We start from the raw sequence: 56622 nt of genomic DNA on the forward strand, positions 1-56622 counted from the left end.
TCGCCACCGAGGATGGAGACGAGCTCCTCGTTGACGATCTTCAGGACCTGCTGGGCCGGGTTGAGCGCCTTGGAGACCTCGGCACCGCGGGCGCGCTCCTTGACGTTCGCGATGAAGGAGCGGACGACCGGGAGCGCCACGTCCGCCTCAAGGAGGGCGATACGGATTTCCCGCGCCGCGGCGTCGATGTCCTGCTCGGAGAGGCGGCCCTTGCCCCTGAGGGACTTGAAGGTCGCGCTGAGGCGGTCGGAAAGCGTATCGAACACGGTGGTCGCGATTCCTCGGGTCGGGGGCGTGTGGTCGCCCTCCAGGGTATCCGGCTCCGCCGCCTGCCCGGCCCTGCGGGTTTTTCCGGATTCCCCCGGGCCGGGACTCCGCGCCCGCGAGGGCCGCGCAATGGCTCCGGCGGGGCCGGTACGTGCTCCGCGCTGCGGGCAGGGCCGGGGCGCGGGGTCCGCTGCGCGCGGCCTTCCCCACCCCGCCCCTTCCCGAAACCGGGGGCTCCGCCCCCACCCCCCGCGGCGTTTGAGCGCGGTCCGCGCCGGAGGCTTCGGGCACGCAGCGCCCAGCGGGTGTGGGGCGCAGCCCCACAAGCGGGCGCTGGGGCCGCAGGTCCCGGTTTCGGGAAGGGGCGGGGTGGGGGAAAATCCCCCACCCGGTGGACCCGGGATCAGGACAGGGCGGACTGGAGGATGGCCGCCAGGGTCACGGCCGCGGCCGGATCCAACGGCTTGCCTTCGGCCGTGGTCACGTACAGCGCGTCCACGGCGTTGGCGCCCAGGGTGGAGACGTGCGCGCTGCGGACGCGGACGCCGGAGTCCTCCAGGGCCCGGCCGATACGGTGCAGCAGACCCACCGCGTCGGGGGCGCGGACCTCCAGGACCGTTGCCGCCGAGGAGACGTCCGGGACGACCGTGACCCGCGGCGGGGGCGGGACCACGCCGCGCCGGCGCGGGTACGCAGCCTCACGGTCGGCGAGCTTCGACGGGACGTCCAGCGAGCCGTCCAGCGCCCGGACCAGGTCGGCCCTCAGTCGTGCCGCCTCCGGCAGTGAGCCGTACTCCGCGGCCACCCGCCAGCGCAGCACCAGCGCCTCCCCCAGCCTCCCCGGCAGCTCCAGCAGCCGCAGGTCGGCCGTGCGGACGGTCAGCCGGTGCAGGGCCAGCACCCCGGCCACGGCGGGCAGGATGCCGTCCTGGTCGGGGACCGCGACCACCAGTTCCACTCCGACGGCCGCGTCCGCCTCCTCCCGGGCCAGCAGGGTCAGCACCGGCTCCCCGGTGCGCAGCGCCTCCACGGCGAGCCGTTCCTGTTCGGTGCCGGGTTCGGCCGCCAGGCCCGCGGGCGCGGGCCGGGCGGCGGGCTCGCCGTCGAGCACCGCAGCCACCCGCCGGACCAGGTCCGTGACCAGCGTGGCCCGCCAGGCCGACCAGGCCGCAGGCCCGGTGGCCAGCGCGTCGGCCTCGGTCAGGGCGTGCAGCAGCTCCAGCGTCCCGGGCGTGCCCACGGCCTCGGCGACCGCCCGGACCGTCGCCGGATCGTCCAGGTCGCGCCGGGTCGCGGTGTCGACCAGCAGCAGGTGGTGGCGGACCAGGGTGGCCAGGACCTCCGCGTCGGCCGGGCCGAAGCCGATCCGTACGGCCATGTCCCGGGCGATGGTCTCGCCCACCTCCGAGTGGTCCCCCGGCCAGCCCTTGCCGATGTCGTGCAGCAGGGCGGCCGTCAGCAGGAGGTCGGGCCGGCCGACCCGGCGGGTCATGGCCGAGGCGCGGACGGCCGTCTCGACCAGGTGCCGGTCCACCGTCCAGGTGTGCACGGGGTTGCGCTGCGGCCGGCAGCGGACCCGTTCCCAGTCCGGCAGGAGGCGGCTGATCAGCCCCTCCGCCTCCAGCGCCTCCCACACGGCAACGGTCGGCTCCCCCGCGCCCAGCAGGGTCACCAGCTGTTCCCGGGCCTCGGCCGGCCAGGGCACGGGCAGCGGCCGCGCCTGCCCGGCGAGCCGCCGTACGGCGTGCGGGGAGACCGGCAGGCCGGCCTGTGCGGCTGCCGCGCCCAGCCGGAGCGGCAGCACCGGGTCCCGGTCGGGCCGGGCGGCCAGGGCGAGCACCGCCTCGCCGTCCTGCTCGACCACGCCCTCGGCGAGCGGTGCGCGCTCCGCGGGGCCGCCCTTCCTGGAGCCGAGCAGTCCGCGGAGCCGGGGGCGGGCGGCCCGGGCCCGCAGCACCCGGCCGACCTCGCGCCAGGTGATGTCCCCGGCGTACGAGACCACCCGCGCGGCCTCGTACACCTCGCGGAGCAGCGCGTCGGCGCCCGGCAGGCCCAGCCGGGCCGCGACCTGGTCCTGCTCCTGGAGGCTGAGCCGGTCCGAGGCCCGGCCGGTGACCAGGTGCAGGGCGTCCCGGGTGTCGAGGAGCCGCCGCCGGGCTTCGGCGAGGCCCTCCCGCGGGGCGTCCGCCAGCCAGGACGCGGCGACGGCACGGAGCGCGGTGATGTCCCGCAGCCCGCCCCTGGCCTCCTTGAGGTCGGGTTCCAGCAGGAAGCGGAGCTCCCCGGAGTGCTCGGCCCGGTCCCGGCACAGCGCGTGCAGCTCGGGCAGCCGCCGGACGGCGTGGTTGCGCCAGTCCGCCAGGACGGTGGTGCGGGTGCCGGCCACCAGCCCGAGGTCGCCCGCGACCGGTCGGGCGTCCAGCAGGCCGAGCTGCACCTTGAGGTCCTCCGCGGCGGCCTTGCGGGCTTCGGCGGGGGTCCGTACGGAGTGGTCCAGGGCCAGCCCGAGGTCCCAGACGGGGTACCAGAGCCGGTCGGCGAGCCGGGCCAGGGCGGCCGGATCGGCCTTGCCGTCGTGGAGCAGCAGCAGGTCGAGATCGCTGCGGGGGGAGAGTTCGGCGCGTCCGTAGCCGCCGACGGCGACCAGGGCCGCGCCCGGTACGCCGCTCTCCCGGGCCGCCCCGGCGAACAGCCCGGCCAGCCAGTCGTCGGTCAGGGCCGCCAGCCCGGAACGCCGGGAAGGCCCGGGCCGCGACTCCCCGTCGAGGAGTCGCAGCCGGGCCTCGGCGTAGCCGCCGGTGCCGTGGCCGCCCTGGCCGGGCGGGTCCGCCGGGTCGGGTGGACCCGGCTGCCGGCCCGGTCGGCGGGACGGGTGGGACGGGTCCTTCGTGGTGTCCTCGGCGCTCGTCACCCCACAGCTCCCGGTGTCTAGAGGGCGTCCGCGCCGCGTTCGCCGGTGCGGACCCGTACGACGCTGTCCACGGGCACGCTCCAGACCTTGCCGTCACCGATCTTGCCGGTGCGGGCGGCCGTGATCACGACGTCCATCACGTCCTGGGCGGCGTCGTCGTCGACCAGGACCTCGATGCGGACCTTGGGGACCAGGTCGATCCGGTACTCGGCACCGCGGTAGACCTCGGTGTGGCCGCGCTGCCGGCCGTAGCCGCTGGCCTCGGAGACCGTGAGGCCCTCGACGCCGAACCGCTGCAGGGCGTCCTTGATCTCGTCGAGCTTGTGGGGCTTGACGATCGCGGTGATGAGCTTCATGCGTCGACCTTCTTCGAGTCCGTGACGGCGGTGGCGGCGGTGGCGGTGGCCCGTGCGGGGGTGCCGCCGCCGGCGCCGCTGAAGTCGTAGGCGGTCTCGGCGTGTTCGACCTGGTCGATGCCGGAGACCTCGTCGTCCTCGCTGACCCGCATGCCGATCGTCTTGTGCAGGACGAAGGCGAGCAGCGCGGATGCGACGAGAGAGTACGCGAGGACGGAGAAGACCCCGACGGCCTGCTTGCCGAGCTGTTCGAGGCCGCCGCCGTAGAAGAGGCCGGCCGCGTCGGACTGCACCCCGCCGGTGGCGAAGAAGCCGACGAGGAGGGAGCCGACGATGCCGCCGACGAGGTGGACTCCGACCACGTCGAGGGAGTCGTCGTAGTTGAACCGGTACTTGAGGCCGACGGCCATGGCACACAGGAGGCCGGCGATGGCGCCGATGGCGATCGCGCCGAGCGGGGAGCAGGAGCCGCCGGAGGGGGTGATGGCGACCAGGCCGGCGACGGCGCCGGAGGCCGCGCCCAGGGTGGTGCAGGCGCCGTGCCGGATCTTCTCGTAGACCAGCCAGGACAGCATGGCGGCGGCGGTGGCGACCTGCGTGTTGAGGAACATCACGGCGCCGATGCCGTCGTCGTTGCCGAGCCAGGATCCGGCGTTGAATCCGAACCAGCCGAACCAGAGCAGGCCGGCGCCGAGCATGACCAGCGGGAGGCTGTGCGGGCGCATCGGGTCCTTCTTGAAGCCGACGCGCTTGCCGATGACCAGGATCACGCCGAGGGCGGCGGCGCCGGCGTTGATGTGGACGGCGGTGCCGCCCGCGAAGTCGATGACGCCCATCTCGAACAGCCAGCCGCCGGAGCCCCATACCCAGTGGGCGACGGGGAAGTAGACGGCGGTGACCCAGAGCGCGATGAACAGGGCCCAGGCGGAGAACTTCACGCGGTCCGCGAGGGCGCCGCTGATCAGGGCCGGGGTGATGATCGCGAACATCAGCTGGAAGACGGCGAAGACGTAGACCGGGATGGTGTAGCCGTCCCAGAGCTGGGTGAGGCCGAGGCCGCTGAGGCCGACGTAGTCGGCGGACCAGCCGACGATCGACCCCTTGTCGGTGCCGAAGGCGAGGCTGAAGCCGTACAGCACCCACAGGATCGTGACGATCCCGAGGCTGATGAAGCTCATCATCAGCATGTTGAGGCTGCTCTTGACGCGGACCATGCCTCCGTAGAAGAAGGCGAGACCCGGGGTCATCAGCATGACCAGGGCGGAGCAGATGAGCATGAACCCGGTGTTGGCGGCAGACAGCGTCGGGGCGTCTGCGGCAAGGGTCGTGACGGCTGGGGCCATCGGCGTCTCCTCGTCGTCGGTACGTTCGCGTGCGGGCGATCGTGTGGAAACCTGAGCGGCGGCGTGCTCCCGGCGGGGATGGCCGGTTATGGGCCATGAGATTCGCGCAGGCCGGTTTCCGGCGGCGCCGCTTCCGTGTTTCGCGACGGTGACGAAGAGGTCGGGGCTGTTACGTCGGGGTGAACACACAGCCGGCCGCGGCGGGTACCCGATGGTGATCCGGCAATGGGGGGAGCCCGATCAGGTGTACGGGGTACCGGCCGCGGCCGGGGTCTTTACACGGCCTCCGCGGATTCGGGGAGGCGGGCGGCCAGGTGGTCGGTAAGCCGGACCACCTCGGCGATGTCGCCGTACTCGCGGGCGGCGGTGTCCACAGTCTTCCGGAGTCGGGTGTTCACCCGTTCGGACCGCACCTTTTTGGCCACGTCGAGGGCCTGGTCGACGAGGACGGTGGCCTGTTCCGGCTCGCGCTGCAGCAGGTGGACGGTGGCCATGCCGATGAGGTTGAGGGCGTAGGAGCGCTGGTGCTCCTCGTCCTTGGCGAAGAGCTCCACGGCGCGTTCCATGACGGGTTCGGCCAGCGAGGCGTAGGTGGGGCTGCGGCCGGCCACATAGGCCAGGTCGCGGTACGAGTGGGCGTTCTCCCCGTTGAGCTCGGCCTCGGAGAAGAAGCGGATCCAGTCGGGCTCGGTCTCGCCGCCGAAGCCGACGTCGCCGAAGGTGTCCTCGGCCATCCGGACGGCCCGCTTGCAGCGGCTGGGCTGGCCCATGTTGGCGTAGGCCCGGGCCTCCATCGCATACAGCATGGCCGTGGTGCGCGGGCCGGCGCAGTCGCGGCTTCCGTACTGGGCGAGGTGGATGAGCTCCAGGGCGTCCTCGGGGCGGCCGAGGTGGATCATCTGTCGGCTCATGCCGGAAAGGATGTACGAGCCGAGCGGCTTGTCGCCGGCTTCCTTCGCGGCGTGCAGGGCGAGGACGAAGTACTTCTGCGCGGTGGGGTGGAGGCCGATGTCGTAGCTCATCCAGCCGGCCAGTTCGGCGAGTTCCGCGGCGACCTTGAAGAGTCTCTTCATGACCGGCCCGGGGTGGTTCTCCTGGAGCAGGTCGGTGACCTCGTGGAGCTGGCCGACGACCGCTTTGCGGCGCAGTCCGCCGCCGCACTGGGCGTCCCACTGGCGGAACATCACGGTGGTGGCTTCGAGGAGGTCGAGTTCCGGTTCGGAGAGCCGGGGGGCGCGCGGGCCGTGCAGGGCCGCCTCGCGCGGTCCGGGGTCGGCGGCCGGGACCGGGACGAGCCAGCGCTGCATGGGCTCGATGAGGGCGGGGCCGGCGGAGAGCGCGAGCGAGGTCCCGAGGAAGCCGCGGCGGGCGAGCATCAGGTCGCTGCGGGAGAACTCGCCGAGCAGTTCGACGGTCTGCGGGCCGGCCCAGGGCAGGTCGACACCGGAGACGGACGGGGTCTGATGGGCGGTGCGCAGGCCGAGCTGCTCGATGGCGACCACGGTGCCGAAGCGTTCGGAGAACAGCTCGGAGAGGATGCGCGGGACGGGCTCGCGGGGCTGTTCCCCGTCGAGCCAGCGGCGGACCCGGGAGGTGTCCGTGCTGATGTGGTGGGCGCCCATCTGCCGGGCGCGGCGGTTGACCTGGCGCGCGAGCTCGCCCTTGGACCAGCCGCTGCGGACGAACCACGAGGTCAGTTGTTCGTTCCGGCCGGCAGACTCCGCGTTCGTTCCGCTTGCGCCGTTGCCGCCCACTGGAACGCCCCCATCCGCTCTGCCTTTCCCTACGAAACCCTGGCCCTGCGCGACAGGCCCTCCACGGGCCTTCACGATTCCTTCACGGTTTGCCTGCGGCATAACCACGCTTGAGGCCGCCGTCGGGGTTCGTGCACCGAAAGTAATCCTACGATCACCCCTTCGGCGAGGCTGTTTGCGGAATCGCCACCATTCGCCACCCCTTCGAATGAACTCGCCACCCGCCGGGCGCGATTCACTGGACACAGAGCGGACCCGGTGGCAAGGAGTAGCCGACCGGGGCAGGCGGCGAAGCGCGTAACCACCGGCAGGCCGGACCCGTTGGAGGGGGCATGGGCATGGGCTTCACGATCGGCGGCAGCCGGGGTACCAAGGAGTTCCGGACCGGCGCCCGGCGCCGTGGCCGGATCCCGGAGTGCACGGTGGTGGCGGAGTACACGGGACTGTGGGGCTGGGACGCGGTTCCCGGCGCCCGCGCCGCCGGACCCGCCCGGGACTGTTCGTGCGGCGACCCGGGGTGCCGGGCGCCGGGGGCGCATCCGCTGCCGTGCGCGCCGCTGGTTCCCGCGGGTGCGACCCTCGACGAGGCCACCGAGGCCTGGGCGGACTACCCCGGTGCGGCCGTGCTGTTGCCCGTCGGCCGCACCTTCGACCTGATCGACGTCGCCGAGGAGGCCGGCCGGCGGGCGCTGGTCCGGCTGGAGCGGATGGGCCTTCCGCTGGGCCCGGTGACCGTCACTCCGGACGGCCGGGCCCAGTTCTTCGTGGCCCCGGGCGCGGCGGCGGAGCTTCCGCAGCTGCTGTACCGGATGGGCTGGGACGACGCCGGGCTCGACCTGCGCGCCCTGGGCGCCGGCAGCCACCTGACGGCGCCGCCCTCGGACCACGCCGGCCTCGGCCCGGTCGGCTGGCTCCGCCCGCCCACCTTCGACACGGCCGGCCGGCCGCCCCAGGCGAGGCTCCTGCTGGGCACGCTGGCGTACATCTGCCACCGCTTCCAGCGATAGCCTGCGGCGCGAGCGGGACCCGACCGCAGCCCGTCGTACGCTGCCGCGCCCGGACCCCGCCCCGCCGCCGTACGCTGCCGCGCCCGGACCCCGCCCCGCCGCCGTACGGGCAGGCCGGCCGGACTCGGCCCGCCGTGTGGGCAGTCGTGCCGCTGGGGCGATGGGGGTCCCCCCTGCTCGAGCGAAGTCGAGAGCTTGGGGGAGGGTGGGCACACGGCACCCCGGTCCCGCGAGGGCTCGCGCAGCCACCCCGCACCCCGGTCCGGCTGCGGTCCGGACCCGGTCCGGGCGGAGCTCCGCTCCCGGCGTGCCGGGCCCGGCGAAGCCACCGCCCTGGCCGGGCGCGGCTGCGGCGGAGCCGAGCCATGGCTTCGGTGGGGCCGGAGCGAGCCCGCTGGGCGGCGTTCCGGTGTGCCCACCCGTTCCGCCCTGCGGAACGCCTGCCCACACCTCCGGCGGAGGCCCGCCCACACCTTGGCGGAGGCCCGCCCACACCTCCGGCGGAGGCCCGCCCACACCTCCGGCGGAGGCCGCCGACGCCTCGGCGGAGTCGCCCCATCGGGGCGGGGGCGGGTACGGGCGTGCCCCCGTACTCCTGGCGGAGTGCGGGGGCACGGACGGCGTGGGGGTCCGGCCGCGAGGTCAGTCGCCGATGAGCGCGTCCACGAACGCACCCGGCTCGAACGGCGCCAGATCGTCCGGCCCCTCGCCCAGCCCGACCAGCTTCACCGGCACGCCCAGCTCCCGCTGGACCGCGACCACGATGCCGCCCTTGGCGGTGCCGTCCAGCTTGGTCAGCACGATGCCGGTGATGTCCACGACCTCCGCGAAGACCCGGGCCTGCATCAGCCCGTTCTGACCGGTCGTGGCGTCCAGCACGAGCAGCACCTCGTCCAGCGGCCCGTGCTTCTCCACCACCCGCTTGACCTTGCCGAGCTCGTCCATCAGGCCCGTCTTGGTGTGCAGCCGGCCGGCGGTGTCGATCAGCACGACGTCCGCGCCCTCGGCGATGCCCTCCTTGACCGCGTCGAAGGCGATCGACGCCGGGTCGCCGCCCTCGGGGCCGCGCACCGTGCGCGCGCCGACCCGCTCGCCCCAGGTCTGCAGCTGGTCGGCGGCAGCGGCACGGAAGGTGTCCGCGGCGCCCAGCACCACGCTGCGGCCGTCGGCGACCAGCACCCGGGCCAGCTTGCCGGTGGTGGTGGTCTTGCCGGTGCCGTTGACCCCGACGACCATGACCACGCCCGGCGTGTCGACGCCGCTCTCGGTCTTCACCACGCGGTCCATGTCCGGACCGATCAGCGTGATGAGCTCCTCGCGCAGCAGCCCGCGCAGCTCGTCCGGGGTGCGGGTGCCGAGCACCTTGACCCGCTCGCGGAGCCGGTCCACGAGCTCCTGCGTGGGCTTCACACCGACGTCGGCGACGAGCAGGGTCTCCTCGATCTCCTCCCAGGTGTCCTCGTCCAGGTGTTCCCGGGAGAGCAGGGTGAGCAGCCCCTTGCCGAGGGAGTTCTGGGACCGGGCGAGCCGGGCGCGCAGCCGGACCAGCCGGCCGGCGGTGGGCTCGGGCACCTCGATCTCGGGAGCGGCGGGCGCCTCGGGCTCCGCGACCTCCGCCGGAGCGGGAGCCGCCTCCGCCTCCGGGAGCCCGACCTCCTCGATCGTGCGACGGGGTTCCTCCGCCGTTTCGACGGAGTCTTCCCCGACCTGCGGTTCGGCGGGCGGGGCAGTGATGGTCGGCGTGGTCGGCGGGGCCGTGGGCGGCAGCTGCTTCTTCCTGCGGCTGCTGACCACGAGCCCGCTGACGACAGCACCGACCGCGACCAGGGCGATGACTACAGCAAGGATGAGGATGTCCATAACGGCTTCAGTATGCGCGACCTGGCCGCTCACCCCTCGTTTCTGCCGGCGAGGCTCGCTGGCCTCTCCGGCCGGGCCGGTCCGCCGTCCGACCGCGCGTCGGCGAGAAGCCCACGCGGTGCGGCCCCGTGACTGCCACGGGGCCGCGAACACCCCTGTGCAACTGACGCCCTGTCAGCTAACGTCCCTCCTCGCCACCCACACCCTGCGGAGGGGGACCCCATGCCCATCACCGTGGCCCGCTTCAACCTGATCGACCCCGACGGCACCCCCGAGACCCTGGCCGCCCGCTACCAGGCGGCGGTGGAGATGGCCCGGTACGCCGACGAGCACGGGATCGACACGATCCAGACCGAGGAGCACCACGGCACCGACAACAACTGGCTGCCCTCCCCCTTCACCTTCGCGGGCGCGGTCCTCGGCGCCACCCGCCGGATCGCCGTGACCGTGTCGGCGATCATCGGCCCGCTGCACGACCCGCTGAAGGTGGCCGAGGACATCGCCGTACTGGACCTGATCGGCGGCGGGCGCCTGGTGACCGTGGCGGGCATCGGCTACCGGCCGGAGGAGTACGAGCAGCACGGCGTCGAGTGGGGGCGGCGCGGCCGGCTCCAGGACGAACTGCTGGAGACCCTGCTGAAGGCGTGGACCGGCGAGCCGTTCACCTTCCGCGGCCGGACCGTGAAGGTCACCCCGCGGCCGTTCACCCGGCCGCACCCGCTGCTGCTGGTCGGCGGCAGCTCCCGGGCGGCCGCCCGGCGGGCGGCCCGGCTGGGGCTGCCGTTCTTCCCCAGCGCGCACCTGCCGGAGCTGGAGGCGTACTACCGGGAACAGCTGACCGAGCACGGGACGGAGGGCTTCTGCATGATGCCGGCCGCCGAGACCCCGCTGCTGCACATCGCGGAGGACCCGGACCGGGCGTGGGCGGAGTACGGCCGGCACTTCCTGCACGAGGCGGGGATGTACGCGTCCTGGCAGTCCAAGGACATCCGCTCGGCGGTGCGGTCCGGCGCGACCACGGTGGAGGAGCTGCGGACCGAGGGGGTCTACCGGATCCTCACGCCGGACGAGGCGGTGGCGTACGCGCGGAGCGCGGGCGAGGCGGGGAACCTGGTGCTGCACCCGCTGTGCGGGGGCATGCCGCTGGACGAGGGCCGGCGCAGCCTGCAGTTGCTGTGCGAAAAGGTGCTGCCCCGGCTCTGAACCGAGGGGTCCGGGCCGGGGCAGCGGGAGGAGCGGGGTGGTGGCGGGGAGTTGGTTACCCCATCTCCTCCAACGCCTTGCCCTTGGTCTCCGGCACCCATTTGATGACGAAGGGGATCGAGAGCGCGGCGAAGAACGTGTAGATCACGTACGCACCGGACAGGTTCCAGTCGGACAGCGTCGGGAACGTGACGGTGATCAGCCAGTTGGCGACCCACTGGGCCGCGGCGGCCACACCGAGGGCCGCGGCCCGGATGCGGTTGGGGAACATCTCCCCGAGCAGCACCCAGACGACCACGCCCCAGGAGAGGGCGAAGAAGAGCACGAAGCTGTGGGCGGCGATCAGGGCGACCGTGCCCTGGAGCTCGGGCATGGTGATCTCGCCGCCGACCTCCTCCTTGTACGAGAAGGCCCACGCGCAGAAGCCGAGGGAGACGGCCATGCCCGCCGAGCCGATGAGGGCGAGCGGCTTCCGGCCGAGCCGGTCCACGAAGATCATGGCGATCACCGTGCCGATGATGTTGATGATCGACGTGGTGAAGGAGTAGAGGAACGAGCTGGTCGGGTCGATGCCGACGGACTGCCACAGCGAGGAGCTGTAGTAGAAGATCACGTTGATGCCGACGAGCTGCTGGAAGACCGAGAGGCCGATGCCGACCCAGACGATGGGCAGCAGGCCGAAGCGGTTGCCGCGCAGGTCCTTGAAGGTGGACTTGTGCTCGGAGCGCATGGCGAGGTCGATCTCGTGGGCGCGGGCGTCCACGTCGATGCCGGAGCCCTCGACGTCCTTGAGGACGCGCTTGGCCTCGTCGGTACGGCCGACCGAGATCAGGTAGCGGGGGGACTCGGGGATGGCGAAGGAGAGCAGGCCGTAGAGGACGGCCGGGATCACCATGACGCCCAGCATCCACTGCCAGGCCTCCAGGCCGCCGATCTCGCCGCGCTGTTCGCCGCCGGCGAGGTTGAGGATGCCCCAGTTGACCAGCTGGGAGACGGCGATGCCGGTGACGATGGCCGCCTGCTGGAAGGAGGCGAGCCGGCCGCGGTAGGCGGGCGGGGAGACCTCGGCGATGTAGGCGGGGCCGATGACGGAGGCCATGCCGATGGCGAATCCGCCGATGACCCGCCACATGGCCAGGTCCCAGAGGGCGAAGGGGAGCGCGGATCCGATCGCGCTGGCGGTGAACAGCACCGAGGCGATCTGCATGCAGCGGATGCGGCCGATCCGGTCGGCGATGCGGCCGGCGGTGGCGGCGCCGATGGCGCAGCCGATCAGGGCGGCGGCGATGACCTGGGCGAGCGCCTCGGAGCCGATGTCGAAGCGGTCCCGGATCGCCTCGACCGCGCCGTTGATCACTGAGCTGTCGTAGCCGAAGAGAAAACCGCCCATGGCGGCGGCCGCGGTGATGAAGATGACGTGCCCGAGGTGGTCGGGGTGCGGTGCGCGTCCGCCGGGGGTCGCCGGCATCTCTGTGCTGGTCAAGGTGTGCTCCGTGGGGGTTTTGTCCGTTCTCCTAGTGGCGCACAGTTCAAGATCCGGCACCACCTGAAGGCGGGAGACAGCGGAGCGAGCCTATGTGTTCATTTTCTGAAGTCAACCCCTGAAAGAAAGCCGAAGAGAAGCAGCCGGCGGGCGCACAGGATCGACCGCCCCCGGGCCGGAAGTTCATTTCTTGAACAAATGGCGGTTCAGCGGAGGCGCTGGCTGATCACCTTGGAGACGCCGTCGCCCTGCATGGAGACGCCGTAGAGCGCGTCGGCGACCTCCATGGTCCGCTTCTGGTGGGTGATCACGATCAGCTGGGAGCTCTCCTGGAGCTCCTGCATGATGCGGATCAGCCGCTGCAGATTGGTGTCGTCCAGCGCGGCCTCGACCTCGTCCATCACGTAGAACGGGCTGGGCCGGGCCTTGAAGATCGAGACGAGCAGGGCCACGGCGGTCAGCGAGCGCTCGCCGCCGGAGAGCAGCGACAGCCGCTTGACCTTCTTGCCGGGCGGGCGGGCCTCGACGTCCACGCCGGTGGTGAGCATGTTCTCGGGATCGGTCAGGACGAGCCGGCCCTCGCCGCCGGGGAAGAGCCGCGAGAACACCCCTTCGAACTCGCGGGCGGTGTCCCGGTACGCCTCGGTGAAGACCTGCTCGACGCGCTGGTCGACTTCCTTCACGACTTGGAGGAGGTCGGCACGGGTCTTCCGGAGGTCGTCCAGCTGCTCGCCGAGGAAGGTGTGCCGCTCCTCCAGCGCGGCGAACTCCTCCAGGGCGAGCGGGTTCACCTTGCCGAGCTGCGCGTAGGCCCGTTCGGCCGCCTTCAGCCGCTTCTCCTGCTGGGCGCGGACGAAGGGGCCGGGGCGGTTGCGCGGATGGTCCGGGTCCTCCGGCAGGTCCTCGCCCTCCGCCGGGAGGGCCGGCGGTACCGGCTGGTCGGGGCCGTACTCGGCGACCAGCGCGGCGGGCTCCACACCCAGCTCCTCCAGGGAACGGGCCTCCAGGGCCTCGATCCGCAGCCGCTTCTCGGCGCCGAGGACCTCGCCCCGGTGGACGGAGTCGGTCAGCTTGTCGAGCTCGCCCTTGAGGTCGCGGCCTCGGTCGCGGGCGGCGGAAAGCTCCTGCTCGCGCAGGCCCTTGGCGTACTCGGCGTCGGTCTTCTCGGTGTCGGCGCGGCGGAGCGAGACCTCGATGTGCGCGAGGAGCTGCCGGGCGCCGTCGGCGACGGCGGCGGCGACCTCGGCCTCGTGCCGGCGGCGGGCCCGGCGGCGCTCGGCCCGGGCGCGGGCCTCGCGCTCGGACCGGGCGGCCCGGTCGAGACCGTCCGCCCGGCCGGCGAGGCCCTTCACCCGTTCCTCGTGGGTACGCAGCTGGAGCCGTGCCTCCATCTCGGTCTGCCGGGCGTTGGCGCCGTCGGCGGCGAGCCGGTCCCGGACCGCGGTGTCCGGCTCCTCCTCGGCTCCCTCCCCGAAGGGGCGACTCTCCTCGGCCACCGCGAGCCGCTCGGCGCACTCCTCGACCTCGGCGAGGGCCTGCTCCAGGGCCTCCTCCGCCCTGGCCGCGGCGGCGGCACTGCGCTCGGCCTCGCCCGCGGCCCCCTTGGCCTGACCGGCGAGCCGGCCGAGCTGCTGGGCGACGCCGGCCCGGGCGCGCTCCTCCTCCCGCCGGCGCTCGCCGAGCTCGTCGACGCGTACGGCCGCCTGCTCGCGGCGCTGCTCGGCGGCGGCCCGTACGTCGGCCAGCTCGGCGCAGCGCAGGTCGAGCCCGGCGAGCTCGGCGGCCGCCTCGTCGACGGCCATCTGCACCTCGATGAGACTGGGCACCCCGGCCGACCCGCCGTGCGCGAGGTGCGCACCGAGCACGTCGCCGTCCTGCGTCACGGCCACCAGATCGGGCCGCACCCGCACCACGGCCTCGGCCTCGTCCAGCCCGCGCACGACGACGAAGTCCCGCAGCGCCCACGCCACGGCCCGGCACAGCGCGGCATCGCCCTGGACGAGCGAAGCGGCGACCGTCCAGGCCACGTCCCCTGCGAGGGCGGGGTCCGGCTCCGCGCCTTGGGCGGCTGCGCCGGCGGAAGCCGGGGCGGAGCCGCGCGCATCGGCGGCGGAGCCCCCCACGGGGGCCGCTGCGGAACCCGGCCCTTCGGCGGCCGGGCCGCCCGCCGGAACCGGGGCGAAGCCGCGGTCGTCAGCCCCGGTGACAGGGGCCGGGGCAGAGCCCCGGTTTCGGGAAGCGGCGGGGTGGGGGACGTCTCGCCTGGCCGCGGCCGGGCCGGCCGTCGTGGACGGCTCCGCCGGGCCCGGCTGCGGGCCGATGCCCGGGGCGGCGGGCACGGCCGAAGGGGCGCCCGCCGGCTGGAGCGGCACCCCCGCCGGGGCGATCAGCAGGGTGGCCCGCCCGGCATCCGCCGCCCGCAGGTGCCGCAAGGCCGCCGCGGCGGCCGCGGCCGAGCCCACCGCCACCGCGTCCGCCGCCGCCCCCAGCGCCGCCGCGACCGGCACTTCGTAGCCGGCCGTCACCGTCAGCCGCTCCGCAGCCGGCCCGAGCAGCCCGGCCAGCTGCTCCCGTGCCGCCAGCAGAGCTCCGGTGCCGTCCTTCCGCCGCAGCCCCAGCGCCAGCGCCTCGTGCCGCGCCGAGACCGCCGCACGGGAACGTTCCGCCGCCGCCAGCGCGTCCCGCGCCTCGCCGAGCGCGGACTCCGCCGCCGCCAGTTCCGCGCGCGCCGCCTCGTGCCCGGCGGCCGCCGTGCCCGTGTCGGGGTCGTCGGCCGCCACCTCCGCGGCCAGCGCCTCGTACTCCTCGCGCGCCGCCACCGCCCGGGACTCCGCCTCCTCGCGCGCGGCCACCAGCCGGTCGATCCCGTCCTGCGCGGCGCTCGCCCGGGAACGGGCCGCGCCCAGCCGCCCGGTGAGCCGGGCCAGGCCCTCCCGCCGGTCGGCGATCGCCCGGGCCGCGTCCCGGAGCCGGCGCTCCTCCTGCGCCAGGGAGCGTTCCAGCTCGGCGCGGTGCGCGACCGTGTCCTCCAGGGCACGGCTCGCCGCCTCCAGGGCCGCCGTCAGTTCCGCTTCCTGCTCGCGGATCCGGGCGGCCTCCCGCTCCAGCTCCTCCGGGTCCCGTCCGGTGCGTTCCTCCTCCACCGGCGCCGTCGCGCTCTTGACCCGGGCGTCGGCCAGCGACACCGTGCCGCGTACCCGTTCGGCCAGCTGCGACAGCTCGTACCAGGTCTGCCGGGCCAGGGTCAGCCGCGGCGCCAGCGACCGTACGGCCGCCTCCAGTTCCGCCTCCCTGCGCAGGGCGAGTCCGAGCTCGGCCTCGGCCGTCTCCTTGCGTTCCTTCAGCGCCGCCTCGTCCGCGATCTCCGCGGCCAGCGCGGTCCGCAGGGTGACCAGGTCGTCGGCGAGCAGCCGCAGCCGCGCGTCCCGCAGGTCGGCCTGGATCACGGCGGCCCGCCGGGCCACCGCCGCCTGCCGGCCGAGCGGTTTCAGCTGCCGTCGCAGTTCCTCCGTCAGGTCCTGCACCCGGGCGAGGTTGGCCTGCATCGCGTCCAGCTTCCGCAGCGCCTTCTCCTTGCGCTTGCGGTGCTTGAGGACGCCCGCGGCCTCCTCGATGAAGGCCCGGCGGCCCATCGGGTCCGCGTGCAGGACGGAGTCCAGCTGACCCTGGCCGACGATCACGTGCATCTCGCGGCCGATGCCGGAGTCGGAGAGCAGTTCCTGGATGTCCAGCAGCCGGCAGGTGTCGCCGTTGATCTGGTACTCGCTGCCGCCGTTGCGGAACATGATCCGCGTGATGGTGACCTCGGCGTACTCGATCGGCAGCGCGCCGTCGGAGTTGTCGATGGTCAGCGACACCTCGGCGCGGCCGAGCGGCGGCCGCCCGGTGGTGCCGGCGAAGATGACGTCCTCCATCTTCCCGCCGCGCAGCGACTTGGCGCCCTGTTCGCCCATGACCCAGGACAGCGCGTCCACCACATTGGACTTCCCGGACCCGTTGGGGCCCACGACACAGGTGATCCCGGGCTCGAAGCGCAGGGTGGTGGCGGAGGCGAAGGATTTGAATCCGCGCAGGGTCAGGGCCTTGAGGTGCACGCCGCCGGACTCTACCTTTCACGTGCGGTTTCACCCAGGAAGGTGCAGGGCACACCACTTGTCAAAAAGAAAGTCGGCCCCCGCAGCACCCCGAACACCATGAAGCACCCACAGAACGCGCAGGAAAGAAAGAAGGGACGCCGGAGCGTCCCTTGCAGATCATGCCGGGCTGGAAAGCTGAATGACGAGAGCGCGGATCAGGTGAGCGCAGGCTCCGCCTTGGGTACGTCGATGTCGATGCTCTCCAGCAGCGAGTCTCCGTGCTGCGCGGCGGCGGTCAGCGCGTCGTTCTCGGACTGAATCCGTACGAGCTCGGACTCGAGGTCCTGGACGCGCTGCTGAAGCCGTCGCATCTCGGCGAGGAGTCGCGGGTCGGATCCGCCGACGTAACCGAGAAGCGCCTTTGCCATGATGGATGGTCCTCCACACTGAGTGACCGACCGAAGCGGTGTGGGTCGTGAGGGAATCGCACCCGCGGTGTCCGGCAGTGCCTGTCAGTCACTGCGCTACTACTGCCAACACTGCCAAACAGCTCAGGTGCGCGGGGCTTCCAGCGTCTCACCAAAAAGTTTGACGGTCAACACGATCACGCCCCGTATCGGCGGGCATCCCGGCGCTCCCGCGGCCCGCGGCCCGGACTCGGAGATCGTCCTCGTCTCCGAGCCTTCCACGGATCGCCGCCCGGGGCAACGTCTGCGCAGATCAGCCCGTGATCTCAGTCCATGATCAGCGAATCGCGAAACCCTCGTAGGCGCCGCGCGGCACTCCCCATATCTCCGTCACCCCGTCGACCCTCCCCGGCGTGTCGGAAGATCCCAGCCAGTGGAGCAGCCGGTGGCAATTCTCACGTTGACCTTCGGCCACCACCTGCACCCGCCCGTCGTCGAGATTGAGCGCGAAACCGGTCAGCCCGCCGATCTCCATTGCGTTGGCCCTGGTGAACCAGCGAAAGCCCACTCCCTGTACACGGCCGCGTACCCAGGCGGTGAGCCGGACGTCTTCATTCATGCACGAACGCTAACCGGGCATTCACAGATCGTCCGCATCGGCCATCCGGCTCATGGCGTACAGTCGCCGACCAATAGCCTCACCCATTTGGGTGAGTTAGGGACGATCTTGGAAGGCACCGTCGATGGGACGTCACCGACTGCCCGCGCCGCCCCGCAGCAAGCGCGGCACCGCCGTACGCACGGGTCTCCTCGGCGTCTCCGTGGCCGTGGCCCTGGGGACGGCGGCCGTGACCGCCGGCCTGGTGCCGGTCGGCAGCGCCTTCCCGTACGTCGGCCAGGAGAGCGGGACCGGCCCGAAGACGGAGGCGAAGTCGGAGCGGAGCCGCTCTCAGGACGGCGACCTCCAGCAGCAGGGCGGCCTGGCCGACCTGCCGGGCCGCGCCCCGGCCCGCACCACCTCGGCCCCCGCCCACGCATCGGCTTCGGCATCGGCCTCCGCTTCGGCCTCCCCGTCGGCTCCGGCCTCGGCCTCCCCGTCGACTTCGGTCTCCCCCTCCCCCTCCTCCTCCCCCTCCCCCTCGGCCAGCCGGACCCCTTCGGCGACCCCCTCCAGCAAGGCCCCCGCCCCGGACCCGGTGAAGAGCCTGCTGAAGAAGCCGGTCCCGCGACCGGCCGTAACCCCCTCGAAGGCGGCGCCGCGGCCGGTGGCACCCGTCCCGGCCACCGGCCACTCCGCCGAGGAGACGGCCGTGCTGAACCTGGTGAACCAGGAGCGCGCGACGGTCGGCTGCCCCGCGGTCCGGGCGAACCCGCCGCTGGCCTCGCTCGCCGGCGCGTACAGCAAGGACATGGCGGTCCGCGGCTTCTTCGACCACACCGACCCCGACGGCCGCACCCCGTGGGACCGCGCCACCCGGGCCGGCCTCTCCGGCCTCGCCGCCGAGAACATAGCCCGCGGCCAGGGCGACGCCACGGCCGTGATGAAGGCCTGGATGAACAGCCCCGGCCACCGCGCGAACATCCTCAACTGCGAGTACCGCACCCTGGGCGTCGGCATGTACGACGCCGCCGGCGGCCCCTGGTGGACCCAGGACTTCGGCTTCTGAATCCCGGTTCCGGGCGGCGCGCCGGCACGGCCGCGCCGGGCCTGCCCGGACCCGCACAGCGCCGACGCCCCGCGACATCGTGTCGCGGGGCGTCGGCGCTGTGTGCGTCCGGGCGCGGGACGGGGTCCGGCCGGCGGCGTGGTGCAGGGGGTCAGGAGGCGACGGCGGCCCGGCCGGCGGTGAAGACCCGGGCGGTCTCGACCACGCGGCGGCCCAGGTGGGAGGCGGTCTCCAGGTCGGCCTTGTGGACGCCCTCGGTGCCCTGGTCGGAGTTGCTCTGGGCGGCGGCGCCGGAGAAGAAGCCGAGGCGGTTGATGTCGTTCTCGGAGGCGGTGGAGGCGTTCCAGCCCGGCTTCAGGCCCAGGTTGACCCAGTGCATGCCGTGCTGCGCGGCGAGGATCTGGAAGAACTGCAGGGTGTGCAGCTTGTCGCCGCTCTTGGAGGCGGAGTTGGTGAAGCCGGCCGCCAGCTTGTCCTGCCAGGCGTCGCCGAACCAGCGCTTCGAGGTGGCCTCGGCGAAGACGTGGAAGGCGCCGGAGGCAGTGCCCATGTAGGTCGGGGAACCGAAGATGATCGCGTCGGACGCGTCCAGCAGCTCCCACTGCGCGTCGTCGATCTCGTCCACCTTGATCAGGTGAACCGTGGCACCGGCCTCGATCGCTCCGTCGCGCACGGCCTCGGCGACGACCGCCGTGTGGCCGTAGCCCGAGTGGTAGGCGATGGAGACGACGGGGGTGTTCGCGGACATGACGGTTCTCCCTCAAGAGTGGTTCGGGCCGCGGGGCGGCACCGGTCGGTGCGATGAGAAAAGGTAAGCACTAACTTTTCGGAAGCGCAAGCTCCCAGTTAGCGCTACCCAGGAGTACGCTTGGATGCATGGAGACGACCGCCCGCACCGAGAACGTCTGCGCCGGAGACCTCGCCTACGACGTGTTCGCGCGCGCCTGCCCCTCCCGCGAGACCCTCGAACACGTCACCGGGCGCTGGGGCAGCCTCACCCTGACCGCCCTTCACGACGGGGCGTGCCGGTTCAACGAGCTGCGCCGCCGCGTGGACGGCGTGAGCGAGAAGATGCTGTCGCAGACCCTCCACGCCCTGGAACGGGACGGCCTGGTGCACCGGGAGGCGCAGGCGACCAACCCGCCGCGGGTGGACTACGAGCTCACGGAGCTCGGCCGGGGCGCGGCGGAACGGCTGATGGGGCTGATCCGGTTCCTGGAGGGCAATACCCCGCAGGTGCTGGAGGCGCGGGTCCGCTACGACGAGGCGCGCGGCGGCCGCTGACAGCGCGGGCAGAAGTAGCTCGACCGGTTCATCCACGGGCGGCGGCGTATCGGGGTGCCGCAGCGGCGGCAGGGCTCGTCCTCGCGCCCGTAGGCATCGAGCGCACGGTCGAAGTAGCCGGATTCGCCGTTGACGTTGACGTAGAGGCTGTCGAAGCTGGTTCCGCCGACGGCGAGGGCGGCGTCCATCACGTCCCGGACGTGGCCGAGGAGCTCGGTGCTGCGCGGGCGGGTGAGGGTGGCGGTGGGACGCTCGTAGTGCAGCTTCGCCCGCCAGAGCGCCTCGTCCGCGTAGATGTTGCCGACCCCGCTGATCAGTGACTGGTCGAGCAGGGCGCGCTTGATCGTGGTCCGCTTGGCGCGCAGGGCGCGGTGGTAGGCGGCCTCGTCGAAGAGCGGGTCGAGGGGGTCCCGGGCGATGTGCGCGATGACGTCCGGCAGGCCGTCGGGGGTGGTGTCGTGGAGGGAAAGGCCGCCGAAGGTGCGCTGGTCGACGAAACGGAGCTCGGTGCCGGCGGAGTCCTCGAAGCGGACGCGGATGCGGAGGTGCTTCTCGTCGGGGGCGTCGGCGGGCTGGACGAGGAGCTGGCCGCTCATGCCGAGGTGGCCCAGGAGGGCTTGGGCGGCGGCCCGGTCGTGCCCCGCCGCGCCGGGCTCCCCCGCCCCGGTGTGCGCTCGGCCGCGCACGGCCGGCTCGCCGGTTTCCGGGCTGTCGCTTTCCGGGCCGTCGCTTTCCGGGCCGTCCAGGGGCAGCCACAGGTACTTGCCGCGGCGCTGCGGCACGCCGATGGTGCGGCCGGTGAGGCGGGCCGCGAAGTCGGCGCCGCCGGCCGGGTGGCGGCGTACCGCGCGCGGGTGCAGGACCTCTACGTCGGCGATCGTCCGGCGGGCGATCCAGCGCTCCAGGCCGCGGCGTACGACTTCGACCTCGGGCAGCTCGGGCACGGCGTTTCTCCTCCGGAGGGGGTCCTGCGATCGAGCGTACTCGTGCCCGGCGGGCGGCCTTTCCGCCACCCCGCCCTCCCCACACTCCGTGCGGGGGAACCCGTCCCGAAAACGGGGCTCCGCCCCGCCCCCGGCGGGTCCATACCCCGCTCGGCCCAGCGGCCCGCAGTCCAAGGCATCGTGCCCGCCGGAGGCGGACATGGCTCCGCCCGCCTCGGGAAGTCCCGGGGCGGGCGGAGGAAAAACCGAAGGATGGGCGGGTGGGTCAGCCGTTGGCCGCCGGGTCGGTGGACGTCGGCGCCCCACCGGCCTTGCCGGAGGCCGAAGCCTCGGCGGCGGCCTTGGCCGCCGCCGCGCGCTCGTCCGCGGCCGCGCGGATCGCGCGCCACGCGGACTCCGCCGCCTGCTGTTCCGCTTCCTTCTTGCTGCGGCCGGTGCCGGTGCCGTACGAGACACCACCGACGCGGGCGGCAGCAGTGAAGACCTTCTCGTGGTCCGGACCGGTCTCGGAGACCAGGTATTCCGGCACGCCAAGGCCCTCGGCCGCGGTGAGTTCCTGGAGGCTGGTCTTCCAGTCCAGGCCGGCACCGAGGTTGGAGGACTTCTCGATCAGCGGGTCGAAGAGCCGGTGCACCAGCTCCGAGGCCGCGTCGAGGCCCTGGTCGAGATACACCGCACCGATCACCGCTTCGAGGGTGTCGGCGAGGATGGACGCCTTGTCCCGGCCGCCCGTGCCCTCTTCACCCCGGCCGAGCCGGATGAAGGAGCCGAGCTCGAGGCCGCGGCCGACCTCCGCCAGCGCACGCGAATTGACCACCGCGGCCCGCAGCTTGGCCAGTTGGCCTTCCGGCAGGTCGGGGTGGGTCCGATACAGCGTGTCCGTGACCACCAGGCCGAGCACCGAGTCCCCGAGGAACTCCAGCCGCTCGTTGGTGGGCAGACCGCCGTTCTCGTACGCGTACGAACGGTGGGTCAGCGCACGCACCAGAAGGGCGGACTCGAGCTGGTAGCCGAGCCGCCCTTCCAGAAGCGTGTGGGACGAGGCCGCATTGCTGCTGTCCGCCTGCTTTTTGTCGCCGGCAAGCTCAGACATTGCGCCTCTCACCAGCCGCTCAGACCTCGAGGACCTGGCGCTTGTTGTAGGTGCCGCAGCTCGGGCACGCGATGTGCTGCTGCTTCGGCTCCTGGCAACGCTCGCACGAAACCAGGGGGGTGACCGCAGCCTTCCACTGCGACCGGCGGTGGCGCGTGTTGCTGCGCGACATCTTCCGCTTCGGAACAGCCACGGCTACTTCTCCTGCTTCTCGGCGGCGCCCCGGACGTCTGCGTCAGAAGCCGCGCCGCTCATGTTGTCCTTCTCGTCGTCCTGATCGGTCACGACGAGTCCCTGCAATGCCGCCCAACGGATGTCGACGGCGTCGTGGTGGTGGTCCGGGTCGTCATTCAGGCTGACCCCGCAATCGGGGCACAGACCGAGACAGTCCTCCCGGCACACCGGCTGCAGCGGCAGTGCGAGCACCACCGCGTCCCGCAGCACGGGCTCGAGGTCGAACATGCCGTCCTCGAGGAAAAGCATGCCCTCGTCGTCCTCGGCGTCGTCGCCCGGTTCCGCCTTGGAGCGGCCCCGGTCGTCGGCGTCAGGGTACGAGAACATCTCCTGGAAGTCCGTGTCGAGCTCGCGCTCCACGGCCTCCAGACACCTTACGCACTCCCCCAGGGCGGTTGCACGGGCGGTGCCTGTGACAAGCACCCCTTCCATGACCGACTCCAGACGGAGGTCGAGTTCCAGCGAAGCGCCTTCCGGCACTCCGATGACCCCTTCCAGACCGAGGTCGGCCGGAGCGGGGATCTCGCGGGACAGCCGCTGCATGGCACCAGGACGCCGACCCAGCTCGTGCGTGTCGAACACGAGGGGGTTGCGGTGGTCGAGGCGGGTGTTCAGGGCCGTTCCTGCTTTCGAAAGATCGTGTCCGCGCGCTTTTGGGCGCGCGAGAGGGCGGCGCATACGCGCGACCGAACAGTCAGGATACCCGGCGCTCCGCCGATAGCCCAATCCGGTGCGGGACCGCTGCTAGCGGCCCTGCTCGTACTGGCGCAGCTGGTCCAGGTTGATCATGCTCGTGTCGAAGAAGCTGGTTTCGTCCAGGGCCGGTTGCTGCACCTGGTGCGGCAGGTGTGACTGATGCGTCTCCTGCTGCTGGTGCTGCTGGTGCTGCTGCTGATAGGCGGCGTACGGGTCCGCTTGGGCGTGCTGCCCGTACGAGGCGTAGGGGTCCGCCTGGGCCTGCTGGTAGCCCCCGTACGGGTCCTGGTACCCGTACGCGTCCGGATGCTGCTGGGCCGGCTGCTGCGGCTGCCCGGAATAGTGCGCGGCGTAGGCCGCTCCCGCGGAGCCGGTGCCCACACCGGAGTACGAGTCGTAGACCGGCTCCGGCTGCGCCGGTACGGCGGCCTGCGGGACCGGGTCGGGGTCCGGCTCCGCGAGGGCGGCCAGGAAGTCCGCGTCGGCGGCCGTCCGGGCCTGCGGCACGCCCGCCGCGTCCCGGGCCGCCATGTGTGCGCCCAGGTCGTCCACGGCCACCCGCCCCTGGAGCTTCTGCCGGCCGCGGCCGACCGCCTCCAGGGTCCCCGCCAGCACCGTCTCGAAGGCGGCGAGCTTGGCCGAGATGTAGGCGTCCGCCGAGCCGTGGCCGTCGTCCGTGACCTCACCGGCCAGCAGCTTCTCCCGGCCGCGGTCGACCGAGCCGATGGTCTTGGTGAGCACGACCTCGAAGTTCGCGAGCTTGCTGTCCACGTAGTCGTCGGCCTCGGCGCGGATCTCCTCCGCCTCCCGGCGGGCGTCCGCCAGGATCCGGTCCGCCTCGGCCTGCGAACGCCGGGCCACCTCGGTGTCGGAGATCAGCGATCCGCGCTGGGCGTGTGCGGACTCGATGATCCGCCCGGCCTCCTGGCGGGCCTCCTCGACGAGCTGTTCCCGGCCGCCGATCAGTTCCTGCGCCCGGGCGAGCGAGCCGGGCAGTGCCTGCCGGACCTCGTCGAGCATCCCGAGCAGCTCGGCGCGGTTCAGCACGCAGGAGGCCGACATGGGCATGGACCGGGCGCCCTCGACCGCCGAGACGATCTCGTCGAGCTTCTTCTGCACGTCCATACGGGCTCGCACTCTCTCGGCCCCGGGTGGTTCCCGAGACGGACGGGACGACTGTACGGCCACCCGGGGGGCGCCGGAGGCTCCCTGCGGCGACCTCAGCGGCCCGGGGGCCGGGTCAGCGCTCGGCGAGCCGCTGGACCAGGGCCGCGTGCACGTGCGGCGGCAGCAGGTGGGAGACGTCGCCGCCCCAGGCGGCGACCTCCTTGACCAGCGAGGACGAGAGGAAGCTGTAGGTGGGGTTGGTGGGCACGAACAGGGTCTCGACACCCGTGAGCCCGTTGTTCATCTGGGCCATCTGGAGCTCGTAGTCGAAGTCGCTGACCGCGCGCAGCCCCTTGACGATGGCGGGGATGTCGCGCTGCTTGCAGAAGTCGACGAGCAGGCCGTGGAAGGACTCCACCTCGACGTTGCCGTAGTCGGCGACCGCCTCGCGGATGAGCTCGATCCGCTCCTCGACCGTGAACAGCCCCTTCTTGGACTGGTTGATCATCACGGCGACGTGGACGACGTCGTAGAGCTTGGAGGCGCGTCCGATGATGTCGAGGTGTCCGTTGGTGATGGGGTCGAAGGATCCCGGACAGACGGCGCGGCGCAACTGAACTCCCTCGTTCATGAGTCTTCGCTGGTGAGAGCGGCGCGACCGTACCAGAGGGTGCCTTCGCCGTACCGCCGGGAGCGGAGCGGCTCGAACCCGTCCGGCCAGGGGAACGCGCCGCTTCGAGTGCTGCGCTCCACGGTGACGAGCGCATCCCCGGTGAGCCAGCCATTGGACCGGAGTGTGAGCAGGATCTCGCCAAGATCGTGGCCGGTCACGGCGTACGGCGGGTCCAGGAAGACGATGTCGTAGGGCTCGCCGGGCGGCGGGCCGGCGGCGATCTGCTCGGCCTTGCCGGCGCGGAACTCGGCCCCCGGCAGGCCCAGTACGCGGATGTTGTCGCGGATGGCCTTCGCGGCCCGGGCGTCGGCCTCGACGAGCAGCGTGTGCGAGGCACCCCGGGAGAGGGCCTCCAGGCCCACGGCGCCGGAGCCGCCGTACAGGTCGAGCACCCTGGCCCCCTCCACCCCGTGCAGGGACTCCCAGGTGGAGAACAGGCCCTCGCGCGCCCGGTCGGAGGTCGGCCGGGTGCCGGTGCCGGGCGGCACGGCCAGCCGTCGGCCGCCGGCGGTGCCGGCGATCACGCGGGTCATCTGGGTTCCTTCGGTCTGCGGAAGGCGGTCTGCGGAAGGGGGCACCGCCCTGGCTGTGCGGCCACCCCCATTGTCAGCCCTTCTCCAGGTACTGCTCCCGCTCGGTGTCGAGAAGTGCGTCGAGGGCGGTCCGCAGGCCGGGCAGCCGCTCCAGGTCCGGGTCGGCGGCGACCACCCGGGCCGCCTCCTCGCGGGCCTGGGCGATGATCTCCTCGTCCTCGATGACGGCGAGCATCCGCAGCGAGGACCGGACCCCGGACTGGGCCTGGCCGAGCACGTCGCCCTCGCGGCGCTGCTCCAGGTCGATCCGGGAGAGCTCGAAGCCGTCGAGGGTGGCGGCGACGGCGGCGAGCCGGGCCCTGGCCTGGCTGGCCTCGGGCATTTCGCTGACCAGCAGGCAGAGGCCGGGGGCGGAGCCGCGGCCGACGCGGCCGCGGAGCTGGTGCAGCTGGGAGACGCCGAACCGGTCAGCGTCCATGATCACCATCGCGGTGGAGTTGGGCACGTTCACCCCGACCTCGATGACCGTGGTGGCGACCAGCACCTGGACCTCGCCGGCCGCGAACCGGCGCATCACCTCGTCCTTGTCGGCCGGGTCCATCCGGCCGTGCAGCACCTCCACGGCCAGCCCGGCCAGCGGGCCGGTGCGCAGCTGCTCGGCGATGTCGAGCACGGCCAGCGGCGGCCGCTTCTCGGCGAGGTCCTCGGCGGAGGGCTCGCCGGAGGAGCCGGCGGTCTTCTTCTTCGGCTCGTCCTCGCCGTCCCCGATCCGGGGGCACACCACGTACGCCTGGTGGCCCTTGCCGACCTCCTCGCGGACCCGCTCCCAGGCCCGGGTGAGGAAGTGCGGCTTGTCCTTGGCGGGCACGACATGGGTGGCGATCGGGGAGCGGCCGGCGGGCAGCTGGTCCAGGACGGAGGTCTCCAGGTCGCCGAAGACGGTCATGGCGACGGTGCGCGGGATGGGGGTGGCGGTCATCACCAGCAGGTGCGGCGGCTGCTTCCCCTTGGACCGCAGGGCGTCGCGCTGCTCCACGCCGAAGCGGTGCTGTTCGTCGACGACGACCAGGCCGAGGTCGTGGAACTGCACCTTGTCCTCGATCAGCGCGTGCGTGCCGATGACGATGCCGGCCTCGCCGGTGACCAGGTCGAGCAGGGCCTGGCGGCGGGCGGGCATCCCCATGGAGCCGGTGAGCAGCACCACCTTGGTGCCCTGCTCGGCCCCGCCGAGCATCCCGCCCTCGGCGAGCTCGCCCATCATCTCGGTGATCGACCGGTGGTGCTGCTGGGCGAGCACCTCGGTGGGCGCGAGCATGGCGGCCTGTCCGCCGGAGTCGACCACGGCCAGCATGGCGCGCAGCGCGACCATCGTCTTTCCGGAGCCGACCTCGCCCTGGAGGAGGCGGTGCATGGGGTGTTCGGTGGCGAGGTCGTCGAAGATCTCCTTGGAGACCTTCTGCTGGCCCTCGGTGAGGGTGAACGGCAGTTTGGCGTCGAAGGCGTCGAGCATGCCGCCGGGGGCGGGGCGGCGGGCCACGGCGGGCAGCTGGGTGTCGGCGTACCGGCGGCGCGCCAGTGCCACCTGGAGGACGAACGCCTCGTCCCACTTGAGGCGGTCGCGGGCGGCGGCCACCTCGGCCTTGGTGCGCGGCCGGTGGATGTGCTGGAGGGCCTCGGGGAGCGTGAGCATGCCGCGGCCCTCGCGGAGGGCGGGGGGCAGCGGATCGAGGGCGTCCGCGGCGCGCGGCAGGATCGCGTCGACGGCCTTGGAGATCTTCCAGGTCTCCAGCTTCGCGCAGGCCGGGTAGATCGGGATGAGCCGGCCGGCGAAGGCGTCCACGGCCTCGCGGTCGGAGCCCTCGCCGCTGAGCAGCTCGTAGGCGGGGTGGGAGAGCTGGAGCTTGCGGTTGAACATGCCGACCTTGCCGGCGAACATCGCGCGGGTGCCGGGCAGCAGGTCCTTGTGCGGCTTGTGCACGCCGGAGCCGAAGAAGACGAGCTGGAGGCGGCCCGCGCCGTCGGTGATGGTGACTTCGAGGCGTCTGCCGCGGCCGCCGTTGAAGGTGAGGATCCGCGCGTCGGCCACCTGCGCGACCACCGTGACGTGCTCGTCGAGCTGGTCGGCGAGCTCGGCGAGGGCGGTGAGCTCGCCGCGCTCGGCGTATCGGCGGGGGTAGTGGTGCAGCAGGTCGCCGACCGTGTGCAGGCCGAGCTGCTCGGCGAGCACCTTGCCGGTGGCGGGGCCGAGGGTTTTCTTGAGCGGTTCTTCCAGTCCGGGCACGTGTCCTATTGCACACCATGGCGCCGACAGCGGGGTGCGGGCGGGCGGGGGAAGACCTGGCTGCCGTGGCCCGGCAGGCGCAGGCCGGGCCGCGTGGCGGGGCCTACGCGCGGTTTCCCGCGCCCCTGGTGGGGGGGCTACTCCACGCCGATCAGCAGCGGAGCGGAGTGGCGGCCGCCGTGATACGTGACGGTTTCCACGGCCAGGTAGCCGTCGCGGACGTACCTCTCCAGGCGGGCGGCGAGGGAGGGCGGGGCCTCGGGGCCGAGGACCAGGGTGACCAGTTCGCCGCCCGAGCCCAGCATGCGGGCCAGCACCGCCTCGGCGGTGTCCGGCAGGGTGCCGCCGATGACGGCGACGTCGCCGTCGATCAGGCCGAGGACGTCGCCGGCCTGGCAGATGCCCGCGGAGGTGAAGGACTGGCGCTCGGCGTAGGCGAGTTCGGCGTAGCGGGTGGCTCCGGCGGCGGAGGTCATGGCGACCACGTCCTCGTCGAAGCTGCCGCCGGGGTCGTGGACGGCGAGGGCGGCCAGGCCCTGGATCGCCGACCGGGTCGGGATGACCGCCACCCGGACCCCGTCGGTGCGCACCCGCTCGGCGGCGGCGGCCGCGGCACCGCGCAGGTCGGCGTCGTTCGGCAGCAGCACCACCTCGCGGGCGTGGGCCCGCCGGATCGCGTCCACCAGGTCCTCGACCGCGGTCGGCTCCGCGGGGCGGCCGAGCACGGTGGTCGCGCCCGCCTCCCCGCACAGCTCCGCGAGTCCCTCGCCGGGGCACACGGCCACCACGGCCCGCCGGTCGCGCTCGGCGGCGGCCGCCGCCCGGCGCCGTTCGTCGCCGAAGTGGGTGATGCGGATCCGGTGCGGCCGTCCGGCGACCACGCCGGCCTCCACCGCGGCGCCGGGGTCGTCGACGTGGACGTGCACGTTCCACAGCCCCTCCCCGCCGACCACCACGAGCGAGTCGCCGAGGGCGTCGAGCCGCTCGCGCAGCCCGGCGACGGCCTCGTCCGCGGCGTCCAACAGGTAGATCACCTCGTACGCGGGGCCGCCCGGATCCTCCGCGTCGCAGGGCCCGTCGTGCCGCGGCTCGGGCACCGGCACGTGCCGGCCGGGCACCGGGTCGGCTGCCGGGTCCTGTCCGGACAGGGCCTGCCAGAGCGCGCCCAGTACGGCGACCAGGCCGCAGCCGCCCGCGTCGACCACCCCGGCCCGGCCCAGCACGGCCAGCTGGCCGGGGGTCCGCTCCAGGGCGGCGCGGGCCCCGTCGTAGGCGGCGCGGGCGACGGCGGCGGGCGTTCCGGCGGCGTTCCGGGCGGCCAGGGCGGCGGCTCCGGCGACGGTGAGCATGGTGCCCTCGACGGGATGGGCCACGGCCTGGTAGGCGGACTCGGCGGCGCGGGCCAGGGCCTTGGCCAGCCGCTCCCCCGCCGCCTCGGGGCCGGTGTCCCCGGGGGCGGTGTCCCCGGGGGCGGCGAGCACGTCGGCGATGCCGCGCAGCAGCTGGGCCAGGATCGTGCCGGAGTTGCCGCGGGCGCCTATGAGGGCGCCGCGCGCGTAGGCCCGTACGGCCTCGCCGAGGGAGAGCGGGGCCGTGCCCTCGGTGATGTGGGCGCACGCCTGCTCGACCTCGTGGGCTGCGGCTTCGGCGGTCAGGAAGAGGTTGGTGCCGGTGTCCGCGTCCGCCACCGGGTAGACGTTGATGGCGTCGATCTCCTCGCGGGCCCGGCCCAGCGCGGCCAGGGCGAGCGAGCTCCAGGTGCGCACCGCTTCGGCGTCGAGGATCTGCGACTCGTGCGGCACCGGGCGTTCCTCCTCCTACAGGGTGGCGTTCACCGCAGGGTAACGAAGGGCGGGCCAGGACGGCCGGGTCGATCCCTGTAGTAATCTGTGGGCCTGCCCCAGGGCAACGGTCAGGGCTCGGCCGTCATGAGGGACCTGCTGGTCCCGAGTGAGAAGCCCCCTCTCGCAAGGAGGGGGAGGAGTCACGGTAGTTTTCTGGGACGACAACATTCGTTGTATGCTGTCCCGGTTGCCCGATGAGAGTCGGGCCATCCCCCGGCAAACCACTTCAGATCTCTGATTCCGGTGCGCCGGAATTCACTGTAAGTGCATCTGAAGTCTTTGGAGTGACCTGTGGCTGCCAACTGCGACGTTTGCGGCAAGGGGCCGGGCTTCGGCAACAACATCTCGCACTCGCACCGCCGTACGTCCCGTCGCTGGAACCCGAACATCCAGCGCGTCCGTGCCGTGGTCAGTGGGACGCCGAAGCGCCTCAACGCCTGCACCTCGTGCATCAAGGCCGGCAAGGTCTCGCGCTGACGCTCCCGTCGTAGCGCAGCCCTTCCGGTTGCCCGAGAAGCCGGTCCACCTCACGGTGGGCCGGCTTTTTGCCATGCCCGGCACCGGGTGGTCCGCCACGGAGCGATCCGGCACCGGCCGAACGTCCCGGCCGCCGCGGGCATACGGGAGAGGGGCATGCCGTACGCGGCAGGCCCCTCTCCCGTCTTCTCCGTGATCCGCCGGATCAGCGCCACTGCCAGGCGTGGTCCACCGGCCCGATGCCGCCGCCGAGCGCGAAGCCGGCCCGGATCGCCCCGGTGACGTACTCCTTCGCCTCCATGACGGCCTGCGGCACGTCCTGGCCCTTGGCCAGCCCGGCCGCGATCGCGCTCGCCAGGGTGCAGCCGGTGCCGTGGGTGTGCCGGTTGTCGTACCGGGGGGCGCGCAGCCACAGCTCCGAGACGCCGTCCGTCAGCAGGTCGACGGCCTCCTGCCCGGCCGCCAGGTGCCCGCCCTTGATCAGTGCCCACTCCGGGCCGAAGCCGAGCACCGCCTCCGCGGCCCGCCGCATGTCGTCCTCGGTCTCCACGGTCACCCCGGTGAGCTGGGCCACCTCGTCCAGGTTGGGGGTGGCCACGGTGGCCTCCGGCAGCAGCAGCTTCCGTACGGCGTCCAGCGCGGAGGCGGCGAGCAGCGGGTCCCCGTGCTTGGAGACGCCCACCGGGTCCACCACGGCCGGGGCGTCCGTACCGGCCAGCAGCCCCGCCACGGTCTCCACCAGCGGCGCGGAGGCCAGCATGCCGGTCTTCACCGCGTGCACGCCGATGTCGTCCGTCACGGCCCGGTACTGGGCCGTGACGGCCTCCACCGGCAGCTCCCAGACCCCGTGGACACCCAGGGAGTTCTGGGCGGTCACGGCGGTCAGCACGCTCATCCCGTGGACGCCCAGGGCCTGCATGGCCTTCAGGTCGGCCTGGATGCCCGCCCCGCCGCCGGAATCGGATCCGGCCACCGTCAGGCAGAGCGGCGGCGCCGGGCTCGCGGGAGCGGTCTCGGGAGCGGTCTCGGACGTGCTCCCGGGAGTGCTCTCCGAGGTGGTCCCGGCCGTGGTCATCGCGTCGGCTCCTCGGTGTCCTCGCCGCCGAAGTGGTCCCAGCCGCCCGTGCTGGTCCAGGGCGCGCCGTCGACGGTGACCTGGGGCTGCGCGGACGGGTTCAGCACCTCGCCGATCACCTTCCAGCGGGCCGGCAGCTTCACGTCCGGCGGGAAGGTGGCCACGATGGCGTGGTCCTCGCCGCCGGAGAGCACCCACTGGAGCGGGTCCACGCCGACGGCCTGCCCGATGTCGAACATCTGGGTGGGGATGTCGATCGCGGCGGAGCGCAGGTCGATCCGCACCTTGCTGGCCTCGGCGATGTGGCCGAGGTCGGCGACCAGGCCGTCGCTGACGTCCGTCATGGCCGTTGCGCCGAGTCCGGCGGCCGCCGGGCCCGCGTGGTACGGCGGCTCGGGGCGCCGGTGCGCCTCCACGAAGGCCCGCGGGGAGCGGAAGCCGCGGGACAGCACGGCGTAGCCCGCCGCGGACCAGCCCAGCCAGCCCGTCACGGCGACCACGTCGCCGGGCTGCGCGCCGGACCGGGTGACCGGCTCGTGGTTGCGCAGGTCGCCGAGGGCGGTGATGGCCACGGTGATGGTGTCGCCGCGGACGATGTCGCCGCCGACCACCGCGGCACCCGCGACCTGACATTCGTCGCGCAGTCCGTCCATGAGTTCCGTGGGCCAGGTGACCGGCAGCTCCGCGGGCACCACCAGGCCGAGCAACAGCGCGGTCGGGACGGCACCCATGGCGGCGATGTCCGCCAGGTTCTGCGCGGCGGCCTTGCGGCCGACGTCGTACGCGGTGGACCAGTCACGGCGGAAGTGCCTGCCCTCCAGCAGGATGTCCGTGCTGGCCACGACCCGCCGGTCGGGGGCGGACACCACGGCGGCGTCGTCGCCGGGCCCGAGCCGTACGGCCGAGGTGGTGGTGAGCCGGGAGGTGAGCTCCCTGATGAGCCCGAACTCTCCCAGCTCGCCCACAGTGCCCTTCATCGCTGTGCTCCTTCTGGCCCAGTCCGCTTGCGGTCGCGAGCCGTCACAGCTCTGGGTACCGTCAACAGATACGTCAACTTCTGCTCTTCGTACGCCCCGCAGCACGCGGCGCCTGGTCCCCGGGTCTCCCCGTGGCCCTCGGCGACGCGGTACCGTGGCGTCTCTTCTCCCCCGGGCCCACCCGATCGACCGGGCCCACCCCGAGGGTAGGGGAAATGCTCCTCGTGGCGGCCCTGGAGGTTCCGTGGTACAGGCGTACATCCTCATTCAGACCGAGGTGGGCAAGGCGTCGTCGGTCGCCGAAGCCATCGGCCAGATCTCGGGGGTGATCCAGGCCGAGGACGTGACCGGGCCGTACGACGTGATCGTGCGCGCCCAGGCCGACACCGTGGACGAGCTCGGCCGCATGGTGGTCGCCAAGGTCCAGCAGGTCGAAGGGATCACCCGCACGCTGACCTGCCCGGTGGTCCATCTGTAGCCCCCGTCTACTCTTGGCCGGTGATGTCCCTCCACCGCCGGCCCGTCGGTCTGCTGGCCCCGCCCGCCCTGATCGCCGCCCTCGTCCTCGGGGGCTGCGCGTCGGGCGACCGGGTCGCCCGGGTGGAGCCCCCGCCCGCGCCTCCCGCGGAGGTCGCGGGGCTCTGTGCCGCGCTGCACAGGGAGCTCCCGGACACCGTGGCCGGTCTGGAGCGGACCGGGACGGATCCCGGGTCCGAGCTGACCGCCTCGTGGGGCGGCTCGGCGATCGTACTGCGGTGCGGGATCCCCCGGCCCGGGAAGATGCTGGATCCGGAGCAGGAGGGCATCACGGTGAACGGTGTGGGCTGGCTGATGGAGCAGCTGGACGGCGGCGGGTTCCGGTTCACCACCGGGCTCCGCAAGGCGTACACCGAGGTCGTGGTGGACGAGGAGCACGCCAAGGACGCCGGGATGCTGGTCGGCCTTTCGGCGGCCGTCGCCAGGACCATCCCCGAGGGAATCGCCCCGTACTGAGCCGGTGCCCGCCCCCGTACCGGGCCGGTGCCGCGCGCCGAACCGCCCGCCGGGAGCGGCCCGGCGGGCGGTTCGGTGACGCGCGGCGCTAGCGCAGGCCGGTGGACCGGCGCAGGGCGGCCTGGATCAGCAGGTCGACCAGCTCCGGGTACTCGATGCCCGACTCCTGCCACATCCGCGGGTACATGGAGATCGGCGTGAAGCCGGGCATGGTGTTGATCTCGTTGATGACGAAGGTGCCGTCCTCGGTGAGGAAGAAGTCGGCACGCACCAGGCCCTCGCAGGAGGCCGCCTCGTACGCCTCCACGGCGAGCCGCTGGACCTCGGCGGTCTGCTCCGGGGTGAGCGGCGCGGGCACGATCCCGGACGCCGAGTCGATGTACTTCGCCTCGAAGTCGTAGAAGTCGTGGCTGGAGACCGGCGGGATCTCGGCAGGGACGCTGGCCCGCGGGCCGTCCTCGAACTCCAGCACGCCGACCTCGATCTCGCGGCCGCGCAGCAGCGCCTCGACGATGATCTTCGGGTCGTGGCGCTGGGCCTCCTTGACGGCCGCGGCCAGGCCGGAGACGTCGTCGACCTTGGTGATGCCGATGGAGGAGCCGGCCCGGGCGGGCTTGATGAACAGCGGCCAGCCGTGCTCGGCGGCGAAGTCCAGGATGCGGTCGCGGGCGGCGGCGCCCCCGTCGGAGGCCTGGGCCCACTCGCGGGGGCGGACGGTCAGGTGCGGGCCGACGGCCAGCCCGAACGAGCTGAACACCCGCTTCATGTACTCCTTGTCCTGGCCGACGGCCGAGGCGAGGACGCCGGAGCCGACGTACGGGGTGCCGGAGAGCTCCAGGAGGCCCTGGAGGGTGCCGTCCTCGCCGTACGGGCCGTGCAGGACCGGGAAGACCACGTCGACCTCGCCCAGCGCCTTGGGCACGGCGCCGGGTTCGGTGTAGAGGACCTCGCGGCTGGCCGGGTCCACGGGGAGGAGGACGGCGCCGTCCTCGGACTCGGCGAGCTCCGCCACGCTGGGGAGCTTGCCCTCGGTGATGGCCATCCGGCCCGGCACGTCGGCGGTCAGCGCCCAGCGGCCGTCGGTGGTGATGCCGATCGGCAGCACCTCGTACTTGGACCGGTCGATGGACCTGAGCACGGCGCCCGCCGTGACGACCGAGATGGCGTGTTCCGAGCTGCGGCCGCCGAACACGACGGCCACACGGGGCTTGCGGCCCTGCTGCTCAGGGGTCTGGGGGAGGTTCTCGCTGCTCATATCGCCACGAGAGTACCCGCTCAGACGTCCGGAAAGGTGTCAGCTCCGTTCCGGTTTGGCGCTGCGTCCCATCAGGTCCTTCAGTGCGACCAGCGGCGGCTTGCCGTGGTGGACGATGTCGACGACCGTGTCGGTGATCGGCATGTCGACCCCGTGGCGGCGTGCCAGATCGGCCACCGACTGGCAGGACTTGACGCCTTCGGCGGTCTGCTTGGTGACCGCGATGGTCTCTTCCAGGCTCATGCCGCGGCCCAGGTTGGTGCCGAAGGTGTGGTTCCGGGACAGCGGTGAGGAGCAGGTCGCGACCAGGTCGCCGAGTCCGGCCAGGCCGGAGAAGGTGAGCGCGTCGGCGCCCATCGCCAGGCCCAGCCGGGTCGTTTCGGCGAGACCGCGGGTGATCAGGGAGCCCTTGGTGTTGTCGCCGAGCCCCATGCCGTCGGCGATGCCCACCGCGAGGCCGATGACGTTCTTGACGGCGCCGCCGAGCTCGCAGCCGACCACGTCGGTGTTGGTGTAGGGGCGGAAGTACGGGGTGTGGCAGGCGGCCTGGAGGCGGCGGGCCACGGACTCGTCCGTGCAGGCGACGACGGAGGCGGCGGGCTGCCGCTGGGCGATCTCCCGGGCCAGGTTGGGGCCGGTGACCACGGCCACCCGCTCGGCACGGACCTTGGCGACCTCCTCGATGACCTCGCTCATCCGCTTGGCGGTGCCGAGTTCGATGCCCTTCATCAGGGAGACCAGCACGGTGTCGGGGGCCAGCAGCGGGGCCCACTCGGCGAGGTTGCCGCGCAGGGTCTGCGAGGGGATGGAGAGCACCGTGAAGTCGGCGTCCCGGGCGGCCTCGGCGGCGTCGCCGGTGGCGCGCAGGTTCTCCGGGAGTTCGATGCCGGGGAGGTAGTCCGGGTTGGTGCGGGTGGTGTTGATGGCCTCGACGAGCTCCGGGCGGCGGTGCCAGAGGGTGACCTCGCAGCCGGCGTCGGCCATCACCATGCCGAAGGCGGTGCCCCAGGACCCCGCGGCGAAGACCCCGACCCTGACGGGCCGGTCCGTGACGGGACGCTTCACTTCGTGCCCTCCCCCGCGGCCCTGCGCCGCTGCTCCGCCCTGGCCCTGCGGTGGTCGTAGGGCTGCGCGGGGGCCTGTTCGCCGCGCAGTTCCTCCAGCAGCCGGGTGATGGCCGCCATGATGACCTCGGTGGCTTCCCTGAGCACCTCGGGCGTGGGCTCGCGGTCGTGGAAGGCGGAGAGGTCCACGGGCGGTCCGGCGAGCACCGTGAGGGTCTTCCGCGGGAAGAGGCTGACCTTCTTCTCCTTGGCGTACGGCGGCATCGCCAAGTTGGCGCCCCACTGGGCCACCGGGATGACGGGGGCCTTGGTGAGCAGGGCGATCCGGGCGGCGCCGGTCTTGCCGGCCATCGGCCAGACGTCGGGGTCCCGGGTGATGGTGCCCTCGGGGTAGATCGCCACGCATTCGCCGCGTTCGATCGCGTCCACGGCGGCCCGGAAGGCGTCCATGGCGTTGGTGGTCTCGCGGTAGACGGGGATCTGGCCGGTGCCGCGCAGCATCATGCCGACGAATGGCGCCTTGAAGAGGCCGGCCTTCGCGAGAAAGCGCGGTACCCGGCCGGTGTTGTACTGGTAGTGCGCGTAGGACAGCGGGTCCAGATACGAGTTGTGATTGACGGCGGTGATAAAGCCTCCGTCGGCCGGAATGTGCTCCATTCCCCGCCAGTCCCGCTTGAACAGCACTACCAGCGGCGGTTTGGCGATGACCGCGGCCAGGCGGTACCAGAAGCCGATTCTGCGGCGGGACACTCGTGCACCTTCCTCTTGGACCGGTTTTCGGTGGCGGGGCACCTGGTCGGCCGGACAAGTGTGGCCCCGGGTCCGGTCTCTGTCGAGAACACCGTACGCCTCGCTCGCGGCACCGGGCCCACGGGCCGTGGGACCCGGGGAGACAATGGCGGTGCGGTGCGCGAGGGGAGGGCGGGTGAGCGGGGTGGGACGGGCGAACGCGGGGTGGAGTCTGGTGGTACCGCTGAAACCCCTCTCCGCTGCCAAGAGCCGCCTGGCGGCGGCGGCCGGTCCGGACCGTGCCGGGCTCGCGCTGGCGTTCGCGCAGGACACCGTGGCGGCGGCGCTGGCCTGCCCTGCCGTACGGGATGTGGCGGTCGTCACGGACGATCCGCGGGCCGGGGCGGAACTGGCGCGCCTGGGGGCGCGGATCGTGCCGGACGTCCCGGGAGCGGGGCTCAACGCGGCGCTGGCCCACGGGGCACGGGCGGTACGGGCGGCCCGGCCACGGGCTCCGGTGGCCGCGATGAACGCGGACCTGCCGGCGCTGCGGCCGCCGGAATTGCTACGCGTGCTCGAAATCGCGGGGGATTTCCCCCGGGCATTTCTGGCGGATGCGGCAGGAATCGGAACGACCTTGCTTTCGGCGGCTCCGGGGGTGGAATTGGCGCCCGCGTTCGGCGGGGCGTCACGGCTGCGGCATTCGGCCTCGGGGGCGGTGGAAATCCTCCTGTCCGGGGTCGGCAGCGTGCGCCGGGACGTGGACACCGGGGCGGATCTCCGGGCGGCCTCGGCCCTGGGCCTGGGCCCGTACACGGCCCGATACAGTGCGGGTATGCAGGCAACCGCGTTCACGTACGACGAGCAGACCCGCAGCGGCAGTGTGCTGCTGGACGACGGCACCCCGGTGCCCTTCGAGGCTCCGGCCTTCGACGCGGGCGGCCTGCGCCTGCTGCGGCCGGGCCAGCGGGTGCGGATCGAGACCGAGGGCGAGGGCAGCGCCCTGCGGATCACCCTGGTCACCCTGCAGACGTTCTGACAGCCCCCCGACAGCCCCCCGAGCACGTCGCCGGCGTGCCGGAACACCGCGGGCGGGTCTCCCGCAGAGGGAGACCCGCCCGACGTGTGTGACTGCTGCCGCCCTACTTCTTGCGGGCGGTGGTCTTCTTCGCGGTGGTCGTCTTGCGCGCCGTGGTCTTCTTGGCCGGCGCCTTCTTCGCGACGGCCTTCTTGGCGGGCGCGGTCTTCTTCGCGGTGGTCTTCTTCGCCGCGGTCTTCGCCGGGGCGGCCTTCTTCGCGGCCGCCGTGGTCTTCTTCGCGGCGGTCTTCTTGGCCGCGGCCGTGGTCTTCTTCGCCGCAGCCGTGGTCTTCTTCACGGCAGCGGTGGTCTTCTTCGCCGCGGCCGTCGTCTTCTTCACGCCCGCGGCCTTCTTCGCCGCGGTGGTCTTCTTGGCCGCGGCCTTCTTGACCGTGGCCGAGGCACCTCCCGTCAGGCTGCCCTTCGGGGCCTTCTTCACGGCCACCTCGTCGCCCTTGGGGAGCTTCTTGGTGCCGCTGACCAGGTCCTTGAAGCCCTGGCCCGCGCGGAAGCGGGGCACCGAGGTCTTCTTGACCCGTACGCGTTCACCCGTCTGCGGGTTGCGGGCGTAACGGGCCGGACGGTCCACCTTCTCGAACGAGCCGAAGCCCGTGACCGAGACGCGGTCGCCCGCGACCACCGCGCGGACCATCGCGTCGAGCACCGCGTCGACGGCGTCCGCGGCCTGCTGGCGGCCGCCGAGCTTGTCGGCAATCGCTTCTACGAGCTGCGCCTTGTTCACGTCTTCCCCTTCGGAGACATCGCCGGAACGAATGTGTTCAAGCTATTTCGCACGTTAGGCGGATATATACCGCAAATCAAACACGAAACGGGCTAATCACCCTAGTGCCGCAACGGTGTACGTCGTTGAGTACGTCGTCGAGTACCTCACCGAGTACGCCGCCGCGGAGTTCCTTCGCATCAGTCGCCTTCAGGGAATCGACCCTCGTCGAGGTCCTTCATCAACCTGTCCAGGCGCCTTGCCGCATCGGCGAGATCATGCTTCGCCGCGGCCGTGACGACCAACAGCTTCCGGGTCAGCGCCATCCTTACGCCCTCCGGGACTTGCAGTGAGCGCACCTTCGCGTGTGCTTCTTTCAACCGGTCCGCGACGAGTTCACCGAGCTCGAGTTGACTGTCGCGTTCCATGCACAGATTGTGCCATCTGGGGCGAGTTGTCGCCTCACGTGCCCTCAACATACGACTGTGCCCCCCGCCGGAAGGCGGGGGGCACAGTGCGCGGAACGCGATCACCTCAGGGTGAATAACCCCTGATCAGACGGAATCAGGCGCGAATCGTACGGGGCTTGAAGGCCGGTCGCGCGCTTTCGTACCGGGCGATGTCGTCTTCGTTCTGAAGGGTGAGGGAGATGTCGTCCAGACCCTCCAGCAGACGCCAGCGGGCGTTGTCGTCCAGCTCGAACTCGGCCTCGATTCCGGCCGCGCGGACCTGGCGGGCCACGAGGTCGACGGTGATCTCGGCGGTGGGGTCGGCCTCGGTCAGCTCCCAGAGCCGGTCGACGGTCTCCTGCGGCAGGACCACGGTCAGCAGACCGTTCTTCAGGGAGTTGCCGCGGAAGATGTCGGCGAACCGGGAGGAGATGACCGTCTTGAAACCGTAGTTCTGCAGCGCCCACACGGCGTGCTCGCGGGAGGAGCCGGTGCCGAAGTCGGGGCCCGCCACGAGCACGGTCGCGCCCTGGCGCTCCGGGCGGTTGGTGACGAACTCGGGGTCCTTGCGCCAGGCCTCGAAGAGACCGTCCTCGAAACCGTCGCGGGTGATCTTCTTCAGCCAGTGGGCCGGGATGATCTGGTCGGTGTCGACGTTGCTGCGGCGCAGCGGTACGGCCCGGCCGGTGTGCGTGGTGAAGGCTTCCATGGTTGATCAGACTCCGGAGGGGGCGGGAACGGCCGGGGACGCGGTCAGGTCGGCGGGCGAGGCCAGGTGGCCCAGCACCGCGGTGGCCGCGGCCACCTGCGGGGAGACCAGGTGGGTACGTCCGCCCTTGCCCTGCCGGCCCTCGAAGTTGCGGTTGGAGGTGGAGGCGGAACGCTCACCGGGGGCCAACTGGTCGGGGTTCATGCCCAGGCACATCGAGCAGCCCGCGTGCCGCCATTCGGCGCCGGCCTCCTTGAAGACCTGGTCCAGGCCCTCGTCGACGGCCTGCAGGCCGACCCGGGCGGAACCGGGGACCACCAGCATCCGTACGCCGTCGGCGACTTTGCGGCCCTTGATGATGTCCGCGACGGCGCGCAGGTCCTCGATCCGGCCGTTGGTGCAGGAACCTACGAAGACGGTGTCGACCCTGATGTCCCGCAGCGGCTGACCGGCCTCCAACCCCATGTATTCCAGGGCCTTTTCGGCGGCCAGACGCTCCGAAGGGTCCTCGTACGAAGCCGGGTCGGGGACGTTGGCCGACAGCGGCGCGCCCTGGCCGGGGTTGGTGCCCCAGGTGACGAACGGGGTCAGCGCGGAGCCGTCGATGACGACCTCGGCGTCGAAGACCGCGTCCTCGTCGGTGCGCAGGGTCTTCCAGTACGCGACGGCGGCGTCCCAGTCCTCGCCCGCGGGGGCGTGGTCGCGGCCCAGCAGGTAGTCGAAGGTGGTCTGGTCGGGGGCGATCATGCCCGCGCGGGCGCCGGCCTCGATCGACATGTTGCAGATGGTCATGCGGGCTTCCATCGAGAGCTTCTCGATGGCCTCGCCGCGGTACTCCAGGACGTAGCCCTGGCCGCCGCCGGTGCCGATCTTGGCGATGATCGCCAGGATCAGGTCCTTGGCGGTGACGCCCTCGGCCAGCGCGCCGGTGACCGTGATGGCCATGGTCTTGGGGCGGGCCAGCGGCAGCGTCTGGGTGGCCAGCACGTGCTCGACCTGGCTGGTGCCGATACCGAAGGCCAGCGCGCCGAAGGCGCCGTGCGTGGAGGTGTGGGAGTCGCCGCAGACCACGGTGGTGCCGGGCTGGGTCAGCCCCAGCTGCGGTCCCACCACGTGGACGACGCCCTGCTCGACGTCGCCCAGCGAGTGCAGGCGGACACCGAACTCGGCGCAGTTGCGCCGCAGCGTCTCCAGCTGCGCCCGGGAGACCGGGTCGGCGATCGGCTTGTCGATGTCGACGGTGGGGGTGTTGTGGTCCTCGGTCGCGATGGTGAGGTCGAGGCGTCGGACCTTGCGGCCGGCCTGGCGCAGTCCCTCGAAGGCCTGCGGGCTGGTCACCTCGTGCAGCAGGTGCAGATCGATGAAGAGGAGATCGGGCTCGCCCTCGGCGCGCCGGACGACATGGTCGTCCCAGACCTTCTCCGCGAGTGTCCTACCCATCGCTTTCCCTCCGGCCGGCTGGTTGTCCCGGCACTCCTAGAGATCCCGAACCCAGTGGTTCGTGGGCCCGTACATACAGACTGGCGGGTTCTTGGAAAATTTGAACTTGCGTTTCACAGTGTGAGACGTGAATATCGTTGCATGGACAACTCTAGCGGCGTCGGCGTTCTCGACAAGGCAGCTCTGGTTTTGAGCGCACTGGAGTCCGGTCCGGCCACCCTCGCCGGGCTGGTCGCGGCGACAGGGCTCGCACGACCCACGGCACATCGCCTTGCCGTGGCACTGGAACACCACCGGATGGTGGCGAGGGACATGCAGGGCCGGTTCATCCTCGGTCCGCGGCTGGCGGAGCTCGCCGCCGCGGCCGGCGAGGACCGCCTGCTGGCCACGGCGGGACCGGTACTCACCCACCTCCGCGATGTGACCGGGGAGAGTGCGCAGCTCTACCGCCGGCAGGGGGACATGCGTATCTGCGTGGCGGCCGCCGAGCGGCTGTCCGGTCTTCGGGACACGGTGCCGGTCGGCTCCACGCTCCCGATGAAGGCCGGCTCGGCCGCGCAGATCCTGATGGCCTGGGAGGAGCCCGAGCGGCTGCACCGGGGCCTGCAGGGCGCGCGTTTCACGGCGACGGCCCTGTCGGGTGTCCGGCGCCGCGGCTGGGCGCAGTCGATCGGCGAGCGGGAGCCCGGCGTGGCCTCCGTCTCGGCGCCCGTGCGCGGGCCGTCGAACCGCGTGGTGGCCGCCGTGTCGGTCTCCGGGCCGATCGAGCGGCTGACCCGCCACCCGGGCCGGATGCACGCGCAGGCGGTCATCGACGCGGCCGCACGTCTCACGGAGGCGCTGCGCCGGGCCGGCTGACCTGACACTTCCCTATTCATCCCCCGGGCCCGGGGGCGCGTACGACGCCGCACACGTCCTGCCACGCGCCTCCGGGCCCGCTCTTCTGCGGGCCCGCCGTCCCCTGTGGGCCCGGAGGCGCGTGGGCCCACACACCGGGCATGCGAAAAGGCCCTCCGCGATGATCGCGGAGGGCCTTTTCCCCAGGTACCCCCGACCGGATTCGAACCGGCGCTACCGCCTTGAGAGGGCGGCGTGCTAGGCCGCTACACAACGGGGGCAAGATCTTGAATTACACGCGACGCTAGTCGCATGATGTTACTCTGCGCTGGCCTACCTGGACTCGAACCAAGACTAACTGAACCAGAATCAGTCGTGCTGCCAATTACACCATAGGCCACTGGTGGTATAAACCAGTTGGTACCCCCGACCGGATTCGAACCGGCGCTACCGCCTTGAGAGGGCGGCGTGCTAGGCCGCTACACAACGGGGGCCCTAGCGATCCTGCATCGAGGCGTCCGGGAGCTACCCAGGAGACCTCGCGGGAAGGATCTGTACCCCCGACCGGATTCGAACCGGCGCTACCGCCTTGAGAGGGCGGCGTGCTAGGCCGCTACACAACGGGGGCAAGCACTGCATGCGCACTGTGCTGGGGTACCAGGACTCGAACCTAGAACAACTGAACCAGAATCAGCCGTGTTGCCAATTACACCATACCCCACCAAAACTCAACCCACCGTAGGGGGTTTCGTTCTGAGTGGCGCCTCCGTGGTTCCGGCCCTTTCGGCCCGCCCCGGCGGCGCAGAAAGAACATTACCGGATGCCTGACCGTGCTCCAAAACGGGTATCCCCGGCCAGCACCTCGGGCAGCTGATCCAGACCGGTGATGCGGTGCGCGCCGTCCGGTCCGGGCCCGCGCTCACCGTCGCGATCCAGCCATACGGCGACCAGGCCGGCGTCCCGGGCCCCGCGGGCGTCGATCTCCGGCTGGTCCCCCACGTAGGCCACCTCGCCCGGCTCCAGCCCCAACGCCGTACAGGCGGCCAGGAAGGCCGCGGCCTCGGGCTTGCTCACGCCCAGCTCGGCGGCGCAGAGCAGCACCTCGAAGCGCTCCCGCAGGCCCAGGGTGCGCAGTTTGCGGTCCTGGTTGGCCAGGCTCGAATTGGAGAGCACCCCGTGCCGGTGCGTTCCCGCGAGGGCGTCCAGGGCGGGCAGCACGTCCGGGAAGACCGTCCAGGCGGCCTCGTAGTGCGCCACGTAGCGGCCGAACCACGAGGCGGCCTCCTCGTCGCCCATGGCGGGCCGCTCCAGGAAGTCCCGCACCCGGTCCCAGCGCTGCTCCTGGAAGCCCGTCTCCCCGGCCGCGAACCGCGCCCAGTGCCGGTCGGTGGCCTCCCGCCAGCGCGCCAGCGCCTGCGCCGGAGCTCCGTACCGCTCCGCCAGCCCCTCGTCGGCTAGGTGCCGCGCCAGCCCGGCCGTGTCCGCACCCGTGTAGTCGAAGAGGGTGTCGTCGATGTCCCAGAGGACGGCGCGGACCGGCATGTGACCGACGCTACAACGAAGCAAGCCCTTCACCGCCCGGTTCGGCGGTGAAGGGCTTGCGGGACGTGACGAACGACTCAGCCGGCGAGCTTCGCCAGGGCCGCGTCGATGCGGGTCAGGGTCTTCTCCTTGCCCAGGATCTCCAGGGACTCGAAGAGGGGCAGGCCGACCGTGCGGCCGGTGACGGCCACCCGGACCGGGGCCTGGGCCTTGCCGAGCTTGAGGCCGTGGGCCTCGCCGGCGGTGAGCACGGCCTGCTTGAGCGACTCCGGGTCCGACCAGTTCGCGGACTCCAGGTTGGCGCGGGCGGTGGTCAGCAGCGCGGCCGGGTCGCCCTTCATCGCCTTCTCCCAGGACGGCTCGTCGGAGACCGGCTCGGGGAGGAAGAGGAAGTCCACGTTGGCCGTGATGTCCGAGAGGACCGTGACGCGGGTCTGGGCGTGCGGCGCGATGGCCTCCCAGGCAGCCTGGTCGAAGTCCTCGGGCGCCCAGGGGGCGTGCGGGGCGCGCAGCCACGGGGTGCAGGCGTCCGCGAAGGCCTTCGGGTCCAGCCGGCGGATGTGCTCGGCGTTGATGGCCTCGCACTTCTTCAGGTCGAAGCGGGCCGGGTTGGCGTTGACGTCCGCGATGTCGAACTTCGCCACCATCTCCTCGATGGTGAAGAGGTCCTGGTCGGCGGAGAACGACCAGCCGAGGAGGGAGAGGTAGTTGAGGAGGCCCTCGGGCAGGAAGCCGCGCTCGCGGTAGAGGTTCAGCGAGGACTGCGGGTCGCGCTTGGAGAGCTTCTTGTTGCCCTCGCCCATCACGTACGGCAGGTGGCCGAAGGAGGGGACCTCCTTGGCGACGCCCAGCTCGATCAGCGCCTTGTAGAGCGCGATCTGGCGCGGGGTGGAGGACAGCAGGTCCTCGCCGCGCAGCACGTGGGTGATCTCCATCAGCGCGTCGTCGACCGGGTTGACCAGGGTGTACAGAGGGGCGCCGTTGGCCCGGAGGATGCCGTAGTCGGGCACGTTCTCCGGGGTGAAGGTGAGCTCGCCGCGGACCAGGTCGGTGAAGGTGATCGGCTCGTCGGGCATCCGGAAGCGCACGATCGGGGTGCGGCCCTCGGCGTCGTAGGCGGCCTTCTGCTCCTCGGTGACCACGCGGCACATGCCGTCGTAGCCGGACGGGCGGCCCTCGCGGCGGGCGAGTTCGCGGCGCTCGTCCAGCTCCTCGGCGGTGCAGTAGCAGTGGTAGGCGTAGCCGCCCTCGATGAGCTTCTTCGCGACGTCCGCGTAGATGTCCATCCGCTGGGACTGGCGGTACGGGGCGTGCGGGCCGCCGATCTCGGGGCCCTCGTCCCACGTGAAGCCGAGCCACTTCAGCGAGTCGAGGAGCTGCTCGTACGACTCCTCGGAGTCGCGGGCCGCGTCGGTGTCCTCGATGCGGAAGACGAACGTACCGCCGTGGTGGCGGGCGAACGCCCAGTTGAACAGGGCGGTACGGACCAGGCCCACGTGGGGGTTGCCGGTCGGAGAGGGACAGAAACGTACGCGGACGGAGCCGTTAGCCACGCTTGATCACCTTGTTGGTGAGAGTGCCGATGCCTTCGATGGTGACGGCGACCTCGTCGCCGACGTTGAGGGGTCCGACTCCGGCCGGGGTCCCCGTGAGGACGACGTCGCCGGGAAGCAGCGTCATCGCCTCGGTGATGTGCACGATGAGGTCCTCGATGGAACGGACCATCTCGCTGGTGCGGCCGAGCTGCCGCTGTTCGCCGTTGACCGTGCACTGCACGGCGAGGTCGGACGGGTCGAGCTCGGTCTCGATCCAGGGGCCGAGCGGGCAGGAGCTGTCGAAGCCCTTGGCCCGGGCCCACTGCTTCTCGCGCTGCTGGACGTCGCGCGCGGTGACGTCGTTGGCGCAGGTGTAGCCGAGGATCACGTCCTTGACGCGCTCCCGGGGCACCTCGCGGCACATGCGGCCGATGACCACGGCCAGCTCCGCCTCGTGGTGGAGCTCCTGCGAGAAGGACGGGTAGGCGATCGGGTCGCCCGGGCCCACCACCGAGGTGGAGGGTTTGAAGAAGGTGATCGGGGCGTCCGGACGGCCTTCATCGTCGAAGATGGCGTTGCCGAGCTCCGCCGCGTGCTCCGCGTAGTTGCGGCCGATGGCCACGACCTTGTTGGGGAGCACCGGCGGCAGCAGCCGGACCTTGCTCAGCGGGACCTTCGTGCCGGAGAGCTCGAAGTCCGCGAACGGGATGCCCTTGATGATGTCGATGACGAGTGTGCTCTCGTCGCCGGGGGCGTCGCTGCCCTCCACGACACCGAAGGCGACATTTCCGTCGATCGAAAATCTGGCGATGCGCAAGGGTCGCGCCTGCCCCTCTGTTCCGCTGGCTGGAGTCTGCGGGTCCAGGCTAACGCGGCCGAGGGGCCTGACCGGCGTCGTTTACTGCTGCGCGGCGGCGACGGGCGCGACCATCAGGACCGTGCGGCGGGGGTTGGCCGTCTGGGCCGGCAGCTCGACCGGGTGCTCCGGAACCGTGACCGCCTCCAGCTCCTCGGCGTCCTTCAGGTGCGCGAGGGTGGTGCGGCGGGGGTTGGCTATGTTGCGGAACATCATGGTCGTCTTCATCGGAGTGTTCGGCCCTGTCGGTGAGCGGGCGCCGCGTCGGGCGCCGATTGTCGGATGTGCCATCCCTGTAATGGGAAAGGCTAAACATCTGAATCCCCGGGAGAACCGGTAAGTAATGGCCACGGGTATGTGAGTTTGCTCACGAGCGACCGGGCATTACGGACATACCGATGGGTCACATGACCCCCGGGAAACGGACATTGCGCCACTGAATGTTCCATTCCGCTGCTGATCATCTCGACTGGGACACCCGGCACCCCTTTGCATTTCCGCCACTGAAGTCCGATTCATTCACAATCGCCCTCCACGCGTCGTAGCGGCGGCGTCACGTTTCGTGAGCGACTCTCCGGAGGGGGTCTCGCACCTTGTTGGAGATCCGCCACTGTGCTGGAATTCGCGGGACCACGCGGGAATCAAGAGAAATCACTGAAAGACGCGCGGTCACGACGACCACCACGGGGCCCCGAAGGGCCCCACGACTCGACACCGTCCCTCCGCTCGCCCGGTGGGACGCCTGGTCCAGAGGTTGCGACGCTAGTGCAGGGACGTTTCAAGAGGGATGGCAGCGCTGCGGCGGAGCAGGAGCCGCGCGGCGGGACCGACCGTGGCTCCTCGCCCCAGCACGCGCAGAACCGCGGGCCGGGCGCCGAAGGCGCTGCCGGAAACCCGGCCGGAGCCGCGCAGGCGGCCGGCAAGGGCAAGACGAAGGCCAAGGGCAAGGGCGGCGGCAAGGACAGGGGCAAGGGCCGCAAGGCCGCTCCGGCCGGTGCCACGACCGAGCCCGTCGAGTCGGGCCAGGCGATACCGAAGGCCCCCAGTGGCTCCGGTTCCCGTCTCGCCCTCCAGAACTGGCGCATCAGTACGCGACTGTTGTCGCTGCTGACCCTCCCCGTCGTCGCGGCCACCACCCTGGGTGCCGTACGAATCAACGACTCGCTCAACGAGATCGAGCAGCTGGAGCACATGCAGCTGCTGACCACCCTGACCCGGCAGGCCACCAACCTGGCCTCGGCGCTCCAGGAGGAGCGCGACCGGTCGGCCGGTCCGCTGAGCAACAAGAAGGTCGACTCCGGCGTCGACACCGTGCGGGACTCCACCGACGCGGCCGCGGTGGCCTTCACCGCGGCCACGCAGAACATCGACGACCGGGACGACAAGGACGAGACCCTCAAGTCGATCCGCAGCAACGTCACGCAGATCAGCCGGCAGATCTACGGACTGGACGAGATCCGCAGCAACGCCTACAAGAGCGGGTCGCAGCAGACCGTCTCGCAGTACAACTCCCTGATCGTCTCGCTGCTGTCGCTCTCCCAGGACATGGCGCAGGCCACCTCCAGCCCGGAGATGATCAAGCGCACCCGCGCGCTGGCCGCGTTCTCCTCCGCCAAGGAGTACGCCTCCATCCAGCGCGCGATGATCGCGGCCGCCCTCCCGGCCAACTCCAGCGAGCAGAAGACCATGGAGGAGAACGACCGGCTCTACGCCTACTCGGCCTACCGGAACTACGACCAGGCCAAGGTCACCTTCGAGCTGGTCTACCAGGGCAAGTCCGAGGAACTGCTGGCGCCGCTGGGCTCCGGCAACGCCGAGATCTCCTCCGCGGACAGCTACGCCGGCCGCGTGCTGAAGAACCCGGGCCAGTTCGCCAAGGAGAACCCCCGCTCCTGGCTGGACTGGTACGACGCCTACGACAACAAGATCGTGGCGATGAAGCGGATCGAGCTCCAGCTCCTCGGCGACATGGAGCAGAAGGCCCGCGAGCTCAAGAACGAGTCGCAGCGCGACGCCATCATCAACGGTGCGCTGATCCTCCTCGTCCTCGGTGTCTCGCTGGTCGGCGCCTTCGTCGTGTCCCGCTCCATGATCCGCTCGCTGCGGCGGCTGCAGGACACCGCGACCAAGGTCGCCCAGGAACGCCTGCCCGAGCTCGTCAAGCAGCTCTCCGAGGCCGATCCGCAGGACGTGGACACCACCGTGGAGTCGGTCGGTGTGCACTCCCGGGACGAGATCGGCCAGGTGGCCGCGGCCTTCGACGACGTGCACCGCGAAGCGGTCCGCCTCGCCGCCGAGCAGGCCCTCCTCCGGGGCAACGTCAACGCGATGTTCACCAACCTCTCGCGCCGTTCGCAGGGTCTCATCCAGCGCCAGCTCTCGCTCATCTCGGAGCTGGAGTCCCGCGAGGCCGACCCGGACCAGCTGTCCTCGCTCTTCAAGCTCGACCACCTCGCGACCCGCATGCGCCGTAACGGCGAAAACCTCCTCGTCCTCGCGGGCGAGGAGCCGGGCCGCCGGTGGACCCGCCCGGTCCCGCTGGTCGACGTCCTCCGCGCCGCCGCGTCCGAGGTGGAGCAGTACGAGCGCATCGAACTGGCCTCGGTGCCGTCCACCGACGTGGCCGGCCGGGTCGTCAACGACCTCGTGCACCTCCTCGCCGAGCTGCTGGAGAACGCCACCTCGTTCTCCTCACCGCAGACCAAGGTCAAGGTCACCGGTCACGCGCTGCCCGACGGCCGCGTGCTGGTCGAGATCCACGACACCGGTATCGGCCTGTCCCCCGAGGACCTGGCCGCGATCAACGAGCGGCTCGCCGCGCCGCCCACCGTGGACGTCTCGGTGTCCCGCCGCATGGGTCTGTTCGTGGTCGGCCGCCTGTCCCTGCGACACGGCATCCGCATCCAGCTGCGCCCCTCGGACTCCGGCGGTACGACGGCCCTCGTCATGCTGCCCGTGGACGTCGCCCAGGGCGGGCGCAAGCCCGGCGGCCAGGGCGGTCCCGGTGCGCCCGGTGGCCAGGGCGGTGCCCCGGCGGCCGGTGCGGCCGGCCGTCAGCCGCTGGGCGGTGCCCCGCAGCGCGGCCAGATGTCCGCCGGTCCGCAGCGTGCCGCGCTGACCGGCCGCGACGGTGCCGGCCAGCCGCAGGGCGGACCCGGTGCCCCGAACGCCTTCGGCGCGGGCGGTCCGGCCGCGGGCCGCGGCCCGGCCGGACAGAACCCGCAGGGCGGGCTCGGCCACAACCCGCAGGGCGGGCTCGGCCAGGGTCCCGCGCAGGGCCAGAACGCCTTCGGCGGCGGCAACGCGCCGCTGCCCGGCCGTGGTCCGGCCGGCGGCGGCCCGCAGGCCCGTCCGGCCGCGGCCCCGCAGGCCTCCGGCCCGGCCGGCTTCCCGCAGGGCAACGCCTTCGAGCGGCCGCAGCCGCCGGCCGGCGGCCCGGCTGCCCCGCAGGCCCCGGCTCCGGCCGCCCCGCAGGTCCCGACCCGCGGTCCGCGCCCGCAGCTGCCCGCCCGTGGCGGTGCCCCGCGCGCCGAACTGCCGGGCAACCAGGCCAGCTGGGGTACCGACCAGAACCGCCACGGCGGTCAGGACGTGCCGCGCGGCCACGACGAGCTGTCCGGCCCCGGCTCCACGGCGGAGTTCCCCCGCCCGGACTTCAACGCGCCGCTCCCCCAGGACACCGGCAACTGGGGCGCGCCCCGGTCCGAGTCCACGGGCCAGTTCGAGCGTCCCGACGTGCGCGGTCCGGTGGACCCGTCCGCCACCGGGCAGTTCGCGCGGCCGGGTGGCCCCGGCGTGGGTGCGTACGGCGGCCACGTCCAGCAGGGCCAGCCGCAGTACCAGGCCCCGCAGGCGCCGGTCCCGGCGGCGCGTCCCGATGCGCCCCGGCTGCCGCAGGCATCCCAGCCGGAGGCGCTGCCCCCGGCCGCGGGCGGCCCTGCGGAGGTCCGCAGCCCGATCTTCGAGACGCTGGAGTCCAACTGGTACCCGCAGGAGGGCGCCGGCGGCATGCCGCAGGCTCCCGCGCAGGGACCGGGCGTTCCCCAGCAGCCCCAGGGTTCGCAGCAGTCCGCTCATGCCCCGCTGCGGCAGCAGCCGATGCCGCAGCGCGGCCAGGAGCACGCTCCGGAGCCGACCCCGGCCGCCACCACGGGCCCCACCCCGCAGGTGAGCTGGAAGTCGTCCCCGAACGACGAGCTGATGCGACAGGCCGAACGGGTGCGCCAGCCCGCGGCCGGCGGAGTGACCACTTCGGGTCTGCCCCGCCGGGTACCGCGTGCGAACCTGGTCGCGGGCACCGCCCAGCAGGCCAGCGACACCCAGGCCGGCCCGCAGGTCTCGCGTGCGCCCGACGACGTGCGCGGTCGCCTGACCAACCTCCGACGCGGTATCCAGCAGGGTCGCCAGGCCGGCACCAGTGGCCCGGAGACCGGCAGTTACCACATCGACCCCACTTACCAGCAGGAGCGATAGTTGAGTTCGATGAGCCAGGCGGCACAGAACCTGAACTGGTTGATCACCAACTTCGTGGACAACACCCCCGGGGTGTCCCACACCGTGGTGGTCTCCGCCGACGGTCTCCTGCTGGCCATGTCCGAAGGGTTTCCGCGCGACCGGGCCGACCAGCTGGCGGCCGTCGCTTCCGGACTGACCTCACTGACCGCCGGAGCCTCCCGCATCTTCGAGGGCGGTTCCGTCAACCAGACCGTGGTCGAGATGGACCGCGGATTCCTCTTCCTCATGTCCATCTCCGACGGATCCTCGCTGGCCGTACTCGCCCACCCGGAGTGCGACATCGGCCTCGTGGGCTACGAGATGGCCCTTCTGGTGGACCGCGCCGGCAACGTCCTGACCCCGGACCTGCGCGCGGAGCTCCAGGGAAGCCTTCTCAGCTGAACACCCATCTCCCGGCCGGACGGTACTGCCGGCCGGGAGACCGGGGTCCCTTCCCTGGCCCCGGCACCCAGTACCACCGTCCGGCCGTCATCCCGTCCCCCCACCGGCCACCGTCAGACGGCACGCTGACCACCTGCTGTCGCAGCCCGGAGGATTCATGACCCCGCCCCCCGCCTATTCCGATTCGTACGGCGACTCGTCGTACGCCTCGGAGGGCGACCAGCCGCTGGTACGCCCCTATGCGATGACCGGCGGCCGGACCAGGCCGCGCTACCAGCTCGCCATAGAGGCCCTGGTCAGCACCACGGCCGATCCGATGCACCTGTCCGGCCTGCTCCCCGAGCACCAGCGCATCTGCACGCTGTGCCGTGAGGTCAAGTCGGTCGCGGAGGTGTCGGCACTGCTGTCGATGCCGCTGGGTGTGGCCCGGATCCTCGTCGCCGACCTGGCCGAGGCAGGCATGGTGGCCATCCACCAGCCGGGCAATGGAGAGGCCGGCGGCACGCCGGACGTGACACTGCTGGAGAGGGTGCTCAGTGGACTTCGCAAGCTCTAACGGAGGTTCTCCCGGCGGGGCGGTCCGCTCCACCACCTCCGCGAAGATCGTGGTGGCGGGCGGCTTCGGCGTGGGCAAGACCACGTTCGTCGGCGCGGTCTCCGAGATCAACCCCCTGCGCACCGAAGCCGTCATGACGTCCGCCTCCGCGGGCATCGACGACCTCACCCACACCGGTGACAAGACGACCACCACGGTCGCCATGGACTTCGGCCGCATCACCCTGGACCAGGACCTCATCCTCTACCTGTTCGGCACCCCCGGACAGGACCGCTTCTGGTTCATGTGGGACGACCTCGTCCGCGGCGCCATCGGCGCCATCGTGCTGGTCGACACCCGCCGCCTGGCGGACTGCTTCCCGGCCGTCGACTACTTCGAGAACAGCGGCCTGCCGTTCGTCGTGGCGCTCAACGGCTTCGAGGGGCACCAGCCCTACACGCCGGAGGAAGTCCGCGAGGCCCTCCAGATCGGCCCCGACGCCCCCATCATCACCACCGACGCCCGTCACCGCGCAGACGCCAAGTCCGCACTCATCACCCTCGTGGAACATGCACTCATGGCGCGTTTGAAGTAGACGGGTTCACGCAATCTCCACGACTTCCGGGGCGGGCTGTGTCGTACGACACCACCCGCCCCGTGTCGTTCATAACGTTTCGACAGAGAATTGACGGCAGTTGGACACACGGCGCGTTCGCCCGGTGCCGCTGCGCGCACGACGTGCTTCTTTTTTGGTGCCGCTCGCTCTTTATGTCCGTTTTACGTGAGGCATAAGTCTCTGGGAATGGCCGGATTCAACTGTTTGGAACACGACCGTTGCCCATGCTGGAATTCAACGAACTAGCTAGTAGCACCGCCGAGAGGTTGTTGGTCGAGTGAGGCGAAGCAACTCGAGCCCCGCGGAAGACGCCGCGCGAGGCAACTTCACCCCGCCGCAGCGCGCGGCCGCGTCTCCTGTCGACGTGCCCGTGGACGAACCCACGGGCAGCGGCAGCACCAGCAGGTTCTCGCCCCGCAACTGGCGCGTGCCGACCCGTCTGAACGCCATCCTGGTCCTGCCGGCCCTCGTCGGCCTGGTCATGGGCGGCTTCCAGGTGAAGGGCTCCATCGACACCTGGTCCGACGCCAAGGACGCCGAGAAGACGGCCCGCATCGTCCAGGCGGCGGCGGAATACGGCCAGGCGCTGCTCGACGAGCGTGACCTCACCGCCGCTCCGCTGCTCATCGGCGACCGCGACAACGAGGCGATCTCCAAGGCGTACGCGAACACCGACGCCGCCAAGGCCAGGTTCGCCGACTCCGTCAAGGACATGCCCGAGAAGCAGGGCCTGGAGCGCCGCCTGCAGCTCTTCCAGCAGGAGGAGCCCAAGCTCCAGCGGATCCGCGAGACGGCGTACGCCAAGGAGTTGGAGACCGAAAAGAAGGACCTCCCCAACAACATCCTCGGTCCCATTCCGACCGAGGAGGGGTATGTCCAGGTCCAGCACTACCTCATGCAGTTCGCCAACGAGCTCGGCCTCGGCACCGGAAATGTGACCAGCTACGGCCGCATGGTGTACGCGATCCAGCTCGCCAAGGCCGCCAACTCCCTGCAGCGCTCGGTCGGCACCCACCTGCTGGTGCGGCCGAACAGCAAGGAGCCGATCCACAAGGCGCAGCTCGTCGCCTTCTCCTCCTACGCCTACCTCGAGGAAATCGCCATCGGCGAGTACGTCGCGGCGGGCACCCAGGCCGACACCGATCGGCTCAAGGAGGTCATGGGCAAGAAGAGCGCCCAGGGCGCCGAGCGGCTCGACCGGGCCGAGCAGGAGGCCAAGGCCGCCGGCAAGCCCTTCAAGAGGCCGCCGAACACCGGCGGCTCGATCCTCGCCGGCATGACCGAGGAGATAGCCGGCGGCGCGCCGAAGGAGAAGCTGACCTCCGACGGCATCGTCGCGCCGGTCTGGCAGGCCGCCGCCACCGCCAAGTTCGACGGCTACACGGAGATCGAGAAGGAGCTTCTCGACAAGGCGGTCAACGACGCCGCCGCCATCTCCGACGACGCCCGTACCGACGCCATCACCAACGGCGCCATCGTGGTCGTGGCCCTGCTCGTCGCCTTCATCCTGGCCGGCATGGTGGCCCGCCAGATGGGCCGCTCGATGCGCCGCCTGCGCGGTGCCGCCTTCGACATCGCCGAGCAGCGCCTGCCGCTCCTGGTCGATCAGCTCTCCCGTACCGACCCCGGCAAGGTCGACACCCGGGTCGCGCCCATCCCGATCAACTCCCAGGACGAGATCGGCGAGGTCGCCCGCGCCTTCGACCAGGTCCACCGCGAGGCCGTCCGGCTCGCCGCCGAGCAGGCCCTCCTCCGGGGCAACGTCAACGCGATCTTCACCAACCTCTCGCGCCGCAACCAGTCTCTGATCGAGGGCCAGCTGACCCTGATCACCGACCTGGAGAACAACGAGGCCGACCCCGACCAGCTGGAGAACCTGTTCCGGCTGGACCACCTCGCCACCCGCATGCGCCGGAACGGCGAGAACCTCCTCATCCTCGCGGGTGAGGAGCCGGGCCGCCGCTGGGACCAGCCGGTGCCGCTGGTCGACGTGCTCCGCGCCGCCTCCTCCGAGGTGGAGCAGTACGAGCGCATCGAGCTCTCCGGCGTCTCCGAGGCCGAGATCCACGGCCAGGCCGTGACCGACCTCGTGCACCTGCTCGCCGAGCTCCTGGAGAACGCCACCACGTTCTCCTCCCCGCAGACCAAGGTCCGCGTCAACGCCACCCGTCTGCCGGACGGCCGCGTGATGGTCGAGATCCACGACAAGGGCATCGGCCTGACCGCCGAGGACTTCGCGGACATCAACCACAAGCTGGCCAACCCGCCGACCGTGGACGCGGCGATCTCGCAGCGCATGGGCCTGTTCGTGGTCGGCCGGCTGGCCGACCGGCACGGCATCCGCGTGCAGCTCCGCCCCTCGGGCGAGCAGGCGGGTACCACCTCGCTGGTCATGCTCCCGGACGCGATCACCCACGGTGGTGGTGGCGAGGGCATCCCGGACGACGACTTCACCGTCTCCCAGATGATCCCGCAGCAGCACCAGCAGCAGGCGTTCGAGAGTGCCCCGCTGCGTACGGCCGCGGAGCTCGGCTTCGACGACTCCCGCTACTCCGACGCGGCCGGCGCCGCCGACACGGCCGCCATGGACCCCGTGGGCCGCTCGCTGGGCGCCCAGGAGCGCCGCCAGCAGCTGGAGGCGAACGTCTCCCAGCAGCAGTACCCGCAGGAGTATCCGGAACCCCAGCCGGAGCACGGCTACCAGCCGTACCAGGAGTACGAGCAGCAGCCGGAGCAGGGCTACGAGGCCGGGTACGAGAACGCGTACGACCAGGGTTACCCGCAGCAGGACGGTTATGCCTATCCGGAAGCCGGGTACCAGGACGGTGGACAGGCCGACCAGGGCTACGACACCGGGTACCAGGACCAGTCCCAGCAGGTGGGTTGGCCGGAGCAGAACACGTACCGGGCGGACTACCGGCAGGGCTTCGGGAACGAATCGGAACCCCAGTCGGCTCCCGAACCGGCTCAGGAACGCGTAGGCTTCGACCGTCCGGAAACCGCTGCCGAAACCGGCCACGAGATGACCGGTGCGGGCCTGCCGCGTCGCGGCAGCCAGCAGCAGTGGCAGCCGGCGCAGCAGGAAGCGGAGCCCACCAAGTCCCTCTTCGAGCAGCGGTCCCCCGCTGCGACGGAGCAGGGTCAGGACGGTGCCGGCTGGCGCTCGGCCAATGACGAGCGCTGGCAGCAGGCCGGCAAACTCCGTGAGCCGAAGGCGGGCGGGGTCACCTCGTCCGGTCTCCCTCGGCGTGTGCCCAAGGCCAACCTGGTCGAGGGCGCGGCGGAGACGACCCCGCAGGGAGGCCCCCAGGTCTCCCGCGCCCCGGAAGACGTCCGTGGCAGGCTGAGTAACCTGCGACGTGGTGTCCAGCAGGGACGCAGTGCGGGTTCGGAGCAGTCAAGTAACAGCTATGACCAGGAGCGTTAGTGTGAGCGCGATGAGCCAGGCGGCGCAGAACCTGAACTGGTTGATCACCAACTTCGTGGACAACACCCCCGGGGTGTCCCACACGGTGGTGGTCTCCGCCGACGGCCTTCTGCTGGCGATGTCCGAAGGGTTTCCGCGCGACCGGGCCGACCAGCTGGCGGCCGTTGCTTCCGGACTGACCTCACTGACCGCCGGAGCCTCCCGCATCTTCGAGGGCGGTTCCGTCAACCAGACCGTGGTCGAGATGGACCGGGGATTCCTTTTCCTCATGTCCATCTCCGACGGATCCTCGCTGGCCGTACTCGCCCACCCGGAGTGCGACATCGGCCTCGTGGGCTACGAGATGGCCCTTCTGGTGGACCGCGCCGGCAACGTCCTGACCCCGGACCTGCGCGCGGAGCTCCAGGGAAGTCTTCTCAGTTAGCAGACGGACAGTTCGTTTTCGCGCCACCGCCCCGTAAGGTGCGGTGGCGCGGTCCAACGGGAGTACTGCGTTTTGGAGTCGGAGGAGGAAACGTGACAACACCCGCAGGAGGACATCCATATGGCGGGGCGGCACAGCCGCAGGGTGGGCACGACCAGAACCGATTCAACTTCCCCTCCGCTCCCAGCCGCCCTGTGCCGGAGCAGTCCCCGTACCAGCAGCAGTACGGGCAGCAGCAGTACGGGCAGCAGCCGCAGCAGCCGTACGCGCCGCCGCAGCGGCCCGGCAGGCCGGACCGGCAGCAGGCGCCGAAGGCGCACAACCCGCTGGTGCGTCCGTACGCGATGACCGGCGGCCGGACCCGGCCGCGCTACCAGCTCGCCATCGAGGCGCTGGTCAGCACCACGGCCGATCCCGCGCGGCTGCAAGGGCAGTTGCCCGAGCACCAGCGCATCTGCCGGCTCTGCCAAGAGATCAAATCGGTGGCCGAGATCTCGGCCCTCCTCTCCATTCCCCTCGGCGTCGCCCGAATCCTCGTCGCCGACCTGGCCGAGGCGGGGCTCGTCGCCATTCACCAGCCCGGCGGCGACGAGTCCGCGGGCGGCCAGCCAGACGTGACACTGCTCGAAAGGGTGCTCAGTGGACTTCGCAAGCTCTAACGGCGGAGCGGCTCGCTCCACCACCTCCGCGAAGATCGTGGTGGCGGGCGGCTTCGGCGTGGGCAAGACCACGTTCGTCGGCGCGGTCTCCGAGATCAACCCCCTGCGCACCGAAGCCGTCATGACGTCCGCCTCCGCGGGCATCGACGACCTCACCCACACCGGTGACAAGACGACCACCACGGTCGCCATGGACTTCGGCCGCATCACCCTGGACCAGGACCTCATCCTCTACCTGTTCGGCACCCCCGGACAGGACCGCTTCTGGTTCATGTGGGACGACCTCGTCCGCGGCGCCATCGGCGCCGTGGTCCTCGTCGACACCCGCCGCCTCGCCGACTGCTTCCCCGCGGTCGACTACTTCGAGAACTCGGGCCTCCCCTTCGTCATCGCCCTCAACGGCTTCGACGGACACCAGCCCTACACCCCCGAAGAAGTCCGCGAGGCCCTGCAGATCGGCCCCGACGCGCCCATCATCACCACCGACGCCCGCCACCGCGCGGACGCCAAGTCGGCACTGATCACGCTCGTGGAGCACGCGCTGATGGCGCGCCTGCGGTAGCTCTGGCGCGATCTCACCGGTCTGCCTGAACGCCGGGAACCCGTCCGCGGGTCCCGGCGTTCTGTGTTGCTGACGACGGGGTGCCGAGGGCGGGGGTGGCGAGTGTGGGCGCCGAGGCGGCGGCGATCAACCTGGAGCGGGTCCTGGCGACTTGGGCGGCCGGTCCGTGGCTGGCACCGCGCGACGGGCCCAGGAGGGCCGCCTGGAGCTCCCGGAGCTGATCCGGGTCCGGATACCGGGGTTACGGCCCCATCGGAGCCTGGAGAGGCAGTTCGAGCAGATCGCGGACGCGGTGGCGGCCCGCCTGGAGCCGTTGCTGGCGCACGAGTTCCGCGGGCTCACGGCGGCCGGGCGCCGGTCGGCCCTGGACGCCGTGACAGACCGGTTCCTCGCTGCCGACCTCTCCGACAACGCGATCACCTCGCCAAGATGCCGGACCTGACCCAGCTCGCCCTCGGCCGGTACGACCTCTCCGACGGACTGCCCGGGAGGGGCCCCGGAGCTCATTCTCGACGACTGCTCGGTACCGGAGGACCTGAACGGCCTGGCGGCGTCCCAAGCCTGCGTCTGTTGACGCTCAACAGGTGCCGAACGGCCGACGGCCGCCCGCCGGACCTGGACTCCGTGCCCGAGGGCATCAAGGTCGAGGTCGGCTGAGCGGCCGTACGGGACAGCGGGTGGCGTCGGAAGACGTCAGCCCTGCCAGCTGTGCGGGGCGCGGAAGCCCGGGGTGCGCTCCAGGC

General features: G+C 71.8%; 51 protein-coding genes, 5 tRNA genes and 1 pseudogene (2 of these 57 only partly in view). 18 read left to right on the forward strand and 39 right to left on the reverse strand.

The features are described from left to right. The 5 genes from ffh to nsdA form a co-directional block, all read right to left on the reverse strand. Positions 1 to 266: the beginning of a signal recognition particle protein gene (ffh, locus tag AC067U_RS27730; protein WP_478832513.1), read on the reverse strand. 1300 nt of this gene lie to the left of the window's left edge; the window shows 266 of its 1566 coding nt (coding positions 1-266); its start codon is at positions 264 to 266; the stop codon falls past the left edge of the window. Between the two features lie 404 nt (positions 267 to 670). Continuing rightward, positions 671 to 3178 carry a [protein-PII] uridylyltransferase gene (locus AC067U_RS27735; RefSeq protein WP_478832514.1) on the reverse strand — a complete coding sequence of 836 codons (2508 nt, stop codon included), beginning with the start codon at positions 3176 to 3178 and terminating at the stop codon, positions 671 to 673. Between the two features lie 17 nt (positions 3179 to 3195). Then, positions 3196 to 3534: a P-II family nitrogen regulator gene (locus AC067U_RS27740; RefSeq protein WP_365111936.1), complete on the reverse strand. Its 339-nt coding sequence runs from the start codon at positions 3532 to 3534 to the stop codon at positions 3196 to 3198. Further along, on the reverse strand, positions 3531 to 4877 hold the full coding sequence (locus AC067U_RS27745; RefSeq protein ID WP_478832515.1) for an ammonium transporter: 1347 nt from the start codon (positions 4875 to 4877) through the stop codon (positions 3531 to 3533). Before AC067U_RS27745 ends, AC067U_RS27740 begins: the two co-directional genes overlap by 4 nt. 275 nt (positions 4878 to 5152) lie before the next feature. Next, complete coding sequence (gene nsdA / locus AC067U_RS27750; RefSeq protein ID WP_478832516.1) at positions 5153 to 6631, reverse strand: transcriptional repressor NsdA; 1479 nt, start codon at positions 6629 to 6631, stop codon at positions 5153 to 5155. Positions 6632 to 6969: 338 nt separating this feature from the next. On the opposite strand from nsdA, the gene AC067U_RS27755 reads away from it, so the two are divergent. Further along, on the forward strand, positions 6970 to 7638 hold the full coding sequence (locus tag AC067U_RS27755) for a bifunctional DNA primase/polymerase (RefSeq protein WP_478832517.1): 669 nt from the start codon (positions 6970 to 6972) through the stop codon (positions 7636 to 7638). A gap of 642 nt (positions 7639 to 8280) precedes the next feature. Here AC067U_RS27755 and ftsY read toward each other — a convergent pair. Then, positions 8281 to 9498, reverse strand: a complete 1218-nt coding sequence (gene ftsY, locus AC067U_RS27760; RefSeq protein WP_478832518.1) for a signal recognition particle-docking protein FtsY — start codon at positions 9496 to 9498, stop codon at positions 8281 to 8283. A 222-nt stretch (positions 9499 to 9720) separates the two neighbouring features. Here ftsY and AC067U_RS27765 point away from each other — a divergent pair, with 222 nt between their 5' ends. Beyond that, entirely contained in the window at positions 9721 to 10701 is a 981-nt protein-coding gene (locus AC067U_RS27765) for an LLM class flavin-dependent oxidoreductase (protein WP_478832519.1), read from the forward strand. Between the two features lie 55 nt (positions 10702 to 10756). On the opposite strand, the gene AC067U_RS27770 is transcribed toward AC067U_RS27765, so the two are convergent. From AC067U_RS27770 to AC067U_RS27785, 4 genes are all read right to left on the reverse strand, one after another. Further along, on the reverse strand, positions 10757 to 12184 hold the full coding sequence (locus AC067U_RS27770) for a sugar porter family MFS transporter (RefSeq protein WP_478832520.1): 1428 nt from the start codon (positions 12182 to 12184) through the stop codon (positions 10757 to 10759). A 206-nt stretch (positions 12185 to 12390) separates the two neighbouring features. After that, a complete protein-coding gene (locus tag AC067U_RS27775) occupies positions 12391 to 16278 on the reverse strand; it encodes an AAA family ATPase (RefSeq protein WP_478832521.1) in 3888 nt (1295 codons plus the stop codon). A 197-nt stretch (positions 16279 to 16475) separates the two neighbouring features. Continuing rightward, the gene (locus AC067U_RS27780) at positions 16476 to 16688 is read right to left on the reverse strand and encodes a hypothetical protein (RefSeq protein ID WP_478832522.1); all 213 of its coding nucleotides are present in this window, start codon (positions 16686 to 16688) and stop codon (positions 16476 to 16478) included. Positions 16689 to 17004: 316 nt separating this feature from the next. Continuing rightward, entirely contained in the window at positions 17005 to 17286 is a 282-nt protein-coding gene (locus AC067U_RS27785; RefSeq protein WP_478832523.1) for an acylphosphatase, read from the reverse strand. A gap of 124 nt (positions 17287 to 17410) precedes the next feature. Here AC067U_RS27785 and AC067U_RS27790 point away from each other — a divergent pair, with 124 nt between their 5' ends. Next, positions 17411 to 18334, forward strand: coding sequence for a CAP domain-containing protein (locus tag AC067U_RS27790; RefSeq protein WP_478832524.1), 924 nt, complete (start codon positions 17411 to 17413; stop codon positions 18332 to 18334). Between the two features lie 151 nt (positions 18335 to 18485). On the opposite strand, the gene AC067U_RS27795 is transcribed toward AC067U_RS27790, so the two are convergent. After that, entirely contained in the window at positions 18486 to 19082 is a 597-nt protein-coding gene (locus tag AC067U_RS27795) for a flavodoxin family protein (protein ID WP_478832525.1), read from the reverse strand. A 128-nt stretch (positions 19083 to 19210) separates the two neighbouring features. On the opposite strand from AC067U_RS27795, the gene AC067U_RS27800 reads away from it, so the two are divergent. Continuing rightward, positions 19211 to 19618: a winged helix-turn-helix transcriptional regulator gene (locus tag AC067U_RS27800; RefSeq protein ID WP_478832526.1), complete on the forward strand. Its 408-nt coding sequence runs from the start codon at positions 19211 to 19213 to the stop codon at positions 19616 to 19618. On the opposite strand, the gene mutM is transcribed toward AC067U_RS27800, so the two are convergent. The 9 genes from mutM to AC067U_RS27845 all read right to left on the reverse strand — a co-directional run bounded on the left by mutM (position 19591) and on the right by AC067U_RS27845 (position 28981). After that, positions 19591 to 20562 carry a bifunctional DNA-formamidopyrimidine glycosylase/DNA-(apurinic or apyrimidinic site) lyase gene (gene mutM, locus AC067U_RS27805; RefSeq protein ID WP_478832527.1) on the reverse strand — a complete coding sequence of 324 codons (972 nt, stop codon included), beginning with the start codon at positions 20560 to 20562 and terminating at the stop codon, positions 19591 to 19593. The two genes, AC067U_RS27800 and mutM, sit on opposite strands and share 28 nt — an antisense overlap. A 265-nt stretch (positions 20563 to 20827) precedes the next feature. Continuing rightward, on the reverse strand, positions 20828 to 21655 hold the full coding sequence (gene rnc, locus AC067U_RS27810) for a ribonuclease III (protein ID WP_478832528.1): 828 nt from the start codon (positions 21653 to 21655) through the stop codon (positions 20828 to 20830). A gap of 19 nt (positions 21656 to 21674) precedes the next feature. Further along, positions 21675 to 21848, reverse strand: coding sequence for a 50S ribosomal protein L32 (gene rpmF, locus AC067U_RS27815; protein ID WP_030676011.1), 174 nt, complete (start codon positions 21846 to 21848; stop codon positions 21675 to 21677). Between the two features lie 2 nt (positions 21849 to 21850). Beyond that, positions 21851 to 22567, reverse strand: coding sequence for a YceD family protein (locus tag AC067U_RS27820; RefSeq protein WP_478832529.1), 717 nt, complete (start codon positions 22565 to 22567; stop codon positions 21851 to 21853). Between the two features lie 66 nt (positions 22568 to 22633). Next, positions 22634 to 23710 carry a cell division initiation protein gene (locus AC067U_RS27825; RefSeq protein WP_478832530.1) on the reverse strand — a complete coding sequence of 359 codons (1077 nt, stop codon included), beginning with the start codon at positions 23708 to 23710 and terminating at the stop codon, positions 22634 to 22636. 115 nt (positions 23711 to 23825) lie between these two features. Next, on the reverse strand, positions 23826 to 24305 hold the full coding sequence (coaD, locus tag AC067U_RS27830; protein WP_478832641.1) for a pantetheine-phosphate adenylyltransferase: 480 nt from the start codon (positions 24303 to 24305) through the stop codon (positions 23826 to 23828). Positions 24306 to 24319: 14 nt separating this feature from the next. Beyond that, positions 24320 to 24898, reverse strand: coding sequence for a 16S rRNA (guanine(966)-N(2))-methyltransferase RsmD (gene rsmD / locus AC067U_RS27835; RefSeq protein ID WP_478832531.1), 579 nt, complete (start codon positions 24896 to 24898; stop codon positions 24320 to 24322). Between the two features lie 73 nt (positions 24899 to 24971). Next, positions 24972 to 27188 carry an ATP-dependent DNA helicase RecG gene (recG, locus tag AC067U_RS27840; RefSeq protein WP_478832642.1) on the reverse strand — a complete coding sequence of 739 codons (2217 nt, stop codon included), beginning with the start codon at positions 27186 to 27188 and terminating at the stop codon, positions 24972 to 24974. 128 nt (positions 27189 to 27316) lie between these two features. After that, the gene (locus AC067U_RS27845) at positions 27317 to 28981 is read right to left on the reverse strand and encodes a DAK2 domain-containing protein (RefSeq protein ID WP_478832532.1); all 1665 of its coding nucleotides are present in this window, start codon (positions 28979 to 28981) and stop codon (positions 27317 to 27319) included. Positions 28982 to 29314: 333 nt separating this feature from the next. Here AC067U_RS27845 and rpmB point away from each other — a divergent pair, with 333 nt between their 5' ends. Further along, positions 29315 to 29500, forward strand: a complete 186-nt coding sequence (gene rpmB, locus AC067U_RS27850) for a 50S ribosomal protein L28 (protein WP_064070327.1) — start codon at positions 29315 to 29317, stop codon at positions 29498 to 29500. Positions 29501 to 29705: 205 nt separating this feature from the next. Here rpmB and thiD read toward each other — a convergent pair whose 3' ends face one another. Beyond that, positions 29706 to 30575, reverse strand: coding sequence for a bifunctional hydroxymethylpyrimidine kinase/phosphomethylpyrimidine kinase (gene thiD, locus AC067U_RS27855; RefSeq protein ID WP_478832533.1), 870 nt, complete (start codon positions 30573 to 30575; stop codon positions 29706 to 29708). Further along, a complete protein-coding gene (locus tag AC067U_RS27860) occupies positions 30572 to 31552 on the reverse strand; it encodes a thiamine-phosphate kinase (protein WP_478832534.1) in 981 nt (326 codons plus the stop codon). Before AC067U_RS27860 ends, thiD begins: the two co-directional genes overlap by 4 nt. 244 nt (positions 31553 to 31796) lie before the next feature. Between AC067U_RS27860 and AC067U_RS27865 the strand changes: the two genes are divergently transcribed. Both AC067U_RS27865 and AC067U_RS27870 read left to right on the forward strand, forming a co-directional pair. Continuing rightward, positions 31797 to 32030 carry an Lrp/AsnC family transcriptional regulator gene (locus AC067U_RS27865; protein ID WP_150207150.1) on the forward strand — a complete coding sequence of 78 codons (234 nt, stop codon included), beginning with the start codon at positions 31797 to 31799 and terminating at the stop codon, positions 32028 to 32030. Between the two features lie 23 nt (positions 32031 to 32053). Beyond that, positions 32054 to 32545, forward strand: coding sequence for a DUF3515 domain-containing protein (locus tag AC067U_RS27870; protein ID WP_478832535.1), 492 nt, complete (start codon positions 32054 to 32056; stop codon positions 32543 to 32545). Between the two features lie 88 nt (positions 32546 to 32633). Here AC067U_RS27870 and AC067U_RS27875 read toward each other — a convergent pair whose 3' ends face one another. From AC067U_RS27875 to AC067U_RS27885, 3 genes are read right to left on the reverse strand one after another with little or no spacing between them, the layout of a single operon-like run. Next, entirely contained in the window at positions 32634 to 33800 is a 1167-nt protein-coding gene (locus AC067U_RS27875) for a D-alanine--D-alanine ligase family protein (RefSeq protein ID WP_478832536.1), read from the reverse strand. 39 nt (positions 33801 to 33839) lie between these two features. Then, entirely contained in the window at positions 33840 to 34865 is a 1026-nt protein-coding gene (locus tag AC067U_RS27880) for an NAD(P)H-dependent glycerol-3-phosphate dehydrogenase (protein WP_478832537.1), read from the reverse strand. Beyond that, entirely contained in the window at positions 34862 to 35614 is a 753-nt protein-coding gene (locus AC067U_RS27885) for a lysophospholipid acyltransferase family protein (RefSeq protein WP_478832538.1), read from the reverse strand. The genes AC067U_RS27880 and AC067U_RS27885 overlap by 4 nt, the downstream gene beginning before the upstream one ends. A 145-nt stretch (positions 35615 to 35759) precedes the next feature. On the opposite strand from AC067U_RS27885, the pseudogene cofC reads away from it, so the two are divergent. After that, positions 35760 to 36413 (forward strand): annotated as a pseudogene (gene cofC / locus AC067U_RS27890) (2-phospho-L-lactate guanylyltransferase); the annotation flags it as partial. A 322-nt stretch (positions 36414 to 36735) separates the two neighbouring features. Here the strand turns inward: cofC and AC067U_RS27895 are convergent. The 4 genes from AC067U_RS27895 to leuC all read right to left on the reverse strand — a co-directional run bounded on the left by AC067U_RS27895 (position 36736) and on the right by leuC (position 39990). After that, the gene (locus AC067U_RS27895; RefSeq protein WP_478832539.1) at positions 36736 to 37413 is read right to left on the reverse strand and encodes an HU family DNA-binding protein; all 678 of its coding nucleotides are present in this window, start codon (positions 37411 to 37413) and stop codon (positions 36736 to 36738) included. A gap of 179 nt (positions 37414 to 37592) precedes the next feature. Beyond that, complete coding sequence (locus tag AC067U_RS27900) at positions 37593 to 37820, reverse strand: SCO5555 family protein (protein WP_478832540.1); 228 nt, start codon at positions 37818 to 37820, stop codon at positions 37593 to 37595. A gap of 136 nt (positions 37821 to 37956) precedes the next feature. Beyond that, a complete protein-coding gene (leuD, locus tag AC067U_RS27905; RefSeq protein ID WP_478832541.1) occupies positions 37957 to 38550 on the reverse strand; it encodes a 3-isopropylmalate dehydratase small subunit in 594 nt (197 codons plus the stop codon). 6 nt (positions 38551 to 38556) lie between these two features. After that, entirely contained in the window at positions 38557 to 39990 is a 1434-nt protein-coding gene (gene leuC, locus AC067U_RS27910; RefSeq protein ID WP_478832542.1) for a 3-isopropylmalate dehydratase large subunit, read from the reverse strand. Between the two features lie 141 nt (positions 39991 to 40131). Between leuC and ndgR the strand changes: the two genes are divergently transcribed. After that, the gene (gene ndgR / locus AC067U_RS27915) at positions 40132 to 40848 is read left to right on the forward strand and encodes an IclR family transcriptional regulator NdgR (protein ID WP_114054338.1); all 717 of its coding nucleotides are present in this window, start codon (positions 40132 to 40134) and stop codon (positions 40846 to 40848) included. Positions 40849 to 41035: 187 nt separating this feature from the next. Here the strand turns inward: ndgR and AC067U_RS27920 are convergent. From AC067U_RS27920 to AC067U_RS27960, 9 genes are all read right to left on the reverse strand, one after another. Continuing rightward, a tRNA-Glu gene (locus tag AC067U_RS27920) sits at positions 41036 to 41108 on the reverse strand. Between the two features lie 47 nt (positions 41109 to 41155). Next, positions 41156 to 41227 (reverse strand) — tRNA-Gln (locus AC067U_RS27925). A gap of 18 nt (positions 41228 to 41245) precedes the next feature. Continuing rightward, positions 41246 to 41321 (reverse strand) — tRNA-Glu (locus tag AC067U_RS27930). Between the two features lie 61 nt (positions 41322 to 41382). Then, positions 41383 to 41455 (reverse strand) — tRNA-Glu (locus AC067U_RS27935). Positions 41456 to 41476: 21 nt separating this feature from the next. Further along, a tRNA-Gln gene (locus tag AC067U_RS27940) sits at positions 41477 to 41548 on the reverse strand. Between the two features lie 92 nt (positions 41549 to 41640). Beyond that, complete coding sequence (locus tag AC067U_RS27945) at positions 41641 to 42369, reverse strand: HAD family hydrolase (RefSeq protein WP_478832543.1); 729 nt, start codon at positions 42367 to 42369, stop codon at positions 41641 to 41643. A 77-nt stretch (positions 42370 to 42446) separates the two neighbouring features. Then, the gene (gltX, locus tag AC067U_RS27950) at positions 42447 to 43922 is read right to left on the reverse strand and encodes a glutamate--tRNA ligase (protein ID WP_478832544.1); all 1476 of its coding nucleotides are present in this window, start codon (positions 43920 to 43922) and stop codon (positions 42447 to 42449) included. Beyond that, positions 43915 to 44721 carry a fumarylacetoacetate hydrolase family protein gene (locus AC067U_RS27955; RefSeq protein ID WP_478832545.1) on the reverse strand — a complete coding sequence of 269 codons (807 nt, stop codon included), beginning with the start codon at positions 44719 to 44721 and terminating at the stop codon, positions 43915 to 43917. The genes gltX and AC067U_RS27955 overlap by 8 nt, the downstream gene beginning before the upstream one ends. Before the next feature lie 81 nt (positions 44722 to 44802). Next, positions 44803 to 44988, reverse strand: a complete 186-nt coding sequence (locus AC067U_RS27960) for a hypothetical protein (protein WP_478832546.1) — start codon at positions 44986 to 44988, stop codon at positions 44803 to 44805. A 537-nt stretch (positions 44989 to 45525) separates the two neighbouring features. On the opposite strand from AC067U_RS27960, the gene AC067U_RS27965 reads away from it, so the two are divergent. The 9 genes from AC067U_RS27965 (at position 45526) to AC067U_RS28005 (ending at position 56321) form a co-directional block, all read left to right on the forward strand. Continuing rightward, a complete protein-coding gene (locus AC067U_RS27965) occupies positions 45526 to 49233 on the forward strand; it encodes a sensor histidine kinase (RefSeq protein ID WP_478832547.1) in 3708 nt (1235 codons plus the stop codon). A 9-nt stretch (positions 49234 to 49242) separates the two neighbouring features. Further along, on the forward strand, positions 49243 to 49656 hold the full coding sequence (locus AC067U_RS27970) for a roadblock/LC7 domain-containing protein (RefSeq protein WP_365112203.1): 414 nt from the start codon (positions 49243 to 49245) through the stop codon (positions 49654 to 49656). Between the two features lie 157 nt (positions 49657 to 49813). Then, positions 49814 to 50212 (forward strand): DUF742 domain-containing protein, encoded by a 399-nt coding sequence (locus AC067U_RS27975; protein WP_478832548.1) that lies wholly within the window; start codon positions 49814 to 49816, stop codon positions 50210 to 50212. Then, positions 50193 to 50786 (forward strand): GTP-binding protein, encoded by a 594-nt coding sequence (locus AC067U_RS27980; protein ID WP_478832549.1) that lies wholly within the window; start codon positions 50193 to 50195, stop codon positions 50784 to 50786. Before AC067U_RS27975 ends, AC067U_RS27980 begins: the two co-directional genes overlap by 20 nt. A 298-nt stretch (positions 50787 to 51084) precedes the next feature. Beyond that, the gene (locus AC067U_RS27985; RefSeq protein WP_478832550.1) at positions 51085 to 54234 is read left to right on the forward strand and encodes a sensor histidine kinase; all 3150 of its coding nucleotides are present in this window, start codon (positions 51085 to 51087) and stop codon (positions 54232 to 54234) included. A 10-nt stretch (positions 54235 to 54244) separates the two neighbouring features. Then, a complete protein-coding gene (locus AC067U_RS27990; protein ID WP_365112203.1) occupies positions 54245 to 54658 on the forward strand; it encodes a roadblock/LC7 domain-containing protein in 414 nt (137 codons plus the stop codon). 92 nt (positions 54659 to 54750) lie between these two features. Beyond that, the gene (locus AC067U_RS27995) at positions 54751 to 55317 is read left to right on the forward strand and encodes a DUF742 domain-containing protein (protein ID WP_478832551.1); all 567 of its coding nucleotides are present in this window, start codon (positions 54751 to 54753) and stop codon (positions 55315 to 55317) included. Continuing rightward, positions 55298 to 55879, forward strand: coding sequence for a GTP-binding protein (locus AC067U_RS28000; RefSeq protein WP_037792108.1), 582 nt, complete (start codon positions 55298 to 55300; stop codon positions 55877 to 55879). Before AC067U_RS27995 ends, AC067U_RS28000 begins: the two co-directional genes overlap by 20 nt. Before the next feature lie 166 nt (positions 55880 to 56045). Further along, a complete protein-coding gene (locus AC067U_RS28005; RefSeq protein WP_478832552.1) occupies positions 56046 to 56321 on the forward strand; it encodes an NACHT N-terminal Helical domain 1-containing protein in 276 nt (91 codons plus the stop codon). Between the two features lie 251 nt (positions 56322 to 56572). On the opposite strand, the gene AC067U_RS28010 is transcribed toward AC067U_RS28005, so the two are convergent. Further along, positions 56573 to 56622: the 3' end of an acyl-CoA carboxylase subunit epsilon gene (locus tag AC067U_RS28010; protein ID WP_478832553.1), read on the reverse strand. 145 nt of this gene lie beyond the right edge of the window; the window shows 50 of its 195 coding nt (coding positions 146-195); its start codon lies off the right edge, out of view — the gene reads right to left on this strand; the stop codon is at positions 56573 to 56575.

This window comes from Streptomyces sp. NPDC043853, assembly GCF_056436025.1.

Excerpts from the sequence above, each read along its gene's own strand:
- ftsY (WP_478832518.1), bottom strand. The coding sequence starts at position 9,498 with ATGGACATCCTCATCCTTGCTGTAGTCATCGCCCTGGTCGCGGTCGGT.
- AC067U_RS27875 (WP_478832536.1), bottom strand. The coding sequence starts at position 33,800 with ATGAGCAGCGAGAACCTCCCCCAGACCCCTGAGCAGCAGGGCCGCAAG.
- AC067U_RS27870 (WP_478832535.1), top strand. The coding sequence starts at position 32,054 with ATGTCCCTCCACCGCCGGCCCGTCGGTCTGCTGGCCCCGCCCGCCCTG.
- AC067U_RS27970 (WP_365112203.1), top strand. The coding sequence starts at position 49,243 with ATGAGCCAGGCGGCACAGAACCTGAACTGGTTGATCACCAACTTCGTG.
- AC067U_RS27825 (WP_478832530.1), bottom strand. The coding sequence starts at position 23,710 with ATGGACGTGCAGAAGAAGCTCGACGAGATCGTCTCGGCGGTCGAGGGC.
- AC067U_RS27820 (WP_478832529.1), bottom strand. The coding sequence starts at position 22,567 with ATGCGCCGCCCTCTCGCGCGCCCAAAAGCGCGCGGACACGATCTTTCG.
- ndgR (WP_114054338.1), top strand. The coding sequence starts at position 40,132 with ATGGACAACTCTAGCGGCGTCGGCGTTCTCGACAAGGCAGCTCTGGTT.
- thiD (WP_478832533.1), bottom strand. The coding sequence starts at position 30,575 with ATGACCACGGCCGGGACCACCTCGGAGAGCACTCCCGGGAGCACGTCC.
- AC067U_RS27990 (WP_365112203.1), top strand. The coding sequence starts at position 54,245 with ATGAGCCAGGCGGCGCAGAACCTGAACTGGTTGATCACCAACTTCGTG.
- AC067U_RS27790 (WP_478832524.1), top strand. The coding sequence starts at position 17,411 with ATGGGACGTCACCGACTGCCCGCGCCGCCCCGCAGCAAGCGCGGCACC.
- AC067U_RS27945 (WP_478832543.1), bottom strand. The coding sequence starts at position 42,369 with ATGCCGGTCCGCGCCGTCCTCTGGGACATCGACGACACCCTCTTCGAC.
- AC067U_RS27765 (WP_478832519.1), top strand. The coding sequence starts at position 9,721 with ATGCCCATCACCGTGGCCCGCTTCAACCTGATCGACCCCGACGGCACC.
- rnc (WP_478832528.1), bottom strand. The coding sequence starts at position 21,655 with ATGTCTGAGCTTGCCGGCGACAAAAAGCAGGCGGACAGCAGCAATGCG.
- leuC (WP_478832542.1), bottom strand. The coding sequence starts at position 39,990 with ATGGGTAGGACACTCGCGGAGAAGGTCTGGGACGACCATGTCGTCCGG.
- AC067U_RS27975 (WP_478832548.1), top strand. The coding sequence starts at position 49,814 with ATGACCCCGCCCCCCGCCTATTCCGATTCGTACGGCGACTCGTCGTAC.
- AC067U_RS27900 (WP_478832540.1), bottom strand. The coding sequence starts at position 37,820 with ATGGAACGCGACAGTCAACTCGAGCTCGGTGAACTCGTCGCGGACCGG.
- AC067U_RS27785 (WP_478832523.1), bottom strand. The coding sequence starts at position 17,286 with ATGAATGAAGACGTCCGGCTCACCGCCTGGGTACGCGGCCGTGTACAG.
- AC067U_RS27780 (WP_478832522.1), bottom strand. The coding sequence starts at position 16,688 with ATGGCAAAGGCGCTTCTCGGTTACGTCGGCGGATCCGACCCGCGACTC.
- AC067U_RS27860 (WP_478832534.1), bottom strand. The coding sequence starts at position 31,552 with ATGAAGGGCACTGTGGGCGAGCTGGGAGAGTTCGGGCTCATCAGGGAG.
- AC067U_RS27740 (WP_365111936.1), bottom strand. The coding sequence starts at position 3,534 with ATGAAGCTCATCACCGCGATCGTCAAGCCCCACAAGCTCGACGAGATC.
- leuD (WP_478832541.1), bottom strand. The coding sequence starts at position 38,550 with ATGGAAGCCTTCACCACGCACACCGGCCGGGCCGTACCGCTGCGCCGC.
- rsmD (WP_478832531.1), bottom strand. The coding sequence starts at position 24,898 with ATGACCCGCGTGATCGCCGGCACCGCCGGCGGCCGACGGCTGGCCGTG.
- AC067U_RS27960 (WP_478832546.1), bottom strand. The coding sequence starts at position 44,988 with ATGAAGACGACCATGATGTTCCGCAACATAGCCAACCCCCGCCGCACC.
- AC067U_RS27795 (WP_478832525.1), bottom strand. The coding sequence starts at position 19,082 with ATGTCCGCGAACACCCCCGTCGTCTCCATCGCCTACCACTCGGGCTAC.
- AC067U_RS27745 (WP_478832515.1), bottom strand. The coding sequence starts at position 4,877 with ATGGCCCCAGCCGTCACGACCCTTGCCGCAGACGCCCCGACGCTGTCT.
- AC067U_RS27800 (WP_478832526.1), top strand. The coding sequence starts at position 19,211 with ATGGAGACGACCGCCCGCACCGAGAACGTCTGCGCCGGAGACCTCGCC.
- AC067U_RS27755 (WP_478832517.1), top strand. The coding sequence starts at position 6,970 with ATGGGCTTCACGATCGGCGGCAGCCGGGGTACCAAGGAGTTCCGGACC.